The following is a 55,355-nucleotide window of genomic DNA, read 5'->3' as shown; positions in this document are numbered from 1 at the left end:
GGTCGATGTCGAAGAGCCGGTGCCGCAGCACGGCGATGCCGATGCCCGCCGGGACGACCGCGATCGACAGCCCGCCGGCCACGTCCCACGGCGCGTCCGCGGGCGGCCACACCCGGTCAGGGTGCGCGTCGAGCAGCCCGGTGGCCAGCCGCGCCAGCACCACGAGCGCGACCAGGCCGGCCGCGTACGCGAGCCACCGGGCCTGCTGCCGTCGCACGCCGTCCAGCCCGCGGGTGTGCGCGGCCACGGTGACCGCCCCGGCGACGAACGCGAGGCCGGCGCCGACGGTGAACACGTTCTCGGCGACGCGCGCGATCCCGGCGAACGCCTCGACGCCGAGCGGATTGGCCGGCGCCTGCGGCCGCACCTGGTCGTTCGTCCCCGGCCGCAGCGCACCCGTGACCGCGGCCAGCGAGGCGAGCCCGAGCAGCGCACGGACCGGCCAGCGCCACCGCGGTGCCAGCCGCCCGTCGGGGAAGTACAGCGGGACCAGCGCGAGGCCGAGGTTCGCCGGTACCCACAGCCACGTCTGCGGCCACGCGAGCGCGCCGACGCCGGCGACCGCGGCCTGCCCGCAGCACTCCAGCACGGCGAAGGACAGCGCGCTGCCGAGCAGCAGCGGCCCGACCGGGTTGCCGGGCCGGCGGCTCGCCAGCAGCGCGCCGGTCACCGCGCACGCCACGACCGGCGGCAGGTACGCGACCTCGCCCACGGGCGCGCCGTTGCGCAGCGCGAGCCAGCCGGCCACGACGGCCAGGCCGGCCGTGACCGAGCTCGCGCCGCACCACGACCACGCCCTCATCGCCCGCACACTAGATGACCGCGTTCCGGCCGCGCCCGGTCGACGCGAAGGCGATCCCCGCGACGAGGACCCACAGGCCGCCGGGGAACAGCGCGGCGTACTGCGCCGGGAACGCCTGCGTGGCCAGCACTAGCACCGCGACGAGCGCGCTGAACCCGGCCAGCCACCGGCTCGCCGACCCGTGCCGGAACCCGCCGACGGCGACCGCCGCCGCCGCGATCCCCGCCCCCAGCCATAGCCAGGAGATCGTGTTGTAGACCTCGACGAGCGTGGCGATCGTGTCGGGGTCCCAGCGCTGCGGCTCGCCGAGCGCCCAGTACAACTCCGTGCAGATGCCGCCCCCGACGAGCAGCGCGACGGCGACGAGCCCCAGCCCGCCCGCGGCGACGCCCGGGACCAGGCTGCCGGCCGGCTCCTGCGCCGCGAGGTGCCGCCGCAGCCCGGCCGCGAACACGATCAGGCAGCACGCGGCGATCGCGCACACGACCTGGGTGAGCCACACGTAATCGCGCCGCCCGGCGATCTCGGCCACGACGAGCGTGTTGTCCTGAATCTTGTCGCCGACGGAGGTGGTGAGGTTCGAGCCGATGATCAGCCCGGCTAGCCCGGCGAGGCCCCCGAGCGCTCCGCTGAACGCCCAGGCGCGCCCGGTTCTGGTGATGATCGCAGTGGTCATGCCCCGTACGATCCCGCCGGTCCGACCCGGGCCGCACCGCTGTCGCGTCCCGAGTGCCCGGGAACAATGTCCCGCACGCCGTTCCGAGGGGCACGGTTCGAGCGGGTAGCGTGCTGACAATGCCGAGTCTGACCCGTGCCGAGGCGGACCGTCGCGCGCGGCTGCTGCGCGTGCACTCCTACACCATCGAGCTGGATCTCACCGGGGACGACGAGTTCGTGTCCCGGACCGTCGTCGAGTTCGGCTGCGCCGAGCCCGGGGCGGGCACGTTCGCCGAGATCAGGGGCGGGCGGATCGTCAAGGCCGAGCTCAACGGGGCGGCACTGGACGGCGGCGGCCGCGACGACAACCGGTTGGCGCTCCCCGGCCTGCGGGGCGAGAACCGGCTCGAGGTCGAGTTCGTCGCGCCGTACTCGCGCAGCGGCGATGGGCTGCACCGGTTCGTCGATCCCGAGGACGGCGAGGTCTACCTGTACGGGCAGGCGCCCCTCGACGACGCGCAGCGGATCTTCGCCTGCTTCGACCAGCCGGACCTCAAGGCGCCGATCGCGTTCACCGTGCTGGCGCCGCAGCGGTGGACGGTGCGGGCCAACGCACCGCTGCGGACGGGCCTGGCCGGCAGCACAGGCGGGCGGTGGGAGTTCGAGGCCACGCCGCCGCTGTCGACGTACCTCTTCAGCCTCGTCGCCGGCCCCTGGCACGTGCTGGAGGGCGAGCACGACGGCATCCCGCTCGGCCTGCTGTGCCGGCGCAGCCTGGCGCCCTACCTCGACGCCGACGCCGGTGAGCTGTTCGGCGCGACCGCGGCGAGCTTCGACCGCTACCACGAGCTCTTCGGCGTGCGGTATCCGTTCGGCGCGTACGACCAGGCGTTCGTCCCCGAGTTCTCCGGCGGCGCCGTCGAGAACCCGGGGCTGGTGACCTACCGGGAGGAGTTCCTGTTCCGCGCCCGGGCCACCGACAGCGAGCGGCACCGCCGGTTCGTGGTGATGGCCCACGAGATGGCGCACATGTGGTTCGGCGACCTCGTCACGCTGCGCTGGTGGGACGACGTCTGGCTCAACGAGGCGTTCGCGGAGTACATGGGCTGGCGAGTCGCGGCCGAGACCGGCCTGCACCCGCACGCCGCCGCCGACTTCGCGATCTGGCGGGAGCGCTGGGGCTACCTCGCCGACCAGCGCCCCTCGACGCACGCGGTCGCCCCCGACGGCGTCGCCGACACCGCGGTCGCGATGCAGAACTTCGACGGGATCTCCTACGCCAAGGGCGCCGCCGTGCTGCGCCAGCTCGCCGTGCATGTCGGCGACGACGCGTTCCTCGCGGGGCTGCGGGAGTTCTTCCGGCGGTACCGCTTCGGCAGCGCCTCCCTGACCGACCTGCTGGCGGTGCTCGGTGCCGCAGCCGGCCGCGACCTCACCGGCTGGGCCGAGCTCTGGCTGCGCAGTAGCGGCGTCAACACCCTGCGGCCGGTGCCCACGCGCGCCGCCGACGGCCCCGCTGGCCTCACGGTGGAACAGACCGGGCGCCCGCTGCGACCGCACCGCCTCACGGTCTCCGCCTACGCTTCGGACGGTTCGGTACTGCGCGTGCCGTTCACCATCGACGGCACGCACGCGACGATCCCGGGCCTGGCCGCCGCCCCGACCGGCACCGTGCTGCTGCTCAACGACGGCGACGAGACCTACGCCAAGATCCGCTTCGACCCCTTCGGCCGCGCCGCCCTGCCGGCCGTCCTGCCCGACCTCGACGACCCGCTCGCCCGCGCGGTGGTCTGGACCGGCGTCATCGACGCGGTCCGCGACGGCGAACTGCCTGCCGCCGAGTTCCTCGCGCTGCTGATGGCCGCGCTGCCCACCGAGCGGCAGGAGGGAGTCTTCGACGAGGTCCTCGCCTTCGCCCGCGACGCCCTCGCGCGGCGCGGCCTCGTCCCGTTCGGCGCGCTCGCCGAGGTCTGCGCGGGCGCGCTCGCCGGTGCCGCGCCGGGCACCGGCCGGCAGCTCGCGACCGCCCGGGCGCTCGTCAGCGTCGCGGGCCCCGGCGACGTACCGATGCTGCGGGCTTGGCTCGACGGCCCCGGCGCCCCGGACGGCCTCGTCGTCGACGCGGACCTGCGCTGGTCGCTGCTGTTGCGCCTGGTCGCGCTCGGCGCCGCGGGCGAGGCGGAGATCGCCGCCGGGGAGCGCCTGGACCCGAGCGCGAAGGGGGTGGAGCGGGCGGCCGCGTGCCGGGCCGCGCTCCCGTCGGCGGAGGCGAAGGCCCGCGCCTGGCAGGCCCTCGTCCACGCCCCGAGCCCGCGCCTCGCGGTGGCGAACGCGGGAGCGTTCTGGCAGCCCGGCCAGGAGGCGCTGACGGACGAGTACGTGCAGCGCTACTTCGCCGACCTCCCGGCGATGCTGGAGGGCCGCAACCCGCTCGCGGCGCTGCACGTCGTCCGGCTGGCTTTTCCGCTGTACAGCGGGCAGGCCCTGGGGTTGGCGGAGGGCATGCTGGCCCGCACGGACCTGGACCCGCGCCTGCGCCGGGAACTCTCCGACGCCGCCGACGAACTGCGCCGCTGGTGAGCTCAAGCGGTCGGCGCGCGATTCACCTCGTCGAGGAGCGCCTGCAACTGGTCTCGGCATCGCAGCAGCAGTCCGGCGATCTCGTCGAACGTCGCCGCGTTCACGCGGCCGTTCTCGAACCACATTGCCCGCAAGGCCGTTTGGCTTTGCGTCAGGTACACCGCGGCGGCCTCGACCAATCCGATGAACTCCGCACGACGCTCCGGCGGCGCGAACTGGACCGACCCGCGCGCGGCCCGCAACGACTCTCCAGGAACGACGAACACCGCCGCTGGATCGCCACCTGCCTGATCGGCGCCGATCCAGGCAAGGAGATACTCCAATTCGGTCGCGGCCAACGTCAGCCTGCCGACCGCCAGCACCGTCTCATCGGTTAGCCGCTGCATCGGCTCACCGTATCGGACTCGGCGCGCTCTCAGCCGAGCGTCAGTCCGCGCAGTCCTAGCCGGGCCAGCTCCATGGACTCCTCCGCCGTGACGGCAGCGCGACCGGTCGTCTTGCGGAGCAGCATCACGGGGTCCCATCCGAGCGCGGCGACTGCGGTGCGCCAGTCCGGCCCGAACAGCAACTCCTGAAGGTGCTCCGCGGCCGGGACCGTCAGCCAGGGCTGGTGACCCACCGCGTCGGCGACATCAAGACCGTGCGCAGTCAGTTCGACCACTCTGGTGGTGAGAAAGTCCGACAGCGACATCGCATCGTCATGACGGGTCCGTACGACCCGGGCGGTCGGTTCCTGCCGGCAAGACGTGATCACGGCCTGGACCGTTCGCGTCAGGTCGTGGAGCAGGGCGACGGCCTCAACGGCGGTCGCGCGACGGTGTGCGGTCCGTACCCGGTCGGCGTTCGCGGACTCGCTGAACCGATGGTCCGCGCGGTAATAGCTGGTTGCGGTGGTGTCCGGCTGGTCCGGCGCGGGCGCGGCGACCATTTCGGGTACGCGTGCCAGGACGGTGATGACGTGACCCACCACGTCGCGCACCTGCCAGGGGACACAGCGGGTTGGCCGCTCCCAGTCCTGGGTGCTCAGTCCGCCCAGGGCGGCGACGAACGCGTCGGCCTCGTCGCGCAACGCGCTCAGCACGCGGTTGCCGTCCTCCGCGGGGAACTCGCCGTATGCCGACGCGACCGTCACCGTGCCATGGTCACACAGCCGTGCGTCTGCGACAGCGACGGAGTGCGGTCCGCGCTGGTCGGCTGCGGACCACGGGCCGGCTCAGGGGGCTGTCGATGGCGCCGGTCGGGCGGGAAGGCCGGGGACGGGACCGGGCCTTCCCGCGCGTCTGGGTGGATCAGCCGGTGAGTTGGCCGGATTCGGTGGGTAGGCCGGCCGCCACCCAGTCCTCGATGCCCTCGCGGTACTTGCGCACGTTGGTGTAGCCGAGGCCGGTGAGCTTGTCGGCCACTCGTTGACTGTTCGGGCAGGCCGGGTTGGAGCAGTAGGTCACGATCGCGGCGGCCCGGTCTGGCAGGAGCGAGCCGGCGAGCTCCGCGACGTCGTTCTCGACGAGCGGGATGGCACCGGGCAGGTGCTGCTTGGCGTAGTAGTAGCCGCCGAGCGCGTCAACGACGGTGACGGCGCCGGCCTTGATCTCGGTATGCAGCTGTTCGCGGTCGATGAGGGCGGTCATGGCATCCTCCAAGGAATCGGACTATAGTCCGGTTGTGCCTCAAGAGATTACCGGACCGTGGTCCGTTTCTGCTAGCCCGACGGACGAGCTGCTGATGTTGCGCAGCTCACCCCCCATCGAGCGGGCCGACGCGGCCCGCAACCGGGCCGTCGTGCTGGACGCGGCGGCTGCGCTCTTCCGCCAGCACGGCGTCGATGCGGTGTCCATGGACGCGATCGCCGCTGCAGCGGGAGTCGGCAAGGGCACGCTGTTTCGCCGGTTCGGGGACAAAGCCGGACTGGCCGCCGCGCTGCTTGACGAACAGGAGCGCACCCTGCAGGAGGCGATCCTGTTCGGCTCGGCGCCGCTGGGACCGGGGAAACCCGATGATGACCCGACCCCGCGTGAACGGCTCCGGGCGTTCGTGGTCGCCTACCTCGACTACCTGCTGGCCCACCTGCCACTGGTACGAATGTCGGAGACCGCTTCACCTGGCGCGCGCTACCGGATCGGTGCGTACCGCTTCTGGCACCGTCACGTCTCACTGCTGCTGTCCGGCCGCGACGATCCGCAGGCAGACGCACACATCCTGCTCGCCGCGCTCGCCGCCGAACACGTCCACGCTGTAGCTGCCGAACTGGGCCACATCCGGGTGCGCCGTGCCATGTTGGACCTCGCCGACGCTCTTACCGCCTGAATCTGCTCCAGTCGGCACGTTGTCTACGCGCTCACCGGGCCGCCTCCGATCGCCGGCGGTCGCAGTTGGCTCGGCCAGGCCGAGTGGGTCTACGTCGTCACAGACATCGAGGTAGACGGCCCGTGGCCAGGTCCCGCCCCGATGAGGTCGTTCGCTCCCGTCGCCGTGACCTCCGACGGAGAGGAGCGCGGCACCATCGAAGCCGTCGATACGTACGCATGGTTTGTGGGTAACCGCGGGCGTCATCGATCGCGCGGTGGGGGTGCGCGATATTGCCGAACCATTCTGAAGGCAGGTCCTGAGGTGACATGTCGGCGACTGGGCGGCCCGTGGCTGCTGCGGCGTAACTGCACTGGCACAGGCCAGGATCGTCGAAAAGGACGCCCTTTTCGTAGGGCTCCTGAACCAGGCCGTAGCGGGTGACTCGGGCTGGGTCACACCTGCTTGGCGTGCTGTTCCGGCGCGCTTGGACGCTCCAGGCGTCCGCTGGTGAAGGCATGCTGGCGATCTCGGTGCGCAGGGTTTGCGCCGCGTCGCGGTAGGAGGGCTGCCGCAGCACCGCTCGCAGCGCCTCCGCGGCGTCGGCCGGCGTGCTGTCCATCGCGTCCAGCACGACGCCGAGCGCCTCGCTGCGGTCGGCGTTGGCTGGTTGGTCGGCACCCATCGGTACGAGCGCGGCGCCGACCAAGGCTTGACTCAGAACGCCTTACGCTGATGAGCGTGCACCATCTGACATTATGGGCCGCCGTTCGGGGCGGTGGATTCGGTCGGGTTTTGAGATAATGGCATGTATGGGGCAGCTGCAATTATTTTCGAAGACGGAGCTGGCTGCTATGCGTGACCGGACCAGGTCGCGTCGTTATTGTCCGGCGAATGAGCAGTTCCGCCGGGAGCATGCTCGGCATCGGGAATGGGGCCTTGCCAGACGGCACGCCGAGAAGCTCCGCCGCCTGCGCGGTGACACCCCGCCGACGGTCGGCGACCAGCGCGGCGGATCGGTGGATGGGCCGGTGCCACCCTCGCCGCCTCCGCCGGTCGCGCCGCTTGAACAGCCAAAACGTACCGCAAGCGGCACCGCGGCAGACGACTGCGATCCCGCGCCGCGCCAAGCGGGCGGCGCCGGGCGGCCCGGTCCTGCCCCGAAGCGTCGTCGCGCATCCATACCACCACTGCGCCGGCCCGCCGGTCCGGCAACGCATCGAATGGTCGGCGGCAATATGCGGCCATCGGTGTATCGCGACCGTCTTTCGACAATGCCGCCCACGGCCGAGCGGAATTTCCGCCGAATGCTCCGCAAGGCGGGAACAAGCAACCGCTGTACTTGTGGGCCACCGCTGCCGATTCCCGAATCTCTCGACAATGGCGATGGCCCACACGACGCGCAAGACAGACCCGGCCGACGCGCACTGCATCGCCATCGCGGCATTGCGGGCAAATGGGCTGCGGCAGGTCGTGGTCGACGACGTCGCGGTCGCGTTGAAGCTGCTCGTCGACCGCCGCGACGAGCTGGGCCGGCGCGGACCGAGGCGCTGAGCCGGCTTCACCGACTGCTGCTCGAGCTCGTGCCTGGCGGGGCGAAACAGCTCCTGTCCGCGCCGCACGCACGGGCCCTGCTCAACACCGTCCCGCGACATCGTCGGGCGCCCCGCCGGCAGCTGGCCTCGGAACTGAGGGAACAGTCAACGATTGGCCAACAAGCTCACCGCCGGACGAGGCCGTCTGGGAGACCTTGAGTGGGTCGCATGTCGATCCGGAAGTGGTGACGTGGACGGGCGGCCGGGGTGGAGCTCCACGCTGTAGCTGCCGAACTGGGCCACGCCCAGGTGCGGCGCGCCATGCTGGACCTCGTCGACGCGCTGACCGCTGAATCCGCTCCAGTCCGAGCAGCCGGCGGCGAGGAGAGTCAGCGCAAGGACTCCAGCAGGGGGAGCACCTCCGCTGGTGAAGGCATGCCGGCGATCTCGGTGCGCAGGGCTTGTGCCGCGTCGCGGTAGGAGGGCTGCCACAGCACCGCCCGTAGCGCCTCCGCGGCGTCGGCTGGAGTGCTGTCGACCGCGTCCAGCACGACGCCGACGCCGAGCGACTCGCAGCGGTCGGCGTTGGCCGGTTGGTCGGCGCCCATCGGTACGAGCACCATCGGCAGCCCGTGTGCCAGCGCGCCCACCACCGTGCCCGAGCCCGCGTGCGAGACGACCGCCGAGCAGCGCGGCAGCAGGTCGGCCTGCGGGATGTACCGCTCGACGCGCACGTTTGGCGGCTGCGCGCCCAGCTCGGCTGGGTCGATCCCGCCGCCGACGGTGACGACGAGCGATATCGGCAGGTCGCGCAGGCCGCCGAGGAAGCGCGCGAAGAGGTCGCCCGACTCGGTGTTGAAGATGGTGCCGAGTGTGAAGTAGACGGTCGGTGGCGTGGTAGGCACGGGCGGGACGAGCGGCATCGGGCGCATCGGCTTCGCGCCGGGGCGGGGCCGGAAGCTCGCCGGCACCGGGGAGATCACCAAGTGGCGGTCGAGCATCGCCAGGGACGGGTCGGCGGGCAGGCCGTTCGCGGCCCGGGTCTCGTCGAGGAACTCGGCGAGGCCGTCGGGGCGGCCGAACGTGCCGGCGGCGAGTACCACGACCGATGCGTGCGGGATGCCCAGCGCCTCGGCGGCGATCATGCTGCCGAAGTCGGCCTCGTCGCAGACGATGGCGTCGGGGTGCCAGCGCTGTGCGACCTCCTTGGTGGCGGCGGCGCGCTCGCGGGCGATCCAGCCGCCGAAGCCGTCGCGGAACTCGCGCTCCTCGCGGTCGCGGTCGAGGCGGACCAACGGGCGGCGCTCGCCGTCCGGCTCGTCGACGCCGGCGGGGAAGCCCTCGAAGGACTTGGGGAGCAGCGCTGGTCTACCCGTGAACGCGACGGCGTGGCCGCGGGCCGCGGCGGCGTCGGCGAGCGGGAGCAAGGGCTGGAGGTGGCCGTTGCCACCCGCGAACGCGAACAGGACACGCATCGAAAATTCCTCTCCGGGGTTTGTCGAAGACGGCGGGCGCCGCTCGACGCGGTAGTGAAGGCTGGGCAGCGGCCAGCCACCATATCGAAAGGAACACGACGATGCGGTACATGCTGATGCACAAGCTCGACGACTCGAACGCCGCGCAGTGGCAGGCGACGCCCGAGGTCATCGCGGCGGTCGGGGAGTACATGGAGGAGGTCAGCAAGGCCGGGGTGCTGCTCGCGGCGGAGGGGTTGCTGCCCAGTTCGGGCGGGGCGGCCGTCATCACGAAGAAGGACGGGCAGACCATCGTGGTCGACGGGCCGTTCGCCGAGGCCAAGGAGGTCATCGGCGGCTTCGCCATCCTGCAGGTGCGCGACCAGGCCGAGGCGGTCGAGTGGGCCACGCGCTTCGCCGCGCTGTTCGACCACGACATCGAGGTCGAGGTGCGCAGGGTCGCCGAGTTCGAGTAGCCGGGCGCACTATGTTGGGCCCGTGAGCACGGGTACCGACGCGGAAAGTGCTATCGAGGCGGTCTGGCGGATCGAGGCGGCGCGGGTCATCGCCGGTGTCGCCCGGCTCGTCGGCGACGTCGGCCTCGCCGAGGAGCTGGCGCAGGACGCCCTGGTGGCGGCGCTCGAGCAGTGGCCGTCCGAGGGTGTTCCGCGCAATCCCGGCGCCTGGCTGGCGACCACGGCCAGGCGCCGCGCGATCGACACCATCCGCCGTCAGCAGGTGCTGCAGCGGCACCTGCCGGCACTGGCGGTGGACGAGTGCACGGACGCCTCGCAGTTCGATGCGGTACTCGAACAGGACCCCATCGAGGACGACCTCCTCCGGCTGATCTTCACCGCCTGCCACCCCGTGCTCAAGCCCGAGGCCCGGGTGGCGCTGACCCTGCGCATGCTCGGCGGCCTTTCCACCGACGAGATCGCGCGGGCCTTCCTCGTGCCGGGCGCGACGGTGGGTCAGCGCATCAGCCGCGCGAAGAAGTCGCTCGCCGACGCGAAGGTGCCCTTCGAGCTGCCCACCGGGCCGGCCCGCGCCGAGCGGCTCTCCTCGGTGCTGGAGGTCATCTACCTGATCTTCAACGAGGGGTACTCCGCGACGGCCGGCGACGACTGGATGCGCCCGGCCCTGTGCGAGGAGGCGATGCGCCTCGGCCGGATCCTGGCGGGGCTGATACCGGCCGAGGCGGAGGTGCACGGCCTGATCGCCCTGCTGGAGATCCAGGCGTCCCGCTCGGCCGCGCGCACCGGCCCGGACGGCGAGCCCGTCATGCTGCTGGAACAGGACCGGCGCCGCTGGGACCGGCTGCTCGTCGGGCGCGGCCTGGCCGCCCTCGCCCGCGCCGAGGAGCTGGGCGGTGGCACGTACACGCTGCAGGCCGCGATCGCCGCCTGCCACGCGCGGGCGCGCACCGCCGAGGAGACCGACTGGGCGCGCATCGCCGAGCTGTACGCCCGGCTCGCTGCCTTGGCGCCGTCGCCGGTCGTCGAGCTCAACCGCGCGGTCGCGGTGTCGATGGCCGACGGCCCCGAGGCCGGCCTGGCGGTGCTCGAACCGCTGCTGCAAGAGCCGTCGCTGCGGGGGTACCACCTGCTGCCCTCGGTCCGCGGCGACTTCCTCTTCCGCCTCGGCCGCAGGGCGCAGGCCCGTGCCGAGTTCGAGCGCGCCGCCGCGATGACCCGCAACGAGCGCGAACGCACGCTCCTGCTCACCCGCGCCGAGGCGTGCGCATGAGGAGTTGAAGCAGGCGCTACGCGGTCAAAAGAGGGTCAGCGGCTCGATCGGCTCAGGGTCGGGCAGCGGTGGGAGGCCGGGCACGCGAGCGCGCACCTCGTCGTGGAAGCGGCGGGCGAGCTCCGGCGCGTCGGCGTTGTCCGGGGTGTGGATGAAGACCGTCGGCGAGCGGCCCTCGAGCAGCCACGCCGCGGTGACGGCCACCCAGCGCCGCCAGCCCTCGACGGTCCGCGCGGGGTCGTCGCGGCCGAGGTACCGGACGATCGGATGGCCGGTCAGCGCCTCCTCGCGCAGCGGCGTGCGCGGCTTCTTGGTCCAGGCGTCGCGCTCCGCGTCGCTGGTCGGCGGGGTCTGGAAGAACGCGGTCGTGTCGAACGGGATCCACTCGGCCGCCGCAGCGGTGAGGACCGCCGCAAGCTCCCGCGTCGCCCGCGGGTCGGCGAAGAAGGCGGGGTGGCGGACCTCCACGGCGTAGCGGTACGACGCCGGGAGCCGGCGCAGGAACGCGGCCAGCGCGGGCACGTCCGCCGGGGCGAACGAGGCCGGCAGCTGGATCCACAGCGCGTAGGCGCGCGGCCCCAGCGGCTCGATCGCGTGCAGGAAGGCGCGCAGCTCCTCCTCGGCGCCGGCCAGCCGGTGCTCGTGCGTGACGGCCCTCGGCAGCTTGGGCAGGAGGCGGAAGGCCGGATCGGTCTGCTGCGCCCACGAGGCCGCGGTCTCGCGGGACGGGGTCGCGTAGAACGTCGTGTTGCCCTCGACCGCGTTGCACCAGCCCGCGTACGCGCGCAGGCGCTCGCCTGCCGGCAGCGGGTGCGCCACGAAGCGGCCCTGCCAGGCCTTGAGGGTCCACATCGCGCAGCCGACGTGGAGCGGCGGTGGGGTCACGGTGTCGTCTCCGGGGAGGGGCTGGTCGGTAGGCTGAACACGGTACCGAGGCCTCGCTGCGCGACGTCGCGCGGCGTTCCGCCAAGCGGGTGACGAGATAGGGTCGCGCCGGTGGAGACGCCGCAGATCCTTCAGCTCGCGTCGCTGCTGACGCTGCCGCAGCTGCAGGCGGCCGAGGTCCTGTCGCTGCGCGCGGCGGGCACCCGGCGCCGGGATCTGGCGCGGGCGCTCGGGGTCGCCGAGGACGACGCCCGGCTCGCCGCGGTGCTGCGGGCGCTGTTCGAGTCGGGGCTTGCCTGGCCCGACCCGGACGACGACGCGTGGATCCGCACCGTCGCGCTGCACGAGGTGATCGCCAACAGCTACGGGTTCGGCCGGGTCGCCGCTGCTCGGCACCGACGAGGAGGCCGTGCGCTTCTGGCTGACCGTCGCGGGCATGAACGGCCTGATCGGCATCGCCGGCGACCGCGTGGCGCCGTCGGCGGAGTTCGACAACTGGCTTGAGCTCGAGCCCGTCGAGCAGTTCGGTTGGCTCGTCGGCGGCTGGTTCCAGATGCCGGCCGCGCCCCTGCTGCTCGACGGCCGCCCCGCCCTCATCGGCGGCGAGCACGACGGCGCCAGCGCGCTGCTGCGCGTGACGCTCGCCGCGGTGCTCGCCTCGCTGCGCGCCGGCCGCGGTGCGGCCGGCGTCGAGGGCCTCGCGACGATGCTGGCCTACCTGCGGCCGCTGGTGGCCGGCGACGCCGAAGAGGTCGTACCCATGGTGGAGGCGCTCTGGCACGAGTACGAGCTCATGGGCGTGGTCGCCCACCGCACCCCGACCGCCCTGTGCCAGGCCTTGGCCGCGGGCGACGCCGACCGGCTCGCCGGGGCCTGGCCGGCCTGGAGCTGACGGAGCTGGCCCCGACGGTGCTGTCCAGCGCCCTGCCGGCGGCGCAGACCCTGGCCGCCCTGCGCGCCGCCGGCTACGTCCCGGCCGCCGAGCACTCCGACGGCACGATCGCGTTCGAGCGCCCGGCCCGCCACCGCGCCGACACCCCGCCCGGCTCCTAGAAGAACACCCGGTGGCCGGCGGCCTGGGCTTCCAGGCCGTGAGCGCCGAGCGGTCAGCGGTCGCGGTGGTATTCCATCTCATGCTCCGTGTAGGCCGGGTTCGGGGGATAGGCCATGGTCACGCCGGTGGGGACGAAGCCGATACGCCGGTAGAACGCTGCGGCTCTGTCGTTGGTTTCTATGACGAAGAGCCGGATGCGATCGGCGTGGGGCTCCTCCTGTGCCCAGCGGATCACCGCAGCCATCAGAGCATCGGCTACTCCCTGGGCCCGGAACCGCGGTGTGACGTAGACGCCCACGATGTGTGCGGACACGTACTCACTGACGTCTGATTCCACGAAGCAGCTCGCCTTTGCGACGAACCGTCCGGCGTGCACGGCCACGAACGTGCTCGACGCCGTGCCGGTGGCGCTGCGTTCGACACGACCCTGCCAGAACTGGTCCGGCTGTGCCAGCGACTCCTGGTATTGCTCAACGAAGGCGAGTGGGGAGTCCTGCAACGCCTCGATCCGCAACTCCCGATACTGTCGCCACTCGCTGGCCCTGATCCTGCGCACCTCGTGATCCATGGGGCAATGCTCATGGAAGCGGTGTCCTGACTCCAGTCGATTTCCCTGTCGCTTTTCATTGGCGGGAGGCGATGTCACGATGGTCGGAGGGCCATGATCCGGGCGCGGGCCGGCTGGGCTCGGCGCGCGGGCGGGCCATGACGTTGGGGGTTGCGCCGTGCGCCTGGTCCGCCTGTTGCTCGCCTGCTCACTCCTGATGACCGGGCTGCTCGCCGGATGCGGCCGCGGTGACCAGGCCGGCTCCACGTCCGGCGCCGCCGCCCAGTCCGGTGTCACGGAGCGGACGCTGCAGGTCGCCAACGGCGCTGATCGGCCGTTGCCCACGCTGCTTGTCCATCCCACGACGGCGGGCCGCTTCCCGGTCGTGGTGTTCAGCCACGGATACACCCGCCGCCCGGAGGACTATCTGCGACTGTTCCGCATCTGGGCGGGGGCCGGTTTCATCGTCGCCGCACCGACGTTTCCGCACTCGGTCCGCGGCTCGAAGGCGCTCGACGACAAAGACATCGTCAATCAGCCGGGCGACAACGCGGCCGTCCTGACAGCCGTGCTGGCCCTCGACACCGCGCAGGGCGATCCGCTGCAGGGCCGCATCGAAAGCGGTGCCGTCGCCGCGGCAGGGCATTCGCTGGGCGGCATGACGACCGTCGGCATGTTCACGAAGCACCGTGACGACCGGCTCAAGGCGGGCATCGTGCTCGCCGGCGGACAGTGGCCGTTCGGCGTGGGCTACTCGGGACGCCCGGCGCCGATCCTGTTCGTCCACGGGCGCCAGGACAGCGTCGTCAACTTCGAGGGCTGCACCGAGGCGTACGAACCGCTTGCCTGGCCCAAGGCGCTGCTGGACCTGCCGAACGGCGACCATCTGGCGCCGTACCTCGGGCCGGATCGCGACTTCGACGTGGTGGCCGCGGTGACGGTTGACTTCCTGCGCTGGGCGCTGCTGGGCGATCGGCCGGCGCGCGAGCGGATGGCCGGTGACGCGGGTGGCCGCGGGAAGGTGGAGGACCGCTTGTAGCGGGTCGGCGTGCGAGCGGGGGCGGAGGGCGAGCCGGTCAGCGCAGGCGGCGGTCCAGGAAGTCGATGACGGCCTTGGTCAGGGCGATGCGGTGGTCGGAGAACACGTGGTCCGTCGGAAAGGTCACGTGCTCGAAGCTTTCCGATGCGCTGTAGGCCTCGGCGACCGGCGCGTGGTGCAGCGGTGGCGGCGTCACCGTGTCGTTGCCGGCCGCCACGAGCAGCACCGGGCGACCGGCGAGCGCGTCGGCCAGGCCGGCCAGGCACCACGCCGGGCCCGCCGCGCGCATCTCGTCGAACAACGCGTCCGCGCTGGTGCCGCGCAACGGAAAGAGGTCCGAACCGAACATCGCGTGGGCCTCCCGCCGTACCGCATCCGGGGCCTGGGCCACGGCGCCGAAGTCGAAGGAGGCCAGCGCCGCCACCGCGCGGACGGAAGGGTCGGCGGCGGTGGTCATCAGGGCGGCGAACCCGCCCAGGCTGTGGCCGACCAGCGCCACGCGCTGCGGGTCCAGCGAATACCGCGCGGCGAGGGAGCGCATGCCGGGGACCGCGCGGGCCGCGTCGGCCAGGACGTTGCCCCACGAATACGTGCCGCCGACGCCCCACGATCCGCGGTAGTGGAAGACCAGCGCGGCATAGCCGGCCCGGCGTAGCGCCTGCGCCAGGTCGAAGTTGCGCTCGTTGCCGGGGAAGCCGTGCAGCAGCACCGCGATCGGGTGAGGGCCGGGGCCGGCCGGCACGTGCAGCACGCCGAGGAGGGGGATGCCGGCGCTGTCGAACCGCACCTCCGGGGTGTGGGCCGCCGGGCGCAGCGCGGGGTCCGGGTCGTGCATCCAGCGTTCGGTCACCCCGGGATCATCCCAGGCCCGGATGCGCACTTCGTGCCCCACGGGCGACGATCCGATCAATTGTCGCCGATATCTCGTTGCTGGTATCTGCGCAGGCTGGTCGGGGCGATTCCCGACTCGGCCGAGAGGGCGCTCCATGGCGCGCCCTCGGCCCGCCGCGCGGCCACGAACGCGCCGATCGAGGCGAAGCCGAGCGCCCGCGCGGCGGAGCGCCCTCGCGCCTCGGCGGCGTGCCGCGTCGCCGCGTGCACGGCCGGCTCGATGCCGTGGTGGCGCAGCGCGGCGAGCACCGTCCAGCGCGACACCCCGGCCTCCAGCGCGATCGCCGCGACGGTGCGGTGCTGCTCGACGTGCGCGGCCCGCAGATACGCGCTGACGCCGGCGTGGCCGAGCGCCCGCGCGACCGGCCCGAGCCGTGCCTCGCCCGGCGCCGGCCGTTGCGTCACCGGGGCGTGCCGGCACACCCAGTCCTTGTGCAGCCCCGCCTCGCGGCTGATCGCGGCCATGCTCAGACCGGCCCGCACGCGCGCGGCCAGATACTCCTCGAACGTCGCGAACCCGAACCGCGCGGCCACCTGGGCCGCGATCCGCGCCCGGTGCCGCTCGCCGCGGCGCCGGTTGCCCCCGGCGCGGGCCGCCGGGTCGACGCCGGCCAGGGCGGCGAGTGTCTTCGTGCGGCGCTCGGCCGGGTGTGGGCGCCCCCGGGCGGCGCGCGCGGCGGCCTCGGTCAGTGCGCCGCTGCCGGCCCGCTCCCGCGCCGCGAGCCGCGCACCCAGGATCGCCGGCTCCGCATGGCGGGCGCCCAGCGCCGCCGAGCGCCGCTTGCGGGTCGCGGGGCCGCTGAGCGGGTTGCCGAGTTCGAGGCCGAAGGCGGCGATGTAGGCGGTCTTGGTCCAGCCGTGGTACCGCAGATGGCTCGCCACCGACAGGAACCACCTCCCGCACAGGTGGCAGCAGACCCGGTCGCCCTCGGTGAGCAGTTCCCCGACGGGGGCGTAGTGCGGCGTGCCGTCGGGGAGCCGCCCCACCGCCTGCAACATCCCGGCCTCCCCGCGGATCGGTAGTCACAGTGAGACTACCGATCGACCGCGTGCCGTGGAAGGGGGCGGGCATAGGCTCCGGGTCGTGTCCATTCCTCCCGCGACGCCGTCGCTGTCGCTCGCTGAGTGGATCGTGCTGACCCTCGTGGATGAGGCGCCGGCGCACGGCTTCGCGATCGCGGCGCTGACCGCGGAGGACGGCGACGTCGGGCGGGTCTGGCACGTGCCGAGGCCGATCGTGTACCGCGCGGCGGACCGCCTCACCGCCGCCGGGCTGCTGGTGGTGGCGGAGACGCAGGCGGGCCATCGCGGCCCGCAGCGCTCGATCCTGACCGTCACGCCCGAGGGTGCCGCGGCGGTCGCCGGATGGCTGGACCGGCCGGTCCGGCACGTGCGCGAGCTGCGCTCCGAGTTCCTGGTCAAGCTGGCGCTGCTGACCCGGCGCGGGCTGCCGGTGGGCGACCTGGCCGCCGCGCAGCGCGCGGTGATCGCCCCACTGGAGCCGGCCCTAGCCCGCCGTCGCGACGAGGCGGCCGGCTTCGCCGCGATCCTGGCCGCGTGGCGGCACGAGAACGCCCGTGCCGCCCTGAACTTTCTCGACGGCCTCTGAACCTGAGGCGCTATTCGGCCAGGTAGCGCTCCACGGAAGCGACCTTCTCGTCGAGCCGGCCGGCCGCGCCCTCGCGCCAGTCGACCTTGATCACGGTACTGGTGCGGGGTGCCCTGGCCTGGACCACCGACACGGCCGCCTGGACCACGGCCATGACCTCCTCCCACGTCTCACCCTCGACGGTGGTGAACATGGCGTCGGTGCGGTTGGGCAGCCCCGACTCCCGCACCACGCGGACCGCCTCGGCGACGAGGGCCCCGACGTCCTCGCCGGTGCCCAGGGGCGTGACGCTGAACGCGACAAGTACAGACATGCCACGAACGCTAACGCGGACGAGTTCGTGCGTTTCCTCGACTTGGTGGCAGCACCGATGTTCGGCGGCGACCTCACGAAGGAAGAACTCTGTATCGAGGCCGCACGGCTGCTGGAGACCTACCTCGAGCCCATCACCCCCGGGTCGGGGAGCTGGTGACCGGCCGGGCCATTCGCCGAAGGTGATCTTCCTTGGTGGTGGTGATTGCCAGGATGCGGGCGGCCGCGCCCACGCCGCTTCGTTGTCGTCGCATGTCTGCGCGATCACCGTGGCCACGCGGCACATCCGCTCGACTTGCTCATTGGTGACGCCGCCTGAGATCTCCAGCAGTTGCCCCTTGCATGCCTCGCGGCCCGGCGACGGCGACGGCCTCGCCCAGCTCGCGACGATGATCGGCGTTTGATAGAAGATCATCAGCTTCAACCACGATCACGCATTGTTATACGTCGATTTCATCGGGAAAGCTGAGTCCTCATTACGGGCAAGTCAACTTGTCCGGATGTGGCAGGCACGGGCGACGGCGGCGCCGCTGGGCTAGCCAGGGGTACGGATGCCTGCGCTAACGGGAGGAGTTCAATGAAGGAAATCGTCGCCACGGTAGTAGTGGCACTCGGGGCGGCTGCCGGTGTGGCCGCAGTGGCGTCACCCGCGTGGGCCGCATGCGGTTTGGGTGCCGACAACCCCACGTCGTCCAACCAATCGTGGGGTAGCCGGACCGGCTGCTCGGGAACGGTCACCCTCGAGGTCCGGTTCGCCAAGGACGTGTTTGGGCCCGATCCGTACCTCTTCTACCGTCAGGCCAATTTCAGCAACGGCGATCTCGGCGTGCAAGGGGACTGCAGGAACGGTCAGCTTCAGCGGCAATGAGATTGAATCCGGCCGAGTCGGTCGGTGCTAGCAAGAGTATCCGCATCGACAGCGGCGCGCTCCTCGGCGTCCATACCAAGTCGTCGTGCGGCATACTTCGGATGAGTGGCAAGCCGTCGGCCGCTGAGATCAAGGGCCGAAGAGTCGAGTTCGTCCTTTACGCGAGATTCGCCCAGCTATAGAGTGTGGGACCGCCGGTGGGTGATACGCGTCGGCGGTCTTCTGCGTCAACCTAGCTGAGAGTGTCGAGTGTCGATGAATCTCGTAGTGGATGATGTTGTTGCCGGCTATGGACGAAGGGTCGTTCTCGATGGGCTGTCCTGGCAGGTCAGTGCCGGTGTCACCGGTCTTCTGGGGCCGAACGGCGCAGGGAAGACCACCCTCCTGCACTTGATCGCAGGCATCACCACACCACGCCGGGGCACCATAACAGCGATAGGGACCGACGGCCAGCACAACAGCAAAGACAAGGGATTCGGAAAGCGGATCGGGTTTGTGCCGCAACACTTCACCTTCGCGGCCGAAATGAGCGTGCGAGACACGATAAGCTACGCCGCCTGGGTAAATGGAGTACCGCGAAGAGCCTGCGGTGCTGCGGCAGGTCAGGCTCTCGATCGGGTGAACTTGAAGGAACGCGCCGACACGAAGGTGAGGACTCTGTCTGGCGGGCAGCGGCAGCGTCTCGGTGTTGCTACGGCTCTAGCGCACGAGCCTGAGCTGCTCATCCTCGACGAGCCTACTGTTGGCTTGGACCCGGGGCAGCGGCTTAACCTGCGAGAGGTGATCGCCGACATCGGGACACGATTGCCCGTGATCCTTTCGACCCACTTCGTTGAAGATGTGACTCACCTGTGTCAGAGGGTGGGAATTCTTGCAGGGGGGCGGATGGTTTTCGATGATGCAGTGGAGAAGCTGGCCGCGCTGGTGGCAGATGCGAGCGTAGACGTAGGGCTCGGGTCACCCTTCGAGCGAGCGTATGCGGGAATCATCGAGCGGCTGGGCGGCGACGATGTCTGATCGACGCGTCGGAATTTTCTGGCCGCTTGGTGCGCCCTTCTATGTCCTTGCCGGCCTGGCGGTATTCGGGCTCACCTTCGCCACCGTGTTCCAGATGCTGTCGTGGCCCTACCAGGAGTGGGCCGGTACGTCAGCATTGTTTCACCAACGACTGGACCTAACCGGGCCCCTGGTGGCGTTCCTGGGCGCCTACCTCGGCGGTCGACTGACCCCTCCCACGCGACCATTCGCGCTACCAAAATTTCCCCGTGATCGCGGTCAATTCCTCGCACAGAATCTCGTCCCACTAGCCGCGGTCGTCACGGTCGGGTATCTGCTCGCGCTTGCTCCCGTTCTAGCCATGACGCTACGCTCAGCAACCTACGGCACTCTGGACCTGGCTGTCGCTGCCACAGGTCTGTTGGCCCTAAACGCGTTCCTCATCCTCGGGTGGCTTATCGGGCTAATCACGCGATCGGCCTTCATCGCACCTGCCGCGTTCGCTCTCGCCCTCGTTACCACATTCGCCGGATACTCCGGCGACACGTTCGCGGCCGTGGCACCGGTTTTGCACATCCCACCGCGTCTCGGCTTCCACGAGGCGCCGACGTTGGTCATCTTCCGAATCGCGTTCATTGTGGTACTCAGCGTCATCGCACTCACTGCCGCCGACGGGATTCTCTCGCACCGCCGGTTTGACCGCCGATGGCCCGCACCAAGCCGGGCGCTGATCTGGCTGGTGCCGCTGGCGTTCCTCACTGTCGGCGTGGCCAACAAGCCGGCCTTGTTCGTCGAGGACGCGTCGACGCCAACCGTATGCGGCGCGGTCGCAGGAATGAAAGTCTGTGTCCATAAGGGCCACGAGACCCAACTCGCTGCACTGGTGGGAGCAATAGAGCCCATTGTCGCGGTCGTGGGAACAGAGGGATTCCCTTTTCGGCAGGTGTACGATCGCGCACTCAAGCTTCCATCGCTGAGCGCGGATGAGGCCACGACATTCTATTACGACCTTTCTCCAACTCTGGATATCGTCTCGTCGCGATCGGAATTCGTCTTTATCGCCGCCGGGGGGAACGCGTGTCTATCGACATTCGGCCTGAATATCAACAACGATCAGACGCGGACCATGAGAATGCTGGAGAGCCGTCTAGAGGGGGATCATTCGACAGGCCAGGCCGGGCGCTTCGCCTCCATGTCCGATGCCGAGCTGAAAGTGTGGATCGCGTCTCATCGCACGCAGGTCAGTCAATGCGCGATTATGAGCGACGTGGCATCTTGAGCGCATCCATACTTTTCGCTTCACGATCAGGTAGATTGTTCCTCGTCACCTCGGCCATTCTCGGCATTGCGTCCGCGATCGTTTCACGACGTGGTTTCAAAATCGATTTCGCCCAGGCATATCTGCCTGTGACGATGAGATTGCCGGAACTTGGTGCCGTCCTGTTGGTCAGCCTCGGAATCGTGATCCTGCGTCCAAAATTGTGGATTATTGATCGACTGGGTCTTCCCCGCCGCAGATGGGTCCCTTCGGCGTTCGCCCTGGCTGCTGGGTTCGTCGGCCCCCAGCTCGTCCTTGCCGCCTCAACCCTCGTAGCAATGCCGGCCGGGGACTACCCCCGCGTGGCCGCCAATGTTTTGTTTTTGACGGCGCTGGCATTCTGCGTAGCCCCCTACCTCGGCGCCTTCGTCGCCAGCGGCCTGGTCTTGATGCTGTACTTTTCGTTGACTATTGCTTCACAAATGAAACCCGCTATCGCTTCATGGTCTCCGCTCGCAGTCTCGACCGATCCAGGTGGACGGTGGACTGTGGCAACAACTGCGGGCCTTATCGCCGTAGTGGTCACCGTGTCAACACTCGGACGCGTCCGAAGGACTTGGGGCGCTGACCTCGAGCTCGCCTAACCTCACGCCTTCATTAGGGATGTCGCGGGCTGGGCGCCGGGGAACGCGAAAGTGCCCTCTGATCTGGGAAGATAGGACTTGTCTAGGGCCTTATCGATCCTGCTGCAGGGGGCACTCTCACGATGAATGGTTACCGCGTTATGTCCAAAGATCGTTGTCAGCGCTGACGGCCGGGGTGTCGTCGGGCATGCTGGTGCCCGGCTGTTGGCGGACTTGGCCGATGCGACCGGGTTGACCCCCGGGTTCAGCGACGCGGGGTTACGGGTGCGGGATGCCGGTCATGACCCGGGCCGGGTCGCGGTCGATCTGGCGGTGCTGCTCGCCGATGGCGGTGCGACGATCTCCGACCTTGCGGTGCTGCGCAATGAGCCGGACCTGTTCGGTGCGGTGGCGTCGGACCCGACCGTGTGGCGGGTGCTGTCCAATGTGGGCGAGTCGGGCTGGCCCGTCTGCGTGACGCCAGGGCCCGGGCACGGGAACTGGCCTGGGCGCAGGCGGCCGAGACCGGCACGGGTGTGCCCGAGTCGACGGCGGCAGGACTGCCAATCCCTGGTCTGGTCCTGGATCTGGGAACTCGCTCTGACCGGTATCGACCTCCTCGCCTGGACCCAGCATCTACTCCTGGACGGCGAGCTGGCTGTTGCCGAACCCAAGAAACCGCGCTACCGGCTCCTGCGCGTCGCCACCCGCCTCACCCGCACCGCCCGCCAAACCCGACTCCGGATCGCCGGAACCTGGCCCTGGGCAACGGATCTAGCCACCGCGTTCACCCGCCTCACCGCGCTGCTACGCCCGATCGGCTGACCCCAGTACCACCATCCACCACACACCGCCCGGAGGACCCCGACCAGCGCGTCGGGCCATCAGTACGCCCACCCACCCGACGAGCCCCAACGAAGATCAACAGATGCCTGAACGCGACAAGTACAGACATGCCACGAACGCTAACCTCTTCAGCGTGCGAGTGCTGATCACCAACGACGACGGGATCGCCGCGCCCGGCCTCCGCGCGCTGGCCCACTCCGCCCGCGACCACGGCCACGACGTGGTCGTCGCCGCCCCGCATCGCGAGGCCAGCGGCTCGGGCACCGCGCTGACCGCGGTCACCGACGCCGGCCGCCTGCTGCTGGAGGCGGTCGAGCTCGACGGCCTGCCCGGCGTGCCCGCCTACTCGGTGGCGGCGTCGCCCGCGTACATCGCCGTGCTGGCCGCGATCGGCGCCTTCGGCCCCGCCCCCGACGCGCTGCTGTCCGGCATCAACCGCGGCGCGAACGCCGGCCACGCGATCCTGCACTCGGGCACCGTCGGCGCCGCCCTGGCCGCCGCGAACGAGGGCCTGCGCGCGCTGGCGGTCTCGCTGGACATCTTCACCGCGCTGTCCGCGACGGGCGCCGACAGCGACGCCGCACTCTCCGCGTCCGGCGATCCGGCCGACGACGCGCTGCACTGGGACAGCGCCAGCACCCTGGCCGCACGCCTGCTGCCGTGGCTCTCGCAGGCCCCGCCCGGCACGGTGCTCAACCTCAACGTCCCCGACCGCCCGCTGCCGCGGATCCCGGGCGTACGCCGCGCGACGCCGGCCCCGTTCGGCCAGGTCCAGATGACGCTGGCCGAGGCCGGCCACGACTTCGCGCGCATCACGGTCGCGGTGCGCGAGGACGAGCACCCGCCCGGCACCGACCTGGCCCTGCTGGCCGAGGGCTACGCCACCCTGACCGCGATCCGCCCACTCACCGAGGACCCGTCCGTCACACCCCCGACCGACTGACGCGCCGGGCGTACGAGATCGGTCTCGTACGCCCGGGCGCGTCCGCGGGCTAGGCGGTGAAGCGGGAGTACACCTGGAACTCCCACAGCGAGTAGCCGTACTGGGTGGCGCGCTGGGTGCCGTACATGCGGATGTAGCGGCCGCTGCCGGAGACGTCGAGGGTCTGTACGCCGCCGGTGCCCGTCGTGGTGTTGTAGATCGTGGTCCAGGTGGTGCCGTCGGTGGACGTCTGCACCTGGAACGCCTTGGCGTAGGCGGCCTCCCAGTTGAGCACGACCCGGCAGACGTTCTGCGTGGCGCCGAGGTCGATGGTGATCCACTGCGGGTCGCTGAAGCCGCTGGACCAGCGGGTGCCGGTGTTGCCGTCAACCGCGCTTGCCGGCGGGAACGCGACGTTCTGCTGCGACGAGGCGGACACCGGGCGGTTCAGCGCTGCGTTGGCGGTGCCGCAGGCGGGGCCTTGGCCCGGGTTGACCGTCCAGGTGAAGGCGGCGCTCCCGGCCGCGCCGGTGGTGTCGGCCGCGGTGACGGTCACCGCGTATGTGCCGGGCGCGTTCGGGCCGCCGCTGATCACGCCGGTGGACGCGTTGATCGACAGGCCCGGCGGCAGGCCGGTGGCGGCGTAGCTGAGCGTCTGGCCGGCCGCCGAGTCGGTGGCGGTGATCGGGAGGTTGACCGCGTTGCCGACGGCGTGGGTCTGGTCGCCGGGGTTGGCGACGGTCACGGTGTTGCCGGGGGCGCTGCCGTCCGGCGTCGCCCACTGCTGCTGCGCCGAGCCGTTGCACGTCTCGATGACCAGCCGCGCGGTGGTGTTGCCGCCCGGGTCGGACAGGCACAGCCCGGAGTTGGGGTTCACGAGCGTGCCGTTGGCCTGGCGCGTCCATCCCTGCGCATTGCTCGCGTTGCAGGGATACCAGTCCACGTTGGTACCGCTGGTCTTCCCCGCCGACACGACGTCGAGGCAGCCGCCCTGCACCCTGACGGTGTTGTCGGAGTACGTCGTCCACTGCTGGCCGGCGGCAGCGTTGCAGGCCGCGACGCCCATCGGGTTGCCCGCGACGTTCAGCGAGTTCTGGTTGGTCAGGCACAGGCCGTTGACGCCCTTCACCTGACCGGTCGCGGTCGGCGTGGCCGTGGGCGTGGAGTTGCCGCCCTGCTCGTAGACGGCCACGTACGCCACGCTCATCGAGCCGCCGGACGTGGTGGCCGCGGTCGGCGTCGTGGAGCCGGCGATGCCGTCCGGGTAGTTCCCGCCGATGGCGAGGTCGAAGATGATGAAGAAGCCGTGGTCGATCGCCTGCTGCCAGGCCGCGGTGCCGACCTGCGCCTGGGTGATCGTGCTTTCCACCACGCCGTCCATGAGGAACTGCAGCGACTCGGCGCTGGTGTTCGTGCGGTCGATGATGACGGAGTAGGTGTGGTATCCCGTCTGGCAGGTGGACCCGGCCGCCGGGCAGGGGATCAGCCCGTGCCCCTGGCTGCCCGCCCCGTGGTGCAGCGTCTGCGAGGCCTCGTCGAGGGCGTTGACGTTCTCCATCATGTCGATCTCGCCGGACTGCGGCCAGCCGCCGCCGACGCGCATCGGCGCGCCGAGGGCCCAGAAGGCGGGCCAGTAGCCCAGCCCGTTGGCCGGGTTCGGCTGGCGGATCGACGCCGTCATCTGCAGCTTGCCGCCCGGGGGCGCCTGGAAGTCCGACCGGGTGCTCTCGATGCGGCCCGACGTCCAGGTGCCGCCGCTGTTGATGGCCTTGAGCACCAGGTGGCCGCTGCCGTCGAGGTACACGTTCTGCGTCGAGTTGGTGGTGTGCTCCTTCTCGCCGGTACCGAAGCCGGTGCCGATGTCGTAGAACCAGTTGTCCGACGACGGCGGGGCACCGGCGGCGCCGGCGAAGTCGTCGCCGAAGACGGTGGTCCAGCCGGGCGGGGCAGGCGGTACCGTCTCGGCGAAGGCGGCCGGGGCGGCGACCGTCACGGCGGATGCGACGCCGACCAGGCACCCGGCGATCAGGGTGAGCGCGGACAGAGATCTAGCGGTGGACACGATGCCTCACCTTCAGCGCTTTTGCGACACTTGGCGGAGTGTTCGGTTAAGAGAGCGCTCTCTCATCGATGGTTGCCAGTGCGTCGCACCTGTGTCAAGACGTTGCCATCGCGTTGCCATAGGCTCGTTTCGTGACCGGACCCTTCGTTCTGGCGGGGCGTACGGCCGGCGAGATCTCCGCCGCCGTGGAGGCCGGCGTGCGCTGCGGCGCGCTGCCCACCGGCGCCGCGCTGCCACCGATCCGCGCTGCCGCCGCGCAGCTCGGGGTCAGCCCCGCCACGGTCGCCGCCGCGTATCAGGCGCTGCGTCAGCGGGGGATCGCCGAGTCCGCGGGCCGGCAGGGCACCCGCGTCCGCCCGCGCCCGGCGGTCGCCCCCGCCCGCGGCCAGTTCCGCCTGGAGGTGCCCGAGGGCGCGCTCGACCTCGCCTCCGGCGGCCCCGACCCGCGGCTGCTGCCCGACCTCGGCCCCGCCCTGGCCCGGGCCGCCGCCGAGGTCGTGCCCACCGGCTACGCCACCGGCGCCGGCTACCCGCCGCTGCGCGCCGCCGCCCGGGAGATCCTGGCCCGCGACGGCGTCGACGCGACCGAGCTGGCCGTCGTCGGCGGCGCACTGGACGGCATCGAGCGGCTCCTGGGCGCCCACCTGCTGCCCGGCGACCGGGTCGCGGTCGAGGATCCGGGCTGGGCCAACCTGCTCGACCTGGTGGCCGCGCTGGGCCTGCGCCCGGTGCCGGTCCCCGTCGACGAGTCCGGCCCCGACCCGCAGCGCCTGGCCGACGTCTTGCGCGCCGGCGCCCGCGCCGCGGTGGTGACCAGCCGCGCTCACAACCCCACCGGCGCGAGCGTCACCGCCGCGCGGGCCGCCGACCTGCGCGCCGTGCTGGGCGCCCACCCGGACGTCCTGGTCATCGAGGACGACCACGCCGCCGAGCTCTCCGTCGAGCCCCTGCACCCCCTGGCCGGCGCCACGCAGGCGTGGGGCTTCGTCCGCTCGGTGAGCAAGCCGTACGGCCCGGACCTGCGCCTGGCCGTGCTCGCCGGCGACGCCACGAGCATTGGCCGCGTGACCGGCCGCCAGCGCCTCGGCACCGGCTGGGTCTCCACCGTCCTGCAGCGCGTCGTGGCCGCACTGTGGTCCGACCCGGCGGCGGCCGCGACGGTCGCCGCCGCCCGCGCCGAGTACGAGGCCCGCCGCACGGCCCTGGTCGCCGCCCTGCGCGAGCGCGGCCTCACGGTGACCGGCCGGACGGGCATCAACACCTGGCTCTCGGTCCCCGACGAGACCACCGCGGTGGCGCGGCTGCGCGAGTCCGGCTACGCGGTGGCGCCGGGCGCGCTGTACCGGATCGCCACCCCGCCGGCCGTCCGCATCACGGTGTCGGCCCTGGACCTGCCCGCGATCCCGGCCCTGGCCGACGCCGCCGCCCGCGCCGCGACCGGCGCCCTCCCGACCCCCGCCGCATAGTCCGATCCGGCGGGCTTAGCCGGCGTCGAATGAGACTAAAACCATACAAATTAAATATCCGGTATATTTGCCTCTCTATCCACTGATTTCGCATCCACGCTCTGGATTGTGTGGTTTCCCCCGGAGGAATCCGGGAAGCCCACGGCACCGCGACCCGCGAAACGCCGGCAACGACAAGGCGAAAACGCGGCGGAGGCGGGCGCTCATCTGGTCCACGAGCGTAGGAAGGCAAACACAAGTCGTGAGGTTCACAGCAAAGGCCGGCATTTGCGCGGCAGTGACCGCACTGGCGGTCGGAGCGTTCGCCCCGAGCGCCAGTGCTCACTCGACCGGCGAAGGGTTCTTCGGGAAACCGTTCATCAACCAGTTCCACAAGGTCGACGTCATCGCGTCGACCGTGCCGGCCAATGGGGACGTCAACCCCTACGGCGTCGCGGTGATCCCGCGCAGCAAGGACAAGCTGCGCAAGGGCGACGTTCTCGTCAGCAACTTCAACAACGCCAACAACAAGCAAGGTACTGGCACAACGATCGTGCAGATCAGCCGCGACGGCAACGTCCGCCTGTTCGCCCAGATCGACGCCGCCAAGCTGCCGGGCGCGTGCCCGGGTGGTGTCGGGCTGACCACCGCACTCGTGGTCCTGCGTACCGGCTGGGTGATCGTGGGCAGCCTGCCGACGGCGGACGGCAGCTCCGCGACGGCTCAGCCCGGCTGCCTGATCGTTCTCGACAGCAAGGGCAGGGTCCGCGAGACGTTCTCCGGCAACGGCATCAACGGCCCGTGGGACATGACCGCGGCCGACTTCGGGGGATCGGTCGATCTGTTCGTCACGAACGTCCTCAACGGGATCGTCGGGGGCCAGCCCGCCACCACCGACCAGGGAACCGTGCTGCGGCTCGAGCTGAAGATCGAGGGCGACAAGCCGCCGGTCCTGCGCAAGACCACGACCATCGCCTCAGGTTTCACGGAGCAGACCGACCCGGACGCGTTGATCATCGGCCCGACCGGGGTCGGCCTGGGCTGGGACGGCACGCTGTACGTCGCCGACACCGTCGCCAGCCGCATCGCCGCCATCCCGAACGCGATCGTGCGCAAGACGAGCGCGGGTACCGGCCGCACCGTCACCCAGGGCGGGCACCTGAACGGCCCGCTCGGGCTCGCGATCGCGCCCAACGGCAACGTGCTCACCGTCAACGGCGGCGACGGAAACATCGTCGAGACCAACCCGCACCAGGGGGCGCAGGTCGCGTTCCGCACCCTCGACGACCTCGGCGCGGGCGCCCTGTTCGGGCTCGCCGTCGCACCGGACAACCACGGCGTCTACTTCGTCGACGACACCAACAACGAGCTCAGGCTGCTCCACTGAGTCGCGGGCGCCACTGTCGCGCGTGCGCACCGACCACTTGTGGCCGGTGCGCACGCGCCGGCCGGCAGCCGATGTCGGCGGTGGCCGCGTTCAGCGCTGGTCAGCCGGCGGGCTTCGCCAGGATCTTCTGCACGATCGCGTAGCGGTTGCCCTTCGTCGACACCGGCGCTTCATGGGCCGCGGACCGGATCATCGCCTGTTCGGGCCCGGTGAATCGCTTCCAGAGCCGATCGGCGAGTTTGAGCGCCTCGTATTGCTCCGTGTGGGTGGCGGGCTTCGAAATCGCCTGGGCGAGAGACGCCGCATCCGCCAGGGACGGGTCGCCACCCATCAGTCCCAGCACCATGACCCGCATGACCGGCGTCCCGTTCGCGAACAGCGAGCGGATCTCGTCGGCGTCGAACTTCTCCCGTTGCGAGATCGTGCCCGCTCGCCGGAGCAGCACGTCCTGCACATACGCACGCGCATCGGTGTACGTAGGGTCCGGCAGGACCTCCCGGAGCACCCCGTACGCCTCGGTGAGCTGCGCGAGAGCACTGCGGTCGATGATGGCCGCGGTCTTCGGCGCCCCCTGCTCGGCGACCTCACGAGAAAGGCCGAGTTCGAAGCCGGTACCGCTGACCGATACACGCTCGATCCGGTCGATCACGAATGGGGCGATGAGCAGCAGCACCCCTGCGACAACGAGGAAGCCACCAGCGGTCCCGCTCTCACTCGTCACGGCCTTCCATCCGCCCGCACCGAGCGCGAGCACCCCAGGGACGCCAAGCATCCATCGCCGCATATGAACATGGTAGAGAGGCGCGACACCCGCTGACCGTCCGCGCGTCGCAGGGGGCATGATCGAGTCATGGAGGTACTCAGTAGCCGCATCCTGTTGCGCCCGTCCGACCCGCAACGCAGCCACGGTTTCTACCGGGACATCCTCGGACTGGCGGTGTACCGCGAGTTCGGGCCGCCCGAGTATCCGGGGCTGGTCTTCTTCCTCGGCCAGGGACTGCTCGAGGTGTCAGGCACATCCCACGACGAGACGGCAGGACCGCTGCGGATCTGGCTGCAGGTCCGCGACGTACGGGCCGAGCACGAACGTCTTGTGGCGGCGGGGGTGACGGTCACACGCGAACCCCGGACGGAGCCGTGGGGGCTGGTCGAGATGTGGATCGAGGACCCGGACGGCGTGCGTATCGTGCTCGTCGAGGTCCCCGCCGACCACCCGCTGCGACGCGATCCGAGGTGATCTGTCCGCCGTGCGATGCCGGCCGCGGCGGTGAACCCTCCGCGGCCGACGCTACGCCGCGCGCGTGATCAGATCGTGCATTCGGCGCCGTGCGAGCTATCCAACACGTATCGATGGGTAGCGACTATCCGGCCGGCACGCTGTCGCCGCTGGTCGGCATCCAGGCCGCGGTCACCCGCCGCGTCGCCGGTGGCGCGGTGGTCCACCGCGAGGAGGGCCTCACCGTCGAACAGGCCATCGAGGCGTACACCAGGGAAGCGGCCACGGCGCTGGGAGTGGCGGGGCAGGCGGGGGTGCTGCGCGCCGGCGCGGCCGCGGACCTCGTCGAGCTCGACCGCGACCCGGTGCCCAGCGATCCCCGCCGGATCGCCGAGATCAACGTCACCGGCACCTGGTGCGAGGGGCGGCGCACCGCCTGACCGATGAGGAAAGGCCGCTCGCCCAGCGTGTTGCGGCCACCTCGTCGAAGTTGACCGGCATACCGGTGGAACCGATCGTGGCAGCTGTGCGCCTGCAGGAAGTGACCGTGCTTTCCGAACCGGCCGTTCGGGGCGACTTCGACGCGCTCTACGCGGCGCAGTTCGCCCCCATGGTGCGGCTGGCCTGCGTGACGACCGGCAGCGTACCGGCGGCGGAGGACGTCGTGCAGGAGGTGTTCCTGGCGCTGCTGCACCGCCCGGACGTACGCGAACCGACCGCATGGCTGCGCCGCGCCGTCGTGTCCAGGTGCACCTCCTGGGTGCGTCGTCGTCGGCTGGAACGCCGCCATGCCGGCCAGCCTGAGCCTGAACCGCTCGTGTCGCTGGGGCCCGACGCGATCGCAGTCCGCGCCGGCCTCGCCCAGCTGCGTCCGCGGCATCGGGCGGCTGTCTTTCTGCGCTACTACCTCGACCTGTCCGAGGCCGACATCGCCGCCGCGCTGAACTGCCGGCCGGGCACCGTCAAGTCCCTGCTACACCGGGCCCAATCCGCACTGCGGGAGCACCTCGATGACCACTGATCACCGCCTGCGCGCCGCCGTCCACGAACTCGTCGAGGCGATTCCCGTGCCCGCTGCGGCGCCGCCCGTCACGCTGCTGCCCGCTCGCCGGTCATGGCGGCCCGTGGTCGTGGCCGCCGCCGTCGTGGTGCTGCTGCTCGCGGTGGGGCTGGTGCGCCTGCCGGCGGCGCCGAGCGCACCTGTCGCCGGTCCCGCCACGCTACCGCGCCTCTTCGCCGACCATTCCTACCTCACCGCCACCGTCTCCGCCGCGCCTGCCGGGCCCGCGATCGCCATCTACGGGTACGGGCAAGGCGACCTGCCCTTCCAGACCCCGCAGCTCATCGCCGTCGGGATGGACGGGCGCACCTACCGCGAGATTGACATCGCCAGTAAGCGCGGTCGGCCCGTCGACGCCTCCGCGCTGAAGTCACTGGCGGCACCCGCCCTGCTGTCTCCCGACGGCAGCAGGGTCGCCGTCGCGGACGACCGCGGGCCAGCCATCGATGTGGCGATCGTGGACCTGACCACCGGCCGTACCCGCAGCCATCCAGTGCCTGCAGGCTCGGCGGTGCAGCTACTCGCCTGGTCGCCGGACTCGATGCGGCTTGCGTACGCCGTCGCGCCGTATCGGGCGGACAGCCATGGCGACCCCCGGCCCGCGCTCGCCGCCGACGGCGAACTGACCTTGCTCGACCTGGCCACCGGCGTCACGTCCACGGTCGCCGGGCAGCGCGGGGTGCTCGACGCGGCGTTCTCCCCCGACGGCAGAACGCTGGCCGTCCAGGTCGGCACCGAGCTGCGCCTGCTCGACGCCGGCGGCGGGAGCACGGTCGTCCCGCTGCCGGGCAGGCACCGCCTCGGCGGGCCGGCTGCCTGGTCACCCGACGGCAGCCGGCTCGCGCTCTTTCGGATGGCCGCGGGCAGCCCGGCCTGGGCCGCCGGGTATTGGTCGCCGGACGGGTTGGCGGTTCTCGACCTGCCCACCGGGGTGTCTACACCGCTCGACACCGACGCGACCGCGATCCTCGGTTGGCAGGGCGCCGACCTGCTGGCAACCAACCACAACACGATCGTCTCGGTGCCGCCGACCGGGTCGGCCCGGCTCCTCGCCCGGCTCCAACCCGGCGACGACCACTGGATCGTCACGGTGCAGTTGGCGACCGCCCGTACCAGCGATCTTCAGGTACGCGATACCGGCGTCGATCGCGGCCCGTGGCCATGGTGGCTGCGGGTGCTCACCGTCGGGCTGCTCTTCCTCGCAGGCGGGGGCGTACTCGTGGCGCTACGCCGCCGGCGGGCTCATTGACGCCATGCGCATTTGATCTTGTTGGACGGGGACTGCGGCGAGTCGGCGTAGACAGTGTCTACTGCGTCCTGGTAGACACTGTCTATGCGGGCTGACGAGGGTCTACGCGAGCGCCTTATCCGCGTCGGCGGCGAGCTACTCGACCACGAGGAGCCATCCCGGCTGTCACTACGAGAAATCGCCCGACGCGCCGGTGTCTCGCACGGCGCGCCGCGCCGCTACTTTCCCACCCACCTGGAGCTGCTGTCGGCCATCGCCCGCGACGGGTTCACCGAGCTCACCACCCGAGTGACTGCCGCCCTGGCCGGGGCCCCCGGCGACCCGCGCGCCCAGATCGCCACGTTGGCCCGCGTCTACCTGGACTTCGCCGCCACCCGCCGCGGCCGGTACGAGCTTATGCTCCGTCACGACCTGCTGGAGAGCGGCCACTTGGGACTGCGTGACGCCAGCCTGCCGCTCTTTCGGCTCCTCACCGACCTGGTCGCCCAGGCCCGGCCCGAACCAGAACCGCCGGCCCGGATCGTCGCAGGAACACTATGGGCCAACCTGCACGGCATCACTCAACTGTGGACCTGGGGCAGCCTTCCCCTGGCGACCGACGCCACCGATCCAAGCGCGTTGCTCGACGCCACCCTCAAGGCCCACCTCGGACCCGCCGCATGACCCGCACCCCACCCCTCTACGCGCTGGCCCAGCACACCGTCGGTCGATACCTGAAACACTCCTGGCACCCCACCGTCACCGGCCTTGATCACCTTCCCGAGACCGGCGGCGCCATACTGGCCGCCAATCACCTGTCGGTCGCCGACCAGTTGTTCCTGGGAATCCTGACGCCCCGGCACATCGCCTTCTGGGCCAAGGCCGAATACTTCCGCTCTCCCGGGCTCCGCGGCAGCCTCACCCGGCGGATCGTCACCGGCATGGGCGCCATCCCGGTCGAGCGCGGCGGCGGCCGGGCAGCCCTTTCGGCGTTCGAGGCCGCCGTACCCGTACTTCGCTCCGGCGGCCTGGTAGCCGTCTTCCCCGAGGGCACCCGTTCTCCCGACGGCCGCCTCTACCGCGGCCGCACCGGCGCAGTGCGCCTCGCCCACCAGACCGACGTCCCCATCATCCCGGTCGGCATTCGAGGCACAGACCGCCTGCGCCCACCCGGCGTGCGATTTCCCCGGCAGCATCCGATCAGCATCACCTTCGCTCCCGCCTTCCCGGTGCATATCGAGGCGCCAGCGGACATCCGCCGGCTCACTGACGCCCTGATGGGCACGATCCACGCCCTTACCGCCCAGGAGTACGTCCCGCGCTACGCCCGAACATGACCCAAGGCGCTCCACGCGGAGTCGTGCGAGTGATAGGTCACGGCATAGTCAGGACGACTTTGCCGCGGACGTGTCCGGTCTGGACCTCGTGATGCGCGTGGTGGGCTTCGGTCAGAGGAAACGTCGCGTGGATCGGTAGCTGTAGGCTGCCGTGCTCGTACAGCGTGACCAGCTCGCGCAGCGCCACGGTCGATCGACCTCCGACGCGTTGAATCCCGTGCGTTTTGGCGGCTTCGGCATCAACGAGGGTGCCAATTCGGTCATGGTCCGCCACGAGCGCGAGGGATACGGCGATCGCTTCGCCGCCGATGGCATCGAGCGCGGCGTCGACTCCCGCCGGCGCGAGTGCGTGGACCCGTTCGACGAGGCCGTCTCCGTAGACGACTGGTGTAGCGCCGAGCGAGCGGAGATAGTCGTGGTTGCGCTCGCTGGCGGTGCCGATGACGGTGGCGCCCCAGAGGCGGGCCAGTTGCGTGGCGATGGTGCCGACTCCGCCAGCGGCGGCGTGGATCAGCACGGTGTCGCCGGCGCGGACGGCGATTTGTCGCAGCGCCGTGTGCGCGGTCTGGCCGACGGCGGGCAGGCCGGCAGCAACGGTCCACGGCATCCCGGCGGGTTTGGCTACCACGTCCACGGCGTCGGCGACGACGTATTCGGCGTAGCACTGGCCGGTCGCCGACCCGAGGACGTGGTCGCCGACCGCGAAGCCGGTCACCTCGTCGCCGACCTGGTCGATGATTCCGGCGTACTCGTTGCCGATGCGGGACGGGAGTTCGACGGGCATGACGGCGGCGAAGTCGCCACGGCGGAGTTTGACGTCGACCGGGTTGACGCCGGCGGCCTTGACCTGGATGCGGACCTGGCCAGCTGCGGCAGTGGGCGGCTCGATGTCGATCGGGCGCAGGACTTGCGGGTCGCCGTATTCGGCGAAGACGATCGCGATGGCCATGGGACCGCTCCTGGATTGTTCCGGTCAGGCTGGATAGGGCTGTGCTGCGCGGGCGGCGCACAACGCCCTCGCCCACCAGGCGAGCTGGCGCAGCAGTGTGGCCGCGGCGATGTTGGCGGCGTCCGGGTCACGGAGCCTTCCGTCGCTGTTGAACTGGTCGTGGGCCATGCGGAAGCTGACGGTGTCGCGGATGCCGACTGCGTACAGCTCGGCGAAGACCTGCCGGAGCTGCTCGACCGCGCGCAGCCCGCCGGCGAGGCCGCCGTAGGGGACGAACCCGACCGGCTTGGCTCTGCTCGCGATGATGACCACCAACTGCAGCGCGATGTCGCTCATCGTCTCGTCTTCTCCGGATCGTCTGAGGCCGGCGAGGCCGAGTAGGGTCCGCCGGCTGGCGGCAGCCCCTGACGGATGTCGGTGAACAGTTGGGCAAGGTCAGCACGCTGCTGGGCGGTGAGTCCGCCGAACGCCATCCGCTCCAGTTCGGACCAGATCTCGCGGATACGTGGGCACAGCCGCCGGCCCTTGCTCGACAGGCTGACGATCATCGTCCGCTTGTCGGTCTGCGACGAGGTGCGCGTGATCAGATCGGCGCGCTCCATCGCCTGCAGGGTGTTGGTGACGGTGGACCGATCGCGGCCGAGGAAGTAGACGATCTCCGACTGCGGTGTGCGCCCATGCTCCTGCAGGAACAGCAGGACCAGCTCCTGCGGGGCGACCAGGTCGATCCGCTGCAGCATCGCGGTCGCGATCGTGGCATGGGCTCGTACGAGCTGCAGCATGAGCGAGCTCACCGGCGCCTCGGCCACGCTGACGCCGACGTGCGGCGGCTGACTGCTGACCGCGCCGGGTTCCGTGGTCATGATCTCATCTCCGCTATGTTGTTGGCATGCCAACAACATAGCATGCATGCTGGCATGCCAACGAAATCTGGCGGGTCCGCCGGCATCCAGCCGATCAACGACCGGCTCGACTCGGCGCTGCTGCGTATCGCCGGGATCGTCCTGCTCGACGCGGTCGCCGCGCTGCTCGACACGACTGTGCGCGGCGTCGCCGCGGGCGGCGCCTTTATCCTTGACACCCAGCTGCAGCGGAGTTACGGGGATCGGAGGCCGGCGAAGATGATCGAGGATACTGTGGATGGGACGCCCTGGACCGTCGAGCTCCCCGAGGGGGCATCATCCCGGGACGAAAGCTTCGTTTTAGTGCGAGACGGACACCGCGAGCTGATACATCTGCACGACTATGCACGTATCTACGCCGTTCCCGGTTTGTATGAACGGGTCGTGCAAGACCTTTTGCAGTGCCGTTCGCCAACCGTCGCAGTTGATGGCGCGGTCGCTGCTACGGCAGAACTCGGCCGAGCCATGGCGACGTTACGCGTCCTCGACCTGGGTGCTGGCGTAGGTCTCGTCGGCGAGCTATTACGCGCCGCGGGGGTCTCCGCTGTCGTCGGATTGGACAATCTCGCCGAGGCCCGCGATGCCTGCATGCGCGACCGGCCCGGCGTATATGAGGACTATCTCGTCGCCGACCTCGAGGTCGCCGCACCGGCCGTGATCGACCAATTAGCCGAGGGACAGTTCGAGGTTCTGGCGTGTGTTGGTGCGCTTGGCGGTGGTCATGTTCCCCCGGGTGCCTTGATTCGAGCCTTGAACGCGCTGACTGGCGAGGCGCTTCTGGTCATGACAGTGCACGAACGTTGGCTGGACCCGGATAGTGTCGACCCGTTTTCATTTGCTTTCCGCGCAATGACGGCGGGCGGATACCTCGAATTGCTGCAGGCTTCGTCCTTCACGCATCGCCTCGACATGTCGGGAGACCCAATCACGTTCCGTTTGCTCATCGGCCGCCGCACTGCTCCTGTGCCGGTTGACCTGATCTAAATTCAACCGCGGTGGGCAGCCGATGAAAGAGCGACCCTGCCTGGCCGGACTGCGGTCGTACCACCAGTCGTGCTCGCGCGTCCGATCGTGCATCTGTTGACGGCGCTTTCTGGCCAGGCGAAACGGTCTTGTATACGTTGGCACGATGGTCAACTCTGGTGCGGATTCGCAGTCAAGGTATGTCTGGCTCGCCAGGGGCGGATGCGAGGGTGGGCCGGTGCTCGTCTGCGATGTCGACGCCTTCGCCGCCTGGGGCGGCGCTGTCCTGTCCCCGGACTACGAACTCGACCCCGCGTGCGACCTCAGCCGCGCCAACGCGGTCCTCTACGCCTCCGACGACGAAGAGTTCGAGGCTGGCCTCGTGCGCTTCGGTGTGAACGCCGTGGCGTCCACGCCAGACCTGCTGAAACCCGTTGTGCCGCAACGGTTCCAGGTCCGCGAGGGTTCGCCGGTGCACATGGCTGTGCGCAGCCGTGACCCCCCTGATAGCCCCAGCGAGACGGCTGGAAAAATAGGGTGATCATCGATGTTCGGACGCGCTGCGTGCGCGGTCCGGCGGAGACTTCCGGCCCGTTGCTCTTGTCCTGGCTCTTGGAGCCAATACGGCAGCGGCATGTAGCGCTTGTACACGGGTAGCAGGCTCGTTCCGCTGCTTGTAGTGACTTCGTTTCCGCTGGCGGAATCTGCTCGTCAGCGTGTGAGACTCGTTGCTACAGTCGCCGCCGTGGATAGCGTACCCGGCGTCGACCGGGCCGACGTCCGGGAGACCGACGACAGCTCCACGCTGATCCTGTCCGCGAACGGGTTGCACGTCATGATGATCCGTCTGCGCTATGGCAGCATCTGGGGCGACGCAGACGAGGTGATCAACAGCGCTGGTGAGGTGGCGACCGGGGCGGTGTGCGCCTGGACGCTCATCGGGCAGGTGCTGTCGCTGGAGTTGGACCGTCGGGCAGCAGCCAAGCTGGGGTTTCCGTGTGACTACCGGGTACGCCTCGACCTGCCGGCCGAGAAGCTCTCCCTGGTCCGGGCTAGCCTGCTGGAGATCCTGTCTGCGGAATGCTTCGTCGTGGACACGCCCGAGGGCCGCGTCACCAGCTGAGCGCCGGGCACGGGTGCTGCACGTAGCTGAGAAGGTCTACCGCCACCAACTGCGCCCAGTCCTGATGCACAGCCGGAGCGGTGGACGGGCTCTTCGCGGCGCCCGCTGGGTGGGGCAATAGCTAGACCCCCTGAACGGATCGAGGGCTGTTTCCGATTACCGGAAACGGCCCTTGGCTGCGGTGGGCGATACTGGGATCGAACCAGTGACCTCTTCGGTGTGAACACCATGACGTCCGGCCCGGAACAGCCGAAATCCGTTGCTGCGTAACGGTTCTAGGTCCGCAAACGTTCACGAACGTACGTGGCTGTTCGCTACTGTGACCCCTGTTAGCGCCCTCAGCTTGGTTCAGCCTGATCTCGTGGACCCGAGCGGCACAGGTTGTCGGGTGCCGCCTGCGGCATCTCCTGTAGTCCGCCCCGCTCGACGACATCGACCGGGTTAAACGCTACGGTGTGAGCATGGTGCGTTCGGCCGACCTGGTTCCGTTTCACGCGCTGTCATCAGCCCGCGCGGCCGTGCTCGTCCTGCCCGGCGGGGCCGTGTGTAGCCGTGGACGGTACTGGACGTTCGTCGACATCGCGCTGCGTGATCTCTGCTGCGACCTGGCCGAGCAGGGCGCGCCGCACGGGTTGGCGGTGCACCTGTTGCGCTACCGGTACCGGGGCTGGAATCGGCACCGGGCGGACACCGCCGTCGACGCCGAGTGGGCCCTGGCCCGCATCGCCGACACCTATGGCGATGTCCCGGTCGTGCTCGTCGGCAACTCGCTGGGCGGCCGGGCAGCGTTCTGGGTGGCCGGTCACGCCCAGGTGACCGGCGTGGTCGGCGTCGCACCCTGGCTGCCCGAGGGTGACCCGGTGGAGCATCTCGCCGGCCGAAAGGTACTGATCCTGCACGGGGACCGGGACCGCGGCGGGGCGTCCGCTCGCCGCTCGCTGGCGTACGCCCAGCGGGCCCGCACCGTCGTGCCCGACCTGCTCCGGTTCGAGGTCGTCGGCGACGGGCACTACCTGTTGCGCCACACCCCCGACTGCTGGGCGGTCACTGTCGACTTCGTGCTCGGCACGCTCGGCTTCCGCCCGTTCGCGCCTCCGATCGCCGCGGCGCTTGCTGACGGCCACGACCGCCTGCGCACGCCGATGCCCCCGGGCCTGGCCTCCGGAAAGTAGCCAGCACCCGCCGGCCAACAAACGAATCGTGATCGCCGGGTAGGGCCCTGGAGCGCTTCGACCAGCCGGTCCTCGCGCACGTGGAGGTTGCGTCGGCGCCCGCCCGGTCCGGTCTGGCACTGGTGTGACCGTGCTGACAGCGCTACGCCGGGCGGCCGTGCGACCAGCACGACTCCAACCGCCGCCGACACCACCGGCAGCGCAGCAGCACCGCACGCCCACGGGGCTCTTCGTGGCGCGCGCCGGGTGGGGCAATAGTTAGACCCCCTGAACGAATCAAGGGCCGTTTCCGATCGTCGGAAACGACCCTTGAGCTGCGGTGGGCGATACTGGGATCGAACCAGTGACCTCTTCGGTGTGAACGATGGGCACACCGGTCTTGTATGGGAGATGGACGGTCCGGGCGTTGCCGAGGTTGCGACCTCGGACGACGATAGCTTTCTCGTCATGCGTTCGTGGGTGTCCAACACTGACGCCCCGCACCGATACACCGCCCTGCCCGACTGCGCGAGACAAGGAAACGCCGGTAGCCGACCAGGTCCTGCGAAGCGGTCGCGTTGCTGGTCGTATGGGCGCCGGTCGGCGTCGCCGAGGTCGGCCCGTTCGCGACGGCGGCCGAGGCGGCTGCGGCACTTCATGCCCTGGCCGAGCAGGATCCGCCCGTGAAACTCAACCTGGACCACATGCACGGCGTCGGCACGCTGCTGCGGGTACGACCGGGCAGATATCAGGTCGCCTGCGGATCGCATGAAGGTACGCGGGGACGGTACGCACCCGAAACGGAGCACTATGGACCCCCGGTCATCGGCGACGACGACGACTGGAGTTGCCGTTGGATTCGTTTCGTTCGCTCCGCCGGGTGAGGCCGCGCTCACACGCAATGGATCCTCGGGCACACGCGGTTGCCGATGCGTGGCGCTCAAGACGGGTCGGTGACGTCGAGGTCAACGAGGAAGCCGCGTGCCTGCCACTGCTGTGTAGGCAGGCGGTCGCGGCTCATTTGGAAGTACTGCTCGGGGCTGACGAACTGCATGGTGCCGAGTTCAGGTCGCTCATCGGTCAGCGGCTCGACGACGGAGGGGTCGCCGCGCAGGCGTTCGGGGCGGGTATCGGGCACGTCCGTCAGGCGCACGTGCTCGGGGCGGCGGGTCCACCCGTCAATACCCCGGTCATACCGGTCGAGCACAACCCGGACCCGCCGGACGATGCCCACCGTGACGGGCAACTCGCCGATGAGCCGCAGGTACGCGTCGAAGCCTAGGCATCCGTCGAGCGCGACGTCGCCGCCCAGGTGATCGGCTTCCCGGACCGCGCGCAGGTCGCCGGCCTCGATGAGCTGCGCCCAAGGCCGGCCGTCAAAGTCGAGCAACCTGCTGGCCCGCACGACGACCTGGCGCAATACCAGATCGTCGGGCAGCTCCGGGTCGTCAAGCCATCTCAGCCGGGTCGTGACCCGCTCGCCCAGTGACCACCATGGCTCCCGGGGATGAGTGTTGAGCAGCACCGGCCAGAGCATCGCTCCATCGTGTCACCCACCGTCATCGTCGCGGTGTAGGGCTTCGAGCGTGAGGCACCGAGGTAGGCGGAGGTGACACGCTTTCGCAGGGCAGTGTTCGTGCCCATCCGGCCTCGTTCATCCTTGGCTTGATCCGATGCATGGATATGCTGCGATCCGGGTGGGTTCGGCACCGTACATCGGGTCCACGCGAGGATGCCCCGGCCGAACGGCCGGGGCATCCTCGATCGTCTACTCGAACACGAAACTGGCTTCTACGATCAGTGATTGGCCGATCGCGTTGCGCTTTTGCGGTTCTGTGACGTGCCCCCGGCTAGCGACACACCTGCACGTCATGATCGCATGTCATACAAGGTTGAGCTGCAACGATATCGATCGTGAACTGCGACATCGGCTCGTGGGCGGGTTGCAGGTTGGTGATTTACGTCCCTGAAAGATGGGAGGCGACGTCCTAGCCTCGCCGCTCGCGAAGCGTCCGTACGACCTTCGTAACGCTTCCGTGTCGACGTTACTCAACGGGGGAGTGCCGTCCACTCAGGTTGCCGAATGGGCGGGCCAATCCGTTGAGGTTCTGCTGCACATCTATGCCAAATGTCTTTACGGTGGAATGGCTCTCCTCCAGAAACGGATCCATGAGGCTCTGGGCTACGGCTCGCCTTCGTCGGAGGGATCGCGACGCCCGAACACGCCAGGTGCATACTGATAGACACACGAGAAACCGACGCTATGGATGAGCGCTGTTACATCGGCCGATGGGCGTTCTGGCAGTAGGACGGTGAGCTTTGGGTTCGTTGAGATGTGCCGACGGTAGTCGAGCAGCTGACCGATTGCCATCCGGACATCGTTGCGGGTGGCGGTTCCCTTTGCTTCGTAGAGCTCATTTCCTGTCTTGTCGTACACATCGGTATGCATTGGAACCAGCTGGTTCGACAGTTTAAGTCTCCAGCGGCTTTCGGCATCGTGGCCTTGGGCCTTGAGAAACTCCTTGTACGCCTCCACCAGCTGTCGCTCCCGTTTCTGAGCGATGCGCGGGGACACTGCAGGAACCGTGTAGACGTCGTCGATGCTCCCCTCCAACGGTACCAACTCAGCCTCGCTCTGCGCGGTTTCGTCGCTCAAGTCGCTGCGGTCCGTGGGCCGCACAAGGTAGTCGTCGCTCGCAGGGCGGAGGCGGAAGACGAAAACCTTTCGATCGTCACCGTTGACGTCGGACGCGATTTCTTCGGTATACGGGACCTGCTCGTCAACCCGAAATTCGCCCAGGTATCGATGACGGCGGGTATTGGTGCCTGGGATAGTGCCATCGGCCACGAAGACGCGAAGCGTGCGCCCATCCGTGCGTTGGTTGAAGATGGCCTTATTACCCTCCTTCATAACCTGGTCGCCGATGCGGCCCTCACCCGTATATAGGAAGATCTCGTTATCTGGATCCCACCCGTCGAAGCTGTATCCGTATGCCGCACCGCGTGAGGGGTCCGAGTAGACGAACACGTTAGCGCTTGCCGGTGCCGGCTCGATGCCGCCGTATCTGCCACCGCCGTACTGCTGCATTCGCTCTTCCCGGGTCAGCATCGCGCCAACCGGTGTCGTCCAAGGAATGGGGATTGTGGGCGTGGTCATGCCGACGACCGTAGCCAACCGACGCGAGCAAGGTGGGCACTGGCCGGCGCGCGCGTGTTGGCGGTTCCCGGGCCGCCGGAACTTGGGAACGTATTGGGGACGGACGGCCGATCATGGACGGCGACAGCCGGTGCCGGCCGGATACAACAACGAAGCCCTGGTCAGCGTCTCCGCTGGTCCAGGGCTTCGTTTCGGCTGATCAAGGGTGGTGCCCCCGGCAGGATTCGAACCTGCGCTCCCGCCTCCGGAGGGCGGTGCTCTATCCCCTGAGCTACGGGGGCCTTGCGACCTCGAACAGAGTAGCAGAGCCCCTCCCCGCCCCGCTCGCCGGTTCCCCCGTGGCGGATGAAGCGGGGAGGTGGGCTCACGAGGACAAGGGCTGGGCGCCCAGGTCCTTCAGGTGTTCGGTCAGTGCGGAGACGTCGTACGTCTGGGAGACGCGCATCCTCTCGGCGGCGTCGCGGACCTCTCCGGTCTTGGCGTCCTTCTCGGCGATCTCGGCCATGTGGATGCCGCCCAGGTGGTGGCGCAGCATCAGCTGGCACCACAGGATGTCGAAGTCCTTGCCCGTCGACGACTTCAGCTTCTTGAGGTCGGCGTCGGAGGCCATGCCCGGCATGCGGCCGTCCGGCTGGAGGGTGTTCATGCCCGACGGCATCCAGGCCATGGCGCGGTTGCTGGACGTAGGGGAGAGGTTCCACTGCGTCAGCCAGGTTTGCATCTGGCCGATCTGCCACTGCTGGCTCGCCGCGATGTCATACCCCAGGTTGCGGATGTCGTCCGTCGAGCCGAGGCGGTACGCGAACATGGCCATCTCCACGGCCTGGGCGTGGTGGACGCTCATGTCGCGGGCGAAGCCGGCGTCGACCGAGTCGTCGCCGGGGGTGCGCAGCATCGGGATCAGGTAACCGATGGCGGTGCCGGTCACCAGGAGGAGGACGGCGGCGAGCACGCCTGCGCTCAGGCGTGCTCGCCGTGAAAGTTGCGCGAACACGATGGCTATTTGCCCATCGTGTTGCCGGCCGGGGTGTCCTTCCCGAGGTCGCGCGGGGTCGTGCCCGTCTCGGTGATGATGCTGCCGTTGGAGCAGGGGGTGCCGGCCTCGAGGCTGGCGTTCACGCGCAGCGCCTTGATGAACTCGTCGATGCGCTTGTCGTCGGCGTTGTCGACCTTGAGCTGGAAGCCCCACGCCTGCAGCGAGATCGGCTTGTCCAAGGTGGGATACGGGCTCATCAGCATGAAGTCGTTGCCGCGGACCCGCTTGGCGAGCTTCTCCACCTGGTCGGCGGACAGGCTCGGGTTGTACGTGATCCAGACGGCGCCGTGCTCCAGGCTGTGCAGTGCGTGCTCGTTCGCGATCGCTGCCGGATACACGTCGCCGAGGCAGCGCTGCCAGTTTTGGTTGTGGTTGCCGGCGACCGGCGGGCTCAGCTTGTACGTCTGCGGGCCCCACACGTGGTCACGCTGGCCGACCATGGCCTTGTCGATCTTGTAGTAGTCCTGGACGCCGTCGATCTGGTCGGCGCGGTCACGCCAGCCGAGGCCGTTCTCATACACCTGGTAGCCGGCGAAGCCGATGATGCCCAGCGCCAGCACGCCGACGGTCGCGAACAGCGCGATCGGGCCCCACGACATGCCCTGCTTGACCTTGACCGGGGCGATCTTCTTGGCGACCGGGCGGGTCGCCGCGGCCGGGCGCTTGCCGGCGGGAGCGGTCTTGCGGGCCGGGGCCGACTTGCGCGGGTTCGCCTTGGGCTTGGTCGAAGCGGCGGTGGCCTCCTCGTCGGCGGGGGAATCGGCGTCGGACGAATCCGAGATTTCCGACTCGTCCAAAACCTCCGCGTCGAGCTCCGCGTCCTCGTCGCCGCCCTGCTTCGGCTTCGCGCCGGAGACGGCCTTGGTGGACGGCTTGCGGTTGCCGCCACTGTGCTGGGTGCTCATGCTCATCTCGTCGCCTCGCAACGCTCAGCGTTGTGCTCGGTCATCGGGCCTCGTCTGGTCAACGGGTCGGGGGTCACGGCGGGGGAACTGGTCTGGCGGGTCCCGCCTTCGGGGAAGTCCTGCCGTCCCGCATTGTGACCAGCACAACGGGCCGCCGCCAAGTACGGGAGTCTACCCCCGATAGCATTTGTCGGTGACTCCCGCTGAACTCGCCGTAGCAGTCCTCGACGCCGCCCGCGCGGCCATCACCGAGCGTGACCTTGACGCGTCCGTTCTCCCGGCGACGACCAGCGTGGAGCGACCGCGAAACCCGGAGCATGGTGACTATGCGTCCAATATCGCCCTGCAACTGGGCAAGAAGGTCGGGCTGAGCCCGCGGGAGCTGGCCGCCGCGGTGGCGAAAAACTTGCAGGAAACTCCCGGGATCGATGCCGTGGAGATCGCCGGGCCCGGGTTCCTGAACATCCGGCTGTCCGCGGCCGCCGCCGGCGAGCTCGCCGGGCTGGTCGTGCGGGCCGGCCGGACGTACGGCCACAGCGAGGCGCTGGCCAAGGAGAACATCAACCTGGAGTTCGTCTCGGCGAACCCCACGGGCCCCGTGCACCTCGGCCACACCCGCTGGGCCGCGGTCGGCGACGCGCTGGGCCGCATCCTGGCCGCCGCGGGCGCCGACGTCACCCGCGAGCACTACATCAACGACGCCGGCGTGCAGATGAACCGCTTCGGCGAGTCGGTCATGGCCGCCGCCAGCAACGAGCCGACCCCGCCCGACGGCTATCCGGGCGAATACATCCAAGACATCGCAAAGGCGATCGTCGCCGCAAACCCGGACATTCTACAGAAGTCCGAAAAAGAGCAGAGCGTAGCCTTCCTCGCGGAGGGCTACAAGACCATGCTCAAGGAGATGCGGGACAGCCTGGAGCGCTTCGGCGTCCACTTCGACGTCTGGTTCTCCGAGAAGACGCTGCACGAGGGCGGCGCCGTCGAGCACGCCCTCGACGAGCTGCGCAAGCAGGGCCACATCTTCGAGTCCGAGGGCGCCATCTGGCTGCGCACCACGGACTTCGGTGACGACAAGGACCGGGTCCTGATCCGCTCCAACGGCGAGAAGACCTACTTCGCCGCCGACGCCGCCTACTACATCAACAAGCGCGAGCGCGGCTTCGACCGCTGCATCTACATGCTGGGCGCCGACCACCACGGATACATCGGCCGCCTCCGTGCGATCGCGGCCTGCGCCGGCGACGACCCGCAGCGCAACATCGAGGTGCTCATCGGCCAGCTGGTCAGCCTGCTGCGCGGCGGCGAGCCGGTGCGGCTGAGCAAGCGGGCCGGCACGCTGATCACCCTCGACGAGCTCATCGAGGCCGTCGGTGTGGACGCGGCCCGATACTCCCTGGCCCGCTCCTCCACGGACTCGCCGCTGACCCTGGACATCGAGGTCATCACCCGGCAGAAGAACGACAACCCGGTCTTCTACGTGCAATACGTGGGCGCGCGCACCGCCTCGGTCGCCCGCAACGCCGCCGAGCTGGGCCTGGAGCGCGGCGACGGCTACGATGCGGCCCTGTTGGTACACGAGAAGGAACTGGATCTTCTCAAGGCGCTCGGCGACTTCCCGGCGGTCGTCGCCACCGCCGCGGAGCTGCGCGAGCCGCACCGCGTGGCACGCTATCTGGAGGACCTGGCCGCGGCGTACCACCGGTTCTACGACAACTGCCGCGTGCTGCCGATGGGTGACGAGCCGTTCACGGAGACCAACCGGGCGCGGCTGTGGCTCAACGACGCCACCCGCCAGGTCATCGTGAACGGTCTGGACCTGCTCGGCGTCTCGGCGCCGGAACGGATGTAGAGAACATGCGCGCACACGAGGCGGGGACACTCCACGCCGACCTGGGCATGAACGGCCCGTCGTGGCTCCGCACGCCCGACGACGTCAACACCTTGGTCCCGATGTTGTGGCCCAAAACCGTAAGAAGGGGCACAAGCGGGGCGCTGGAGGTCGGCGGCGTCGACGTGAACGAGATCAGAAACCAGCACGGCACACCGGCGTACGTCTTCGATGAGGAGGACTTCCGAGCCCGGTGCCGGACGTTCAAGGAAGCGTTCGGCGGCGCCGAGGTCTACTACGCCGGCAAGGCGTTCATCGCCACCGCGATCGTGCGGATCCTGGTGGAGGAGGGCCTGTCGCTGGACGTCTGCACCGGCGGCGAGCTGGCCATCGCCCTGCGTGGCGGCATGCCGCCGGAGCGCATCGGCCTGCACGGCAACAACAAGTCCGTCGCGGAGCTGACCGCGGCCGTGGAAGCGGGCGTCGGCCGCATCATCGTCGACTCGTTCGACGAGATCGAGCGCCTTACCCGCATCGCCATCAACACCGGCACCAGGCCGAAGGTCATGGTCCGCGTCACCGTCGGTGTCGAGGCCCACACGCACGAGTTCATCGCCACCGCGCACGAGGACCAGAAGTTCGGCTTCTCGCTGTCCGGGGGCGCCGCCGCTGAGGCCGTCGACAAGATCCTCGCCGACGACGTGCTGGAGCTGCGCGGGCTGCACTCGCACATCGGCTCGCAGATCTTCGACGCGTCGGGCTTCGAGGTGGCCGCGCGGCGCCTGCTCTCGCTGCAGGCGCGCGTCTACGAGGTACACGGCCGGGAACTGCCCGAGCTCGACCTCGGCGGCGGCTTCGGCATCGCGTACACCACGCAGGACGAGCCGGCCGACCCGCGCGACCTGGCCGCCGACCTGCTGCGCATCGTCAAGCAGGAGTGCGCCGCGCTGCACCTGAGCGTGCCGCACCTGTCCGTCGAGCCGGGCCGGGCCATCGTCGGGCCGGCGATGTTCACCCTGTATGAGGTGGGCACGGTCAAGGACGTCGACGGGATCCGCACGTATGTCTCGGTCGACGGCGGCATGAGCGACAACATCCGCACCGCCCTCTACGACGCCGCGTACTCCGCGACGGTCGCCGGCCGTGTCTCCGCCGAACCGCCGATTCTCGCCCGCGTGGTGGGAAAACATTGCGAGTCCGGGGACATCGTCGTGAAAGATGAATTCCTGCCGGCCGACGTCAAGGCCGGAGATCTTATTGCGGTCCCGGGCACCGGCGCCTATTGCCGCAGCATGGCGAGCAACTACAACCACGTCCCACGCCCGCCGGTCGTGGCGGTGGTCGACGGTGAGTCACGGGTCATCGTCCGCCGGGAGACCGTGGACGACCTGCTCAGACTGGACGTGGGGTGACAGATGCCGCAATCGGTGAAGGTAGCGCTGCTGGGCTGCGGGACCGTCGGTTCCGAGGTCGTACGGCTGCTGCACGAGCAGGAGCACGACCTGACGGCCCGCATCGGCGCGCCGCTTGAGCTCGTGGGCGTCGCCGTCCGCCGCCTGAGCAAGGCGCGTGACCTGCCCGTCGACCCGGCGCTGTTCACGACCGACGCGCTCGGCCTGGTCAAGCGCGAGGACGTCGACGTCGTCGTGGAGGTCGTCGGCGGCATCGAGCCGGCCCGCACCTGGCTGCTCGAGGCGCTGCACGGCGGCAAGAGCGTCGTCACCGCCAACAAGGCGCTGCTCGGCGAGGACGGTGCCACGCTGCACAAGGCCGCCGCCGACTGCGGCGCCGACCTGTACTACGAGGCTTCGGTCGCCGGCGCCATCCCGCTGCTGCGCCCGCTGCGCGACTCGCTGCACGGCGACCGCATCACCCGGGTCACCGGCATCGTCAACGGCACCACGAACTTCATCCTGTCCTCGATGGACGCCACCGGCGCCGGCTTCGCCGAGGCGCTGGAGGAGGCGACCGCGCTCGGCTACGCCGAGGCCGACCCGACCGCCGACGTGGAGGGCTTCGACGCCGCCGCCAAGGCCGCGATCCTCGCCTCGATGGCCTTCCACAGCCGGGTCACCTCCGCCGACGTGCACCGCCAGGGCATCACCGAGGTCACCGCGGCGGATGTGGCCAGCGCCAAGGCCATGGGCTGCACGATCAAGCTGCTGTGCATCGCGTCGAAGGCCAACGGCGCCGTCTCGGTGCGCGTGCACCCGGCGATGATCCCGCGCACGCACCCGCTCGCGAGCGTCGGCGACGCGTTCAACGCCGTCTTCGTCGAGGCCGAGGCGGCGGGCCAGCTCATGTTCTACGGCCGCGGTGCGGGCGGCGCCCCGACCGCCTCCGCGGTGCTCGGCGACATCGTCGCCGTGGCCCGCAACCGGCTCGCCGGGGTGCGCAACGCGTCGGAGTCGGCCTACGCCGACCTCCCGGTCTCGCCGATCGGGGACGTGCTCACGAGGTACCACATCAGCCTGGACGTCTCCGACAAGGCGGGCGTGCTCGCCGCCGTCGCGGGCGTCTTCGCCAGGCACGGCGTCAGCATCGCGACCGTCAATCAGTCCGGCCGCGGCAACCAGGCCGTGCTCGTCATCGTCACGCACGCCGCGCCGGATCGCGCCTTGGCCGCGACCGTCGCCGAGCTGCGGGCACTGGACATCGTTCGCGCCGTGGCGAGCGTCCTGCGGGTCGAAGGGGAGTAGAACGCCATGTGGCGGGGTTTGATCGAGGAGTTCCGGGATCGCTTACCGGTCGGGCCGCAGACCCCGGTCGTGACGCTGCACGAGGGCAACACGCCGCTACTGCCGGCGCCAGAGCTCTCCGCGCGCACCGGCTGCGACGTGTACCTCAAGGTCGAGGGGGCCAACCCGACTGGCTCCTTCAAGGACCGCGGCATGACGGTCGCGGTCTCTAAGGCCCTCGAGAACGGCGCGAAGGCGATCATCTGCGCCTCGACGGGCAACACGTCCGCGTCGGCCGCCGCGTATGCCGCGCGCGCCGGCATCACCTGCGCCGTCCTCGTGCCGACCGGCAAGATCGCGCTGGGCAAGCTGGCCCAGGCCCTCGTGCACGGCGCGCGTCTGCTGCAGGTCTCCGGCAACTTCGACGACTGCCTGGCGCTCGCCAGCAAGCTGTCGCTGGACTACCCGGTGTCGCTGGTCAACTCCGTCAACCCGGACCGCCTCGAGGGCCAGAAGACCGCCGCCTTCGAGATCGTCGCGGGCCTCGGCGACGCTCCGCACATCCACTGCCTGCCGGTCGGCAACGCCGGCAACATCACGGCGTACTGGATGGGCTACAAGGAGGACCACGCCGCCGGCAACGCCACCCGCCGCCCGCGCATGTTCGGCTTCCAGGCCTCCGGCGCCGCTCCGATCGTGCGCGGCGAGGTGGTCCGCGAGCCGAGCACGATCGCCACCGCCATCCGCATCGGCAACCCGGCGAGCTGGACGAAGGCCATCGACGCCCGCGACGAGTCCGGCGGCCACATCGACGCGGTCACCGACCGTGACATCCTGCAGGCCTATCGCCTGCTGGCCCGCTCGGTCGGCGTCTTCGTGGAGCTGGGCAGCGCGGCGAGCGTGGCGGGCCTGCTGCAGGCCTCCGCCCAGGGCCGCATCGAGCCGGGCCAGACCGTCGTGTGCACGGTCACCGGCCACGGCCTGAAGGACCCGGAGTGGGCGATCTCCACCGCCCCCGCGCCGACGACGATCCCCGCCGACCCCCTGGCCGCCGCCAAGGCGCTCGACCTGGCATAGGACCTGGCACAAGAACGAGATTGCTCGGGTCCGCGTCACCTGCGGACCGTTCCTCCCGCGAGACAACGGGCCGGGGCTGCCTGAAGGGCGCCCCGGCCCTGCCATGTCCGTGGGGCAAGAACACGGCGCCTCGGGCGACGGGCTGCTGCACGTCCCGGTCGCCGCCACCTGCCGGGGCCCGACGCACCGGCCACCGGACACGGCGGGTCACCGTGCCCGGTCGCGCTGGGTTCGACCCGGACCGCGACTCGTTCTCGACACCTCACGGTCGGCCGGCGCCGCGATGACGTGAGGACGGAACCCCACGGCGGCCGCCCACACCGGCAGCAGGATGCGGCCCTCGAGGTCCACCAGGAGGCCGGCCCGGCGCTTGCCGCCGAAGTGCTGCCGGTCGGCTTGGCCGGTCTGGTCGGCGAGGACGGCGTCGCGTGCGGCGTTGAAGCCGGTCCGCTCAAGCTCGACCACCTCGCCCGCCACGGGCTGCGCCGCTCACGGCTCCTCGACCCCGCGCCCGAAACGGTGCTGCTCATGCGACTCGGCCCCAACCGAATTGCTGGCCGTCGACCTCCCGACGCGTATGGAATACGGAGAAATCGGGGGTGCCACCGCGATATGTGCGAATCCGCAGATGGTGCTCAGACGCGGCTGACGAGTCGGCGCCGAGCGTCCACGATCCGCAGCCAGATCGCGTAATCCTCGGCGAGTTACGGAAATCACAGAGAGGGCGGCGGATTGTCTGATTGGTGCGTTTCGGGGGCAGGTTCGCGCGGTTGACGCGACCGGCGGCCGCAGCGCCAGGCGCACCGCGGCCCGCAGTTCCATCACTACGGCCGGCTCGGAGTTGAACGAGGACGTGGCGTCGAGGCGATCTGGCGCCGTGCAATGGGAATTGACCACGGTGCGAATCGGAGTGGGGTCGGCGGTAGCGGTACGAAACGCCCGACCGACGCATTCCGGCAGTATGGGCGGGCGTAAGCGTGGCCTCGGGGGCAACTACGGTGTACCGGTGCCGCCCGCCCTCTCGGTCCTTACCCGCAACAAGGACTTCCGCAACCTCTTCGCCGCGGACCTGATCGGCCTGGGTGCCGACTGGTTCGTGATGATCCCGCTGCTCACGCTGCTGCCCCACCTGACCGGGAGCGGCATGTGGGGCGCCTTCGTCCTGGCCGCCGACACCGGCGTGACCGCGCTGCTGCTGCCGTACACCGGAACCGTCGCCGACCGCTTCGACCGCCGCCGCATCCTCATCGTCGCGGACCTCGCCATGGCCGCCTGCGCCCTCGCCCTGCTGCTGGTCCGCACCCCGGCGACGGCCTGGGTGGCGCTCGTCGCCGTCGGCGCGATCGCCGTCGCCAAGGCGTTCTTCGCCCCGGCCGCCCAGGCCGCGCTGCCCAACGTCGTGGACGCCGCCGACCTCTCCGCGGCCAACGCGCTGAGCGGCTCGGCGTGGGGCACGATGCTCGTGATCGGCGCCTCCCTGGGCGGCATCGCCTCGCAGGCGTTCGGCCCCTATCCGTGCTTCGCGCTCGCCGCCGTCCTGGTGTCGCTGTCGGCGCTGCAGGTCTGGCGGGTCCGCCGGCCGCTGCAGGCCGAGCGCGACGCCGAGCCGTCGCGCCCGTTCGCCGCCATCGCCGAGGCATTGCGGTACATCCGCGGAAACCCCCGCGTCGCGTCCCTGGTGACCGTCAAGTCGGCGGTCGGCCTCGGCAACGGCGTCCTCACGGTCTTCCCCGTCCTGGCCGCCGCGCTGGGCGCCGGCCCGCTGGGCACCGGCCTGCTCTTCGCCGCCCGCGGCCTGGGCGCCCTGATCGGGCCGCTCCTGCTGCGCCGGGCGCTGTCCCGCCGCGCCTGGCTGCTGCCCGGCCTCGCGCTGTCGATGACCCTCTACGGCCTCGCCTACATCGGCGTCAGCCTGGTGACCTGGCTCCCGCTCGTCCTGGCCGGCGTGGTGCTGGCCCACCTGGCGGGCGGCACCAACTGGATGATGTCGAACTACGTGCTGCAGGCCGAGATCCCCGACGCCCTGCGCGGCCGCGTGTTCGCCACCGACTTCATGCTCGCCACCCTGTCGATCGCCGCCAGCCAGCTCGCGGTCGGCGCCTTCGTCGACCGCACCGACCCCCGCCTGCTGGTCGCCGTCTCGGGTGCGGTGACCGTGCTCTACGCGGCCGGCTGGGCCGCGGTCACCCTGCGTCGCTCCGCCCCGGCGGCCCCGCAGGAGTGATGGCTCGCAACCTCCGCACGCGGCGCCCGGCTCGTCATCTTGTGCGCCACCGAGGCGTCGCGGCGGAAGGGACTTGCACGGTGCGGCTATCGTAGTGATATCACTTCGATAGCCCCCCAAGGAGTAGTCACATGGAGCGACGGGCGTTCCGGGTCGCCGGGTTCGCGATGGTCGGCGTGCTGGTCATCCTCGCGGTCGCCGCGGTCGCGGCCGGTGTCAACCTCGCGGAAGAGCCCGGGGGTGCGACGGTCGCCGCGCTGATCGTGGTCGGCGCCGTGATCCTGAGCGGATTCACCGTGGTCAACCCGAACGAGGCGCGGGTCATCCAGTTCTTCGGGCGCTACGTCGGCACCGTCTCCGAGGCCGGCTTCCACTGGACCGTCCCGCTGAGCACGAAGCGCCGCCTGTCGAGGCGGGTGCGCAACTTCGAGACCGACCGGCTCAAGGTCTCCGACGCCGACGGCAACCCGGTCGAGATCGCGGCCGTCGTCGTCTGGCGCGTGGTCGACACGTTCAAGGCGTCGTTCGGCGTCGACGACCACATCTCCTACGTCGCCGTGCAGGCCGAGGCGGCGGTGCGCCATCTCGCCACGAGCTACCCCTACGAGTCGCACGAGGACGGCCGGGCCAGCCTGCGCGAGGGCAACGTGGTGAGCGAGGAGCTGACCACCGAGCTGGGGGAGCGGGTCGCGCTCGCCGGCGTCGAGGTGCTCGAGTCGCGCATCACCCACCTCGCCTACGCGCCGGAGATCGCCCAGGCGATGCTCGCCCGGCAGCAGGCGAGCGCGATCGTCAGCGCGCGGTACAAGATCGTCGAGGGTGCGGTCGGCATGGTGCAGAGCGCTCTGGAGCGCCTCGGGGAGTTGCAGGTGGTCGAGCTCGACGAGGAGCGCAAGGCGCAGATGGTGGCCAACCTGCTGGTCGTGCTGTGCGGGGACCGCAACGTGCAGCCCGTCGTGAACACCGGCACCTTGTACGGCTGACCGTGCCCGAGCGCAAGAAGCTGCTCCTGCGGCTCGATCCCCAGGTCTACGACGCGATCGCGCGCTGGGCCGGCGACGACCTGCGCAGCGTGAACGGCCAGATCGAGTTCGCGCTGCGCCTCGCCCTGCGCCAGGCCGGGCGTGAGGTCAGGCGGGGACGGGACGGGGTGGCGTCAGAAGACGTCGATCCCGAAGACTGAGCGCACACGTGCCATGGTGAGATGTCCGCATGGCCCTACTGCTCGATCCCGTCGTCGTTCGCGTGCCCGCCACCAGCGCCAACCTCGGTCCGGGCTTCGACGCGCTCGGCCTGGCCCTGACGCTCTATGACGAGGTCGAGGCGCGCGTGAGCACCGGCGGGGTGAACGTCGAGGTGACCGGCGAGGGCGCGGGCGAGCTGCCCGGCGACGAGAGCCACCTCGTGGTGCGGGCGATGCGCCGGGCGTTCGACCGGCTGGGCGAGCACCCGGCCGGGCTCGCGCTGCGTTGCCGCAACCGCATTCCTCAGGCGCGCGGCCTCGGCTCGTCCTCGGCCGCGATCGTCGCCGGCATCGTGCTGGCGCGCGCGCTCGTGCAGGACGGCGCCGAGCGCATGGACGACGCCGCCGCGCTCACGCTCGCCGACGAGATCGAGGGCCACCCCGACAACGTGGCGCCGTGCCTGCTCGGCGGCTTCACGATCGCCTGGGGCGAGCGCGGGCGGGCCGCCGCCGTGCGCCTGGAGCCGGCCGAGGACGTCCGCCCGGTGGTCTTCGTGCCCGAGGTGCGCGGGCTGACCGAGGAGGCGCGCGCGGCGCTGCCCAAGACCGTGCCGCACGCCGAGGCCGCCTTCAACGCCGGGCGCTGCGCGCTGCTGGTGCACGCGCTGACGAGCGACCCTGGGCTGCTGTTCGCGGCGACGGAGGATCGGCTGCACCAGGGGTACCGAGCGGCGGGAATGCCGTTGACGGCAAGCCTTCTGGCGCAATTGCGCGGCGAGGGGGTGGCCGCCGTGGTGTCCGGCGCGGGCCCCAGCGTGCTCGCGTTCGGCACCGGCGGCTGGACGCCGCGGCCGGTGCCGGGTTGGCGTGTTCTGCCGCTGGATGTCGATGTGACGGGCGCGCGGGTCAGCGGTTACCTGGGATGAGGTACGCTGGAACACGCCGAGCGGGACCCTGTTGCCGCTGACTGACGGAGTTGATTACTCTAGTCTTACAGCAGCCGCTCAGTGCGGCGATCTCATGCGGGGCGGCGTGCTCCGAATTCCGTGGCACCCCTTGCACACGCCCGGCCGCCAACCCGCGTTTCGTGTGGTCGCGCGCGCACGGCTGGGCCAGTGACGCAAATGGTGGCGTCCGCGCCCACCGGCACAGCGCTGCAACACCTCCCGTATCGCGCGCGAGGCGGGAGTACCCGTGGGCCACCCGGCCATCGTTCTCGTATCCGGGCAGCCCCCGGCCTAACGAGGGAAGGAATCCATTGAGCGACACCACCGACGTCACGTCGGATGTCTCCACCGACCGCACCGCGGTTGAGGCCGACGGCGCCGAGGCCGGCGCGACGCGTCGGCGGCGCTCGGGCACGGGGTTGGCCGGCATGCTGCTGCCCGAGTTGCAGAGCATGGCCGCCTCGTTGGGCATCTCCGGCACCGCGCGCATGCGCAAGGGCGAGCTCGTCGCCGCCATCCAGGAGCGTCAGGCGGGCGAGTCGCGCCCCGCGGCCGCGCCCGCCCGGACCACGCGGGCCAGGCGGAGTGAGGCCCGCGCGGAGACCCCCGAGGCCGAGTGGCCCTCCGCCACCGAGGTCACCGAAGCGCCGGTCCGCACCCCTCGTCGGGCCACCCGGGCCGCCGGTCCGCCGGAGCCGCGAGCCACCCGCGAGGAGACCGCCGCTCCAGCCGCGGCTGCCGAGCCGGCCGCCGCGGCGCCCGTCGCCGAGCGGGCCGAGCGCCCCAGCCGTGCCGAGCGCGCGGCCGAGCGGGCCGAGCGCGGCGCTCCCGAGCGTGCCGAGCGCCCGGAGCGTGCGGAGCGGGCCGAGCGCCCTGAGCGGACCGAGCGTCCGGAGCGGACCGAGCGCCCTGAGCGGACCGAGCGTGCGGAGCGGACCGAGCGTGCGGCCGAGCGGGCCGAGCGCACGGAGCGCAACGACCGCGGCGACCGGACCGAGCGCGCCGAGCGCCAGGAGCGGGCGGAGCGCAACGGCGCCGACCGCGCCGAGCGGGGTGACCGTGCCGATCGGACCGACCGCAACCAGCGCGGCGGCTTCGCCGACGACGAGGGCGACGACGACGGCACCGGCCGTCGCGGGCGGCGCAGCCGGTTCCGCGACCGCCGCCGTGGCCGTGACCGCGACGGCGCCGAGACCACCGGGAGCAGCCGCGGCAACGAGCCGCAGGTCAGCGAGGACGACGTCCTCGTGCCCGTGGCCGGCATCCTCGACGTGCTGGACAACTACGCGTTCGTGCGCACCACGGGTTACCTGTCCGGCTCCAACGACGTCTACGTCGCCATGTCGCAGGTCAAGCGCTACGGCCTGCGCCGCGGCGACGCCGTCACCGGCGCGGTGCGCCAGCCGCGCGACGGCGAGCAGCGGCGGGACAAGTACAACCCGCTCGTGCGGCTCGACACGGTCAACGGGATGGACCCGGAGGAGGCCAAGCGCCGCCCCGAGTTCTACAAGCTGACCCCGCTCTACCCGCAGGACCGCCTGCGGCTGGAGACCGAGCCGAACATCCTCACCACGCGCGTCATCGACCTGGTGATGCCGATCGGCAAGGGCCAGCGCGCGCTCATCGTGTCGCCGCCGAAGGCCGGCAAGACCATGGTGCTGCAGGCGATCGCGAACGCGATCACCCGCAACAACCCCGAGTGCCACCTGATGGTGGTCCTGGTCGACGAGCGGCCCGAAGAGGTCACCGACATGCAGCGCTCGGTGAAGGGTGAGGTCATCGCCTCGACCTTCGACCGGCCGCCGACGGACCACGCCACGGTCGCCGAGCTGTCGATCGAGCGGGCCAAGCGCCTGGTCGAGCTGGGCCATGACGTGGTCGTGCTGCTCGACTCGATCACGCGTCTGGGCCGCGCCTACAACAACGCGTCGCCCGCCTCCGGCCGCATCCTGTCCGGCGGTATCGACTCGACGGCGCTGTACCCGCCCAAGCGCTTCCTCGGCGCCGCCCGCAACATCGAGAACGGCGGCTCGCTGACCATCATCGCCACGGCCCTGGTCGAGACCGGGTCCACGGGCGACACGGTCATCTTCGAGGAGTTCAAGGGCACCGGTAACGCCGAGCTCAAGCTCGACCGGAAGATCGCCGACCGGCGCATCTTCCCGGCGATCGACATCGACCCGTCCGGCACCCGCAAGGAGGAGATCCTCCTGGCCCCGGACGAGCTTGCGATCGTCATCAAGCTGCGCAAGGTGCTGCACGCCCTCGACTCGCAGGAGGCGCTCAACCTCCTGCTGGACAAGCTCAAGAAGACCCGGACCAACGTCGAGTTCCTCATGCAGATCGCCCAGACCACACCGGGCGATTAAGAGATCCGACGCCGAACGCCCCTGGGCCCTCCCGCCCGGGGGCGTTCGCCGTTTCACTGGAGGGCACCGCCGCGACCGCCGAAGCCTGACCGAGCCGGAACAGGCTCGAACGGGCCGGGACAGACTAGGGCCTGTCTGATGGATCATGGTTGACGGCGGTCGGGTTTCGCGCGGAGCCAGATGATGATCGAGGCGATCCCGACCGTTGCCTCGTAACG

61 protein-coding genes and 1 tRNA gene (1 of these 62 running past the window's edge) are annotated in these 55,355 nt (G+C 70.3%); 39 read left to right on the top strand and 23 right to left on the bottom strand.

Annotation, left to right across the window (positions count from 1 at the left end):
- Positions 1-802: the start of a GAF domain-containing sensor histidine kinase gene (locus tag AB0367_RS34165; protein ID WP_366230628.1), read on the bottom strand. The gene continues 1,169 nt to the left of window position 1, outside the view; the window shows 802 of its 1,971 coding nt (coding positions 1-802); its start codon is at positions 800-802; the stop codon falls past the left edge of the window.
- A gap of 10 nt (positions 803-812) precedes the next feature.
- Positions 813-1,478 carry a hypothetical protein gene (locus AB0367_RS34160; RefSeq protein WP_366230627.1) on the bottom strand — a complete coding sequence of 222 codons (666 nt, stop codon included), beginning with the start codon at positions 1,476-1,478 and terminating at the stop codon, positions 813-815.
- 119 nt (positions 1,479-1,597) lie between these two features.
- Between AB0367_RS34160 and pepN the strand changes: the two genes are divergently transcribed.
- Complete coding sequence (pepN, locus tag AB0367_RS34155; protein ID WP_366230626.1) at positions 1,598-4,039, top strand: aminopeptidase N; 2,442 nt, start codon at positions 1,598-1,600, stop codon at positions 4,037-4,039.
- A gap of 2 nt (positions 4,040-4,041) precedes the next feature.
- On the opposite strand, the gene AB0367_RS34150 is transcribed toward pepN, so the two are convergent.
- The 3 genes from AB0367_RS34150 to AB0367_RS34140 form a co-directional block, all read right to left on the bottom strand.
- The gene (locus AB0367_RS34150) at positions 4,042-4,425 is read right to left on the bottom strand and encodes a hypothetical protein (RefSeq protein WP_366230625.1); all 384 of its coding nucleotides are present in this window, start codon (positions 4,423-4,425) and stop codon (positions 4,042-4,044) included.
- A 29-nt stretch (positions 4,426-4,454) separates the two neighbouring features.
- The gene (locus AB0367_RS34145; RefSeq protein WP_366230624.1) at positions 4,455-5,171 is read right to left on the bottom strand and encodes a maleylpyruvate isomerase N-terminal domain-containing protein; all 717 of its coding nucleotides are present in this window, start codon (positions 5,169-5,171) and stop codon (positions 4,455-4,457) included.
- A 157-nt stretch (positions 5,172-5,328) separates the two neighbouring features.
- Positions 5,329-5,667: a rhodanese-like domain-containing protein gene (locus tag AB0367_RS34140; RefSeq protein WP_366230623.1), complete on the bottom strand. Its 339-nt coding sequence runs from the start codon at positions 5,665-5,667 to the stop codon at positions 5,329-5,331.
- Between AB0367_RS34140 and AB0367_RS34135 the strand changes: the two genes are divergently transcribed.
- Positions 5,666-6,343 carry a helix-turn-helix domain-containing protein gene (locus AB0367_RS34135; RefSeq protein WP_366230622.1) on the top strand — a complete coding sequence of 226 codons (678 nt, stop codon included), beginning with the start codon at positions 5,666-5,668 and terminating at the stop codon, positions 6,341-6,343. The two genes, AB0367_RS34140 and AB0367_RS34135, sit on opposite strands and share 2 nt — an antisense overlap.
- Positions 6,344-6,440: 97 nt before the next feature.
- Here the strand turns inward: AB0367_RS34135 and AB0367_RS34130 are convergent, their stop codons facing one another.
- Positions 6,441-7,007, bottom strand: coding sequence for a hypothetical protein (locus tag AB0367_RS34130; protein WP_366230621.1), 567 nt, complete (start codon positions 7,005-7,007; stop codon positions 6,441-6,443).
- 701 nt (positions 7,008-7,708) lie between these two features.
- On the opposite strand from AB0367_RS34130, the gene AB0367_RS34125 reads away from it, so the two are divergent.
- Positions 7,709-7,876, top strand: coding sequence for a hypothetical protein (locus AB0367_RS34125; protein WP_366230619.1), 168 nt, complete (start codon positions 7,709-7,711; stop codon positions 7,874-7,876).
- Between the two features lie 370 nt (positions 7,877-8,246).
- Here AB0367_RS34125 and AB0367_RS34120 read toward each other — a convergent pair whose 3' ends face one another.
- A complete protein-coding gene (locus AB0367_RS34120; protein ID WP_366230618.1) occupies positions 8,247-9,332 on the bottom strand; it encodes a glycosyltransferase in 1,086 nt (361 codons plus the stop codon).
- A gap of 101 nt (positions 9,333-9,433) precedes the next feature.
- On the opposite strand from AB0367_RS34120, the gene AB0367_RS34115 reads away from it, so the two are divergent.
- Both AB0367_RS34115 and AB0367_RS34110 read left to right on the top strand, forming a co-directional pair.
- The gene (locus AB0367_RS34115) at positions 9,434-9,787 is read left to right on the top strand and encodes a YciI family protein (protein WP_366230617.1); all 354 of its coding nucleotides are present in this window, start codon (positions 9,434-9,436) and stop codon (positions 9,785-9,787) included.
- A 22-nt stretch (positions 9,788-9,809) separates the two neighbouring features.
- A complete protein-coding gene (locus tag AB0367_RS34110; protein WP_366230616.1) occupies positions 9,810-11,057 on the top strand; it encodes an RNA polymerase sigma factor in 1,248 nt (415 codons plus the stop codon).
- Positions 11,058-11,081: 24 nt separating this feature from the next.
- Here the strand turns inward: AB0367_RS34110 and AB0367_RS34105 are convergent, their stop codons facing one another.
- On the bottom strand, positions 11,082-11,909 hold the full coding sequence (locus tag AB0367_RS34105; protein WP_366230639.1) for a DUF72 domain-containing protein: 828 nt from the start codon (positions 11,907-11,909) through the stop codon (positions 11,082-11,084).
- 144 nt (positions 11,910-12,053) lie between these two features.
- Here AB0367_RS34105 and AB0367_RS34100 point away from each other — a divergent pair, with 144 nt between their 5' ends.
- From AB0367_RS34100 to AB0367_RS34090, 3 genes are read left to right on the top strand one after another with little or no spacing between them, the layout of a single operon-like run.
- Entirely contained in the window at positions 12,054-12,446 is a 393-nt protein-coding gene (locus AB0367_RS34100; RefSeq protein WP_366230615.1) for a hypothetical protein, read from the top strand.
- Positions 12,379-12,834, top strand: a complete 456-nt coding sequence (locus AB0367_RS34095; protein ID WP_366230614.1) for a hypothetical protein — start codon at positions 12,379-12,381, stop codon at positions 12,832-12,834. Before AB0367_RS34100 ends, AB0367_RS34095 begins: the two co-directional genes overlap by 68 nt.
- A 17-nt stretch (positions 12,835-12,851) precedes the next feature.
- A complete protein-coding gene (locus AB0367_RS34090; RefSeq protein WP_366230613.1) occupies positions 12,852-12,995 on the top strand; it encodes a hypothetical protein in 144 nt (47 codons plus the stop codon).
- A 53-nt stretch (positions 12,996-13,048) separates the two neighbouring features.
- Here AB0367_RS34090 and AB0367_RS34085 read toward each other — a convergent pair whose 3' ends face one another.
- A complete protein-coding gene (locus tag AB0367_RS34085) occupies positions 13,049-13,564 on the bottom strand; it encodes a GNAT family N-acetyltransferase (protein ID WP_366230612.1) in 516 nt (171 codons plus the stop codon).
- A gap of 157 nt (positions 13,565-13,721) precedes the next feature.
- Here AB0367_RS34085 and AB0367_RS34080 point away from each other — a divergent pair, with 157 nt between their 5' ends.
- The gene (locus tag AB0367_RS34080) at positions 13,722-14,582 is read left to right on the top strand and encodes a chlorophyllase (RefSeq protein ID WP_366230611.1); all 861 of its coding nucleotides are present in this window, start codon (positions 13,722-13,724) and stop codon (positions 14,580-14,582) included.
- A 37-nt stretch (positions 14,583-14,619) separates the two neighbouring features.
- On the opposite strand, the gene AB0367_RS34075 is transcribed toward AB0367_RS34080, so the two are convergent.
- Positions 14,620-15,432: an alpha/beta fold hydrolase gene (locus tag AB0367_RS34075; protein WP_366230610.1), complete on the bottom strand. Its 813-nt coding sequence runs from the start codon at positions 15,430-15,432 to the stop codon at positions 14,620-14,622.
- A 56-nt stretch (positions 15,433-15,488) separates the two neighbouring features.
- Complete coding sequence (locus tag AB0367_RS34070) at positions 15,489-16,472, bottom strand: hypothetical protein (protein ID WP_366230609.1); 984 nt, start codon at positions 16,470-16,472, stop codon at positions 15,489-15,491.
- A gap of 85 nt (positions 16,473-16,557) precedes the next feature.
- Here AB0367_RS34070 and AB0367_RS34065 point away from each other — a divergent pair, with 85 nt between their 5' ends.
- The gene (locus AB0367_RS34065; RefSeq protein ID WP_366230608.1) at positions 16,558-17,082 is read left to right on the top strand and encodes a hypothetical protein; all 525 of its coding nucleotides are present in this window, start codon (positions 16,558-16,560) and stop codon (positions 17,080-17,082) included.
- Between the two features lie 10 nt (positions 17,083-17,092).
- On the opposite strand, the gene AB0367_RS34060 is transcribed toward AB0367_RS34065, so the two are convergent.
- Positions 17,093-17,395 (bottom strand): MTH1187 family thiamine-binding protein, encoded by a 303-nt coding sequence (locus AB0367_RS34060; protein WP_366230607.1) that lies wholly within the window; start codon positions 17,393-17,395, stop codon positions 17,093-17,095.
- A gap of 27 nt (positions 17,396-17,422) precedes the next feature.
- Between AB0367_RS34060 and AB0367_RS34055 the strand changes: the two genes are divergently transcribed.
- From AB0367_RS34055 to AB0367_RS34020, 8 genes are all read left to right on the top strand, one after another.
- A complete protein-coding gene (locus AB0367_RS34055) occupies positions 17,423-17,554 on the top strand; it encodes a hypothetical protein (RefSeq protein WP_366230606.1) in 132 nt (43 codons plus the stop codon).
- 22 nt (positions 17,555-17,576) lie between these two features.
- Entirely contained in the window at positions 17,577-17,798 is a 222-nt protein-coding gene (locus tag AB0367_RS34050; protein ID WP_366230605.1) for a hypothetical protein, read from the top strand.
- A 173-nt stretch (positions 17,799-17,971) separates the two neighbouring features.
- Positions 17,972-18,262, top strand: coding sequence for a hypothetical protein (locus AB0367_RS34045; protein ID WP_366230604.1), 291 nt, complete (start codon positions 17,972-17,974; stop codon positions 18,260-18,262).
- Positions 18,263-18,517: 255 nt separating this feature from the next.
- On the top strand, positions 18,518-19,279 hold the full coding sequence (locus AB0367_RS34040) for an ATP-binding cassette domain-containing protein (RefSeq protein ID WP_366230603.1): 762 nt from the start codon (positions 18,518-18,520) through the stop codon (positions 19,277-19,279).
- Positions 19,272-20,537 (top strand): hypothetical protein, encoded by a 1,266-nt coding sequence (locus AB0367_RS34035; protein ID WP_366230602.1) that lies wholly within the window; start codon positions 19,272-19,274, stop codon positions 20,535-20,537. The genes AB0367_RS34040 and AB0367_RS34035 overlap by 8 nt, the downstream gene beginning before the upstream one ends.
- Positions 20,538-20,572: 35 nt before the next feature.
- Positions 20,573-21,160 (top strand): hypothetical protein, encoded by a 588-nt coding sequence (locus AB0367_RS34030; RefSeq protein ID WP_366230601.1) that lies wholly within the window; start codon positions 20,573-20,575, stop codon positions 21,158-21,160.
- A gap of 126 nt (positions 21,161-21,286) precedes the next feature.
- Positions 21,287-21,964 (top strand): transposase, encoded by a 678-nt coding sequence (locus AB0367_RS34025; protein WP_366230600.1) that lies wholly within the window; start codon positions 21,287-21,289, stop codon positions 21,962-21,964.
- Positions 21,965-22,118: 154 nt separating this feature from the next.
- A complete protein-coding gene (locus tag AB0367_RS34020) occupies positions 22,119-22,928 on the top strand; it encodes a 5'/3'-nucleotidase SurE (RefSeq protein WP_366230599.1) in 810 nt (269 codons plus the stop codon).
- 49 nt (positions 22,929-22,977) lie between these two features.
- Here AB0367_RS34020 and AB0367_RS34015 read toward each other — a convergent pair whose 3' ends face one another.
- A complete protein-coding gene (locus AB0367_RS34015) occupies positions 22,978-24,969 on the bottom strand; it encodes a discoidin domain-containing protein (protein ID WP_366230598.1) in 1,992 nt (663 codons plus the stop codon).
- Positions 24,970-25,100: 131 nt separating this feature from the next.
- Here AB0367_RS34015 and AB0367_RS34010 point away from each other — a divergent pair, with 131 nt between their 5' ends.
- Positions 25,101-26,435 carry an aminotransferase class I/II-fold pyridoxal phosphate-dependent enzyme gene (locus AB0367_RS34010; protein WP_366230597.1) on the top strand — a complete coding sequence of 445 codons (1,335 nt, stop codon included), beginning with the start codon at positions 25,101-25,103 and terminating at the stop codon, positions 26,433-26,435.
- Positions 26,436-26,712: 277 nt separating this feature from the next.
- Positions 26,713-27,801, top strand: a complete 1,089-nt coding sequence (locus AB0367_RS34005) for a hypothetical protein (RefSeq protein WP_366230596.1) — start codon at positions 26,713-26,715, stop codon at positions 27,799-27,801.
- 100 nt (positions 27,802-27,901) lie between these two features.
- Here AB0367_RS34005 and AB0367_RS34000 read toward each other — a convergent pair whose 3' ends face one another.
- Positions 27,902-28,555: a hypothetical protein gene (locus AB0367_RS34000; RefSeq protein WP_366230595.1), complete on the bottom strand. Its 654-nt coding sequence runs from the start codon at positions 28,553-28,555 to the stop codon at positions 27,902-27,904.
- A gap of 96 nt (positions 28,556-28,651) precedes the next feature.
- Here AB0367_RS34000 and AB0367_RS33995 point away from each other — a divergent pair, with 96 nt between their 5' ends.
- The 6 genes from AB0367_RS33995 to AB0367_RS33970 all read left to right on the top strand — a co-directional run bounded on the left by AB0367_RS33995 (position 28,652) and on the right by AB0367_RS33970 (position 32,642).
- Complete coding sequence (locus tag AB0367_RS33995) at positions 28,652-29,038, top strand: VOC family protein (protein ID WP_366230594.1); 387 nt, start codon at positions 28,652-28,654, stop codon at positions 29,036-29,038.
- A 113-nt stretch (positions 29,039-29,151) separates the two neighbouring features.
- On the top strand, positions 29,152-29,457 hold the full coding sequence (locus AB0367_RS33990) for an amidohydrolase family protein (protein ID WP_366230593.1): 306 nt from the start codon (positions 29,152-29,154) through the stop codon (positions 29,455-29,457).
- A complete protein-coding gene (locus tag AB0367_RS33985) occupies positions 29,433-30,038 on the top strand; it encodes a sigma-70 family RNA polymerase sigma factor (protein ID WP_366230592.1) in 606 nt (201 codons plus the stop codon). Before AB0367_RS33990 ends, AB0367_RS33985 begins: the two co-directional genes overlap by 25 nt.
- On the top strand, positions 30,028-31,326 hold the full coding sequence (locus tag AB0367_RS33980; protein WP_366230591.1) for a hypothetical protein: 1,299 nt from the start codon (positions 30,028-30,030) through the stop codon (positions 31,324-31,326). The genes AB0367_RS33985 and AB0367_RS33980 overlap by 11 nt, the downstream gene beginning before the upstream one ends.
- An 84-nt stretch (positions 31,327-31,410) precedes the next feature.
- Entirely contained in the window at positions 31,411-31,989 is a 579-nt protein-coding gene (locus AB0367_RS33975; RefSeq protein ID WP_366230590.1) for a TetR/AcrR family transcriptional regulator, read from the top strand.
- Positions 31,986-32,642, top strand: coding sequence for a lysophospholipid acyltransferase family protein (locus tag AB0367_RS33970; protein WP_366230589.1), 657 nt, complete (start codon positions 31,986-31,988; stop codon positions 32,640-32,642). The genes AB0367_RS33975 and AB0367_RS33970 overlap by 4 nt, the downstream gene beginning before the upstream one ends.
- Before the next feature lie 37 nt (positions 32,643-32,679).
- Here AB0367_RS33970 and AB0367_RS33965 read toward each other — a convergent pair whose 3' ends face one another.
- The 3 genes from AB0367_RS33965 to AB0367_RS33955 are packed head-to-tail and all read right to left on the bottom strand — an operon-like array spanning position 32,680 to position 34,454.
- Positions 32,680-33,591 (bottom strand): NADP-dependent oxidoreductase, encoded by a 912-nt coding sequence (locus tag AB0367_RS33965; RefSeq protein ID WP_366230588.1) that lies wholly within the window; start codon positions 33,589-33,591, stop codon positions 32,680-32,682.
- Positions 33,592-33,615: 24 nt separating this feature from the next.
- Complete coding sequence (locus AB0367_RS33960) at positions 33,616-33,927, bottom strand: NAD(P)H-dependent oxidoreductase (RefSeq protein WP_366230587.1); 312 nt, start codon at positions 33,925-33,927, stop codon at positions 33,616-33,618.
- A complete protein-coding gene (locus AB0367_RS33955) occupies positions 33,924-34,454 on the bottom strand; it encodes a MarR family transcriptional regulator (RefSeq protein WP_366230586.1) in 531 nt (176 codons plus the stop codon). The genes AB0367_RS33960 and AB0367_RS33955 overlap by 4 nt, the downstream gene beginning before the upstream one ends.
- 54 nt (positions 34,455-34,508) lie before the next feature.
- Here AB0367_RS33955 and AB0367_RS33950 point away from each other — a divergent pair, with 54 nt between their 5' ends.
- From AB0367_RS33950 to AB0367_RS33935, 4 genes are all read left to right on the top strand, one after another.
- Positions 34,509-35,477 carry a class I SAM-dependent methyltransferase gene (locus AB0367_RS33950; protein ID WP_366230585.1) on the top strand — a complete coding sequence of 323 codons (969 nt, stop codon included), beginning with the start codon at positions 34,509-34,511 and terminating at the stop codon, positions 35,475-35,477.
- A 217-nt stretch (positions 35,478-35,694) separates the two neighbouring features.
- Entirely contained in the window at positions 35,695-35,997 is a 303-nt protein-coding gene (locus tag AB0367_RS33945) for a hypothetical protein (RefSeq protein WP_366230584.1), read from the top strand.
- 204 nt (positions 35,998-36,201) lie between these two features.
- Complete coding sequence (locus AB0367_RS33940; RefSeq protein ID WP_366230583.1) at positions 36,202-36,579, top strand: hypothetical protein; 378 nt, start codon at positions 36,202-36,204, stop codon at positions 36,577-36,579.
- 461 nt (positions 36,580-37,040) lie between these two features.
- The gene (locus tag AB0367_RS33935; RefSeq protein ID WP_366230582.1) at positions 37,041-37,751 is read left to right on the top strand and encodes an alpha/beta family hydrolase; all 711 of its coding nucleotides are present in this window, start codon (positions 37,041-37,043) and stop codon (positions 37,749-37,751) included.
- A gap of 919 nt (positions 37,752-38,670) precedes the next feature.
- Here the strand turns inward: AB0367_RS33935 and AB0367_RS33930 are convergent.
- The 5 genes from AB0367_RS33930 to AB0367_RS33910 all read right to left on the bottom strand — a co-directional run bounded on the left by AB0367_RS33930 (position 38,671) and on the right by AB0367_RS33910 (position 42,828).
- On the bottom strand, positions 38,671-39,267 hold the full coding sequence (locus tag AB0367_RS33930; protein WP_366230581.1) for a hypothetical protein: 597 nt from the start codon (positions 39,265-39,267) through the stop codon (positions 38,671-38,673).
- A 645-nt stretch (positions 39,268-39,912) separates the two neighbouring features.
- Complete coding sequence (locus AB0367_RS33925; protein ID WP_366230580.1) at positions 39,913-40,887, bottom strand: hypothetical protein; 975 nt, start codon at positions 40,885-40,887, stop codon at positions 39,913-39,915.
- A gap of 206 nt (positions 40,888-41,093) precedes the next feature.
- Positions 41,094-41,168: transfer RNA gene (locus AB0367_RS33920), tRNA-Arg, on the bottom strand.
- An 83-nt stretch (positions 41,169-41,251) separates the two neighbouring features.
- Positions 41,252-41,839: a DUF305 domain-containing protein gene (locus AB0367_RS33915; protein ID WP_366230579.1), complete on the bottom strand. Its 588-nt coding sequence runs from the start codon at positions 41,837-41,839 to the stop codon at positions 41,252-41,254.
- A gap of 47 nt (positions 41,840-41,886) precedes the next feature.
- Positions 41,887-42,828, bottom strand: coding sequence for a DUF3105 domain-containing protein (locus AB0367_RS33910; RefSeq protein ID WP_366230578.1), 942 nt, complete (start codon positions 42,826-42,828; stop codon positions 41,887-41,889).
- A gap of 193 nt (positions 42,829-43,021) precedes the next feature.
- Between AB0367_RS33910 and argS the strand changes: the two genes are divergently transcribed.
- The 4 genes from argS to thrC are packed head-to-tail and all read left to right on the top strand — an operon-like array spanning position 43,022 to position 48,414.
- Positions 43,022-44,680 carry an arginine--tRNA ligase gene (gene argS, locus AB0367_RS33905; protein ID WP_366230577.1) on the top strand — a complete coding sequence of 553 codons (1,659 nt, stop codon included), beginning with the start codon at positions 43,022-43,024 and terminating at the stop codon, positions 44,678-44,680.
- 5 nt (positions 44,681-44,685) lie between these two features.
- On the top strand, positions 44,686-46,071 hold the full coding sequence (gene lysA, locus AB0367_RS33900; RefSeq protein ID WP_366230576.1) for a diaminopimelate decarboxylase: 1,386 nt from the start codon (positions 44,686-44,688) through the stop codon (positions 46,069-46,071).
- A gap of 15 nt (positions 46,072-46,086) precedes the next feature.
- Positions 46,087-47,358 (top strand): homoserine dehydrogenase, encoded by a 1,272-nt coding sequence (locus AB0367_RS33895; protein WP_366230638.1) that lies wholly within the window; start codon positions 46,087-46,089, stop codon positions 47,356-47,358.
- Positions 47,359-47,364: 6 nt separating this feature from the next.
- A complete protein-coding gene (gene thrC, locus AB0367_RS33890) occupies positions 47,365-48,414 on the top strand; it encodes a threonine synthase (RefSeq protein ID WP_366230575.1) in 1,050 nt (349 codons plus the stop codon).
- 207 nt (positions 48,415-48,621) lie between these two features.
- Here thrC and AB0367_RS33885 read toward each other — a convergent pair whose 3' ends face one another.
- Positions 48,622-48,891 (bottom strand): hypothetical protein, encoded by a 270-nt coding sequence (locus tag AB0367_RS33885; protein ID WP_366230574.1) that lies wholly within the window; start codon positions 48,889-48,891, stop codon positions 48,622-48,624.
- Between the two features lie 529 nt (positions 48,892-49,420).
- Between AB0367_RS33885 and AB0367_RS33880 the strand changes: the two genes are divergently transcribed.
- The 5 genes from AB0367_RS33880 to rho all read left to right on the top strand — a co-directional run bounded on the left by AB0367_RS33880 (position 49,421) and on the right by rho (position 55,137).
- Positions 49,421-50,638, top strand: a complete 1,218-nt coding sequence (locus AB0367_RS33880; protein WP_366230573.1) for an MFS transporter — start codon at positions 49,421-49,423, stop codon at positions 50,636-50,638.
- Between the two features lie 131 nt (positions 50,639-50,769).
- Positions 50,770-51,621 (top strand): SPFH domain-containing protein, encoded by an 852-nt coding sequence (locus AB0367_RS33875; protein WP_366230572.1) that lies wholly within the window; start codon positions 50,770-50,772, stop codon positions 51,619-51,621.
- Between the two features lie 2 nt (positions 51,622-51,623).
- Positions 51,624-51,821 (top strand): hypothetical protein, encoded by a 198-nt coding sequence (locus tag AB0367_RS33870; RefSeq protein WP_366230571.1) that lies wholly within the window; start codon positions 51,624-51,626, stop codon positions 51,819-51,821.
- A 29-nt stretch (positions 51,822-51,850) separates the two neighbouring features.
- Positions 51,851-52,747: a homoserine kinase gene (thrB, locus tag AB0367_RS33865; RefSeq protein ID WP_366230570.1), complete on the top strand. Its 897-nt coding sequence runs from the start codon at positions 51,851-51,853 to the stop codon at positions 52,745-52,747.
- 332 nt (positions 52,748-53,079) lie between these two features.
- Complete coding sequence (rho, locus tag AB0367_RS33860; RefSeq protein ID WP_366230569.1) at positions 53,080-55,137, top strand: transcription termination factor Rho; 2,058 nt, start codon at positions 53,080-53,082, stop codon at positions 55,135-55,137.
- Positions 55,138-55,355 lie beyond the last annotated feature (218 nt).

The organism is Dactylosporangium sp. NPDC051484, assembly GCF_040689395.1.
Lineage (GTDB): Bacteria > Actinomycetota > Actinomycetes > Mycobacteriales > Micromonosporaceae > Dactylosporangium.
The sequence above is the reverse complement of the archived record's forward strand: the minus strand, read 5'-3'. Positions and strand labels throughout refer to the sequence as shown.

Excerpts from the sequence above, each read along its gene's own strand:
- AB0367_RS34160 (WP_366230627.1), bottom strand. The coding sequence starts at position 1,478 with ATGACCACTGCGATCATCACCAGAACCGGGCGCGCCTGGGCGTTCAGC.
- pepN (WP_366230626.1), top strand. The coding sequence starts at position 1,598 with ATGCCGAGTCTGACCCGTGCCGAGGCGGACCGTCGCGCGCGGCTGCTG.
- AB0367_RS34150 (WP_366230625.1), bottom strand. The coding sequence starts at position 4,425 with ATGCAGCGGCTAACCGATGAGACGGTGCTGGCGGTCGGCAGGCTGACG.
- AB0367_RS34135 (WP_366230622.1), top strand. The coding sequence starts at position 5,666 with ATGGCATCCTCCAAGGAATCGGACTATAGTCCGGTTGTGCCTCAAGAG.
- AB0367_RS34140 (WP_366230623.1), bottom strand. The coding sequence starts at position 5,667 with ATGACCGCCCTCATCGACCGCGAACAGCTGCATACCGAGATCAAGGCC.
- AB0367_RS34130 (WP_366230621.1), bottom strand. The coding sequence starts at position 7,007 with ATGGGTGCCGACCAACCAGCCAACGCCGACCGCAGCGAGGCGCTCGGC.
- AB0367_RS34125 (WP_366230619.1), top strand. The coding sequence starts at position 7,709 with ATGGCCCACACGACGCGCAAGACAGACCCGGCCGACGCGCACTGCATC.
- AB0367_RS34120 (WP_366230618.1), bottom strand. The coding sequence starts at position 9,332 with ATGCGTGTCCTGTTCGCGTTCGCGGGTGGCAACGGCCACCTCCAGCCC.
- AB0367_RS34115 (WP_366230617.1), top strand. The coding sequence starts at position 9,434 with ATGCGGTACATGCTGATGCACAAGCTCGACGACTCGAACGCCGCGCAG.
- AB0367_RS34105 (WP_366230639.1), bottom strand. The coding sequence starts at position 11,909 with ATGTGGACCCTCAAGGCCTGGCAGGGCCGCTTCGTGGCGCACCCGCTG.
- AB0367_RS34095 (WP_366230614.1), top strand. The coding sequence starts at position 12,379 with ATGAACGGCCTGATCGGCATCGCCGGCGACCGCGTGGCGCCGTCGGCG.
- AB0367_RS34085 (WP_366230612.1), bottom strand. The coding sequence starts at position 13,564 with ATGGATCACGAGGTGCGCAGGATCAGGGCCAGCGAGTGGCGACAGTAT.
- AB0367_RS34070 (WP_366230609.1), bottom strand. The coding sequence starts at position 16,472 with ATGTTGCAGGCGGTGGGGCGGCTCCCCGACGGCACGCCGCACTACGCC.
- AB0367_RS34060 (WP_366230607.1), bottom strand. The coding sequence starts at position 17,395 with ATGTCTGTACTTGTCGCGTTCAGCGTCACGCCCCTGGGCACCGGCGAG.
- AB0367_RS34045 (WP_366230604.1), top strand. The coding sequence starts at position 17,972 with ATGAAGGAAATCGTCGCCACGGTAGTAGTGGCACTCGGGGCGGCTGCC.
- AB0367_RS34040 (WP_366230603.1), top strand. The coding sequence starts at position 18,518 with ATGAATCTCGTAGTGGATGATGTTGTTGCCGGCTATGGACGAAGGGTC.
- AB0367_RS34035 (WP_366230602.1), top strand. The coding sequence starts at position 19,272 with ATGTCTGATCGACGCGTCGGAATTTTCTGGCCGCTTGGTGCGCCCTTC.
- AB0367_RS34025 (WP_366230600.1), top strand. The coding sequence starts at position 21,287 with ATGGTTACCGCGTTATGTCCAAAGATCGTTGTCAGCGCTGACGGCCGG.
- AB0367_RS33995 (WP_366230594.1), top strand. The coding sequence starts at position 28,652 with ATGGAGGTACTCAGTAGCCGCATCCTGTTGCGCCCGTCCGACCCGCAA.
- AB0367_RS33990 (WP_366230593.1), top strand. The coding sequence starts at position 29,152 with ATGGGTAGCGACTATCCGGCCGGCACGCTGTCGCCGCTGGTCGGCATC.
- AB0367_RS33980 (WP_366230591.1), top strand. The coding sequence starts at position 30,028 with ATGACCACTGATCACCGCCTGCGCGCCGCCGTCCACGAACTCGTCGAG.
- AB0367_RS33975 (WP_366230590.1), top strand. The coding sequence starts at position 31,411 with ATGCGGGCTGACGAGGGTCTACGCGAGCGCCTTATCCGCGTCGGCGGC.
- AB0367_RS33970 (WP_366230589.1), top strand. The coding sequence starts at position 31,986 with ATGACCCGCACCCCACCCCTCTACGCGCTGGCCCAGCACACCGTCGGT.
- AB0367_RS33965 (WP_366230588.1), bottom strand. The coding sequence starts at position 33,591 with ATGGCCATCGCGATCGTCTTCGCCGAATACGGCGACCCGCAAGTCCTG.
- AB0367_RS33960 (WP_366230587.1), bottom strand. The coding sequence starts at position 33,927 with ATGAGCGACATCGCGCTGCAGTTGGTGGTCATCATCGCGAGCAGAGCC.
- AB0367_RS33955 (WP_366230586.1), bottom strand. The coding sequence starts at position 34,454 with ATGACCACGGAACCCGGCGCGGTCAGCAGTCAGCCGCCGCACGTCGGC.
- AB0367_RS33950 (WP_366230585.1), top strand. The coding sequence starts at position 34,509 with ATGCCAACGAAATCTGGCGGGTCCGCCGGCATCCAGCCGATCAACGAC.
- AB0367_RS33935 (WP_366230582.1), top strand. The coding sequence starts at position 37,041 with ATGGTGCGTTCGGCCGACCTGGTTCCGTTTCACGCGCTGTCATCAGCC.
- AB0367_RS33930 (WP_366230581.1), bottom strand. The coding sequence starts at position 39,267 with ATGCTCTGGCCGGTGCTGCTCAACACTCATCCCCGGGAGCCATGGTGG.
- AB0367_RS33925 (WP_366230580.1), bottom strand. The coding sequence starts at position 40,887 with ATGACCACGCCCACAATCCCCATTCCTTGGACGACACCGGTTGGCGCG.
- AB0367_RS33910 (WP_366230578.1), bottom strand. The coding sequence starts at position 42,828 with ATGAGCACCCAGCACAGTGGCGGCAACCGCAAGCCGTCCACCAAGGCC.
- lysA (WP_366230576.1), top strand. The coding sequence starts at position 44,686 with ATGCGCGCACACGAGGCGGGGACACTCCACGCCGACCTGGGCATGAAC.
- thrC (WP_366230575.1), top strand. The coding sequence starts at position 47,365 with ATGTGGCGGGGTTTGATCGAGGAGTTCCGGGATCGCTTACCGGTCGGG.
- AB0367_RS33875 (WP_366230572.1), top strand. The coding sequence starts at position 50,770 with ATGGAGCGACGGGCGTTCCGGGTCGCCGGGTTCGCGATGGTCGGCGTG.
- thrB (WP_366230570.1), top strand. The coding sequence starts at position 51,851 with ATGGCCCTACTGCTCGATCCCGTCGTCGTTCGCGTGCCCGCCACCAGC.